Below are 55,989 nucleotides of genomic sequence, written 5' to 3'. Positions count from 1 at the left end.
CCACCGGCAGGCCGTCGGCGACGTCCGCGCCCAGCTCGGTGAGCAGTTGGCGCAGCAGCGCCTCGGCCGCGGCCGCCTGCGGCGGCACGCCGGCCGTCACCACCGGGACCGCGGTCTTTCCGGCCAGGGCCTGGGCCGGCAGCTGGTCAAGAAGCACTTTCAGTACGCCGGTGTAGCTGCCCTTGTACGTCGGGGTGGCCACCACGAGTACCTCGGCCTCGCGCAGCGCGGTCACGGCGGCCGCGGTCGCCTCGTCGCCCGGCGTGAGCAGGCCGGCACCCAGCTCGCCGACCTCGATCACGGTGGGCGGGAACCCACCGGTCTTCTCCCCGAGCGCCTCCCCGACCGCGATGGCCAGCACCGAGGTGCGGGAGCCGGGCCGGGGGTTGCCCGAGACGACGACGATGCGACTCATTGTTCTCCTTGAGTAAGAAGTGGCAGGACGTTCTCGCCGAACCGCAGCGCCTCTTCCAGATGCGGCTGGCCGGACAGGATGAAGTGGTCGAGGCCGAGCGCCTGATATTCGCGGATCCGGGCGGCGACCTCGGTGTGGCTGCCGACCAGGGCGGTGCCGGCGCCCGGCCGGACGATGCCGAAGCCGGCCCACAGGTTGGGCGCCACCTCGAGCGAGTCGCCGGTGGTGAGCTCGGCCATCCGGCGCTGGCCTTCCGACTCGGTGGCGGCGAACTGTTTGCGGGCCCGCTCGATCTCCGCTGCCGGCACCCGTTCCAGCAGCGAACGGGCCACGCCCCAGGCCTCGTCGGCGGTGTCCCGGCTGATCACGTGCAGGCGGATGCCGTAGGTGAGGTGCCGGCCGGCCTCCTTGGCGAGAGTGCGCACGGCATCCAGTTTGGCGGCTACCGCGGCCGGTGGCTCGGCCCAGGTCAGATAGGTGTCGGCGTGCCGGGCCGCGACCGGCAGCGCGGCCGCCGACGAACCACCGAAGAAGATCGGCGGGATCGGGTCGGGCGCGTGCCGGACGGTGGCGTTCTCGACCTGGTAGTGCTCGCCCGCGAAGGTGTACGGCGTACCCGCCCAGGCACCCCGGACGACCTGCAGGAACTCGGCCGTACGGGCGTAGCGCTGATCGTGCGAGAGGTGGTCGCCGAAGCGCCGCTGCTCGCTCGCCTCCCCGCCGGTGACCACGTTGAGTGCCAGCCGCCCGCCGGAGATGCGCTGGTAGGTCGAGGCCATCTGGGCGGCCAGGGTCGGCGAGATCAACCCGGGCCGGAACGCCACCAGGAACTTCAGCCGCTCGGTCTCGCTCAGCAGGGCGGCCGTGGTCAGCCAGGCGTCCTCGCAGAACGTCCCGGTCGGGGTGAGCACCGCGGAGAACCCGGCCTGTTCCGCGGCCCGCGCGACGAGCGCGAGGTAGCGGATGTCCGGCGGCCGGGACGTGTCGGCCGTCAGATTGGCCTGCCCGCCGCTGACGATGTCGTGGCTGTCGCCGGCGGTGGGCAGGAACCAGTGGAACGGCATCTACGCGGCCCTCCGCAGGTGGGCGTAGTGGCCGTCGTGGTAGACCAGCGGCGCCGCGGTCAGATCCTGGTGGTGGTCGCCGGTCTCCGGGGTGGCCAGCACGATGCTGTGGTCACCGGCCTCGACCCGGCGCACCACCCGGCAGATGATCCGGGCCAGCACCCCGTCCAGCAACGGCACCCCGCCCGGTCCGGGCTGCCAGGCGCCGTGGGTGGCGAACCGGTCGATGCCGCGGGTGGCGAACGTGCGGGCCACGTGTTCCTGCTCCTGGGTGAGCACGTGCACCGCGACGACGTCGGCCTCCTCCACCGCCGGCCAGGCCGAGGCGGTCTTGGCCAGGCAGAACGACACCAGCGGCGGGTCGAGCGAGACCGAGGTGAACGAGGTGGCGGTGAAACCGGCCGGGGGCGCGCCGGGCGCGGTGATCACCACGACCGCGGCGGCGTGGCGGCGCAGCAGCGCCCGGAACAGATCGGCGTCCACGAGAGAGGTGACGGACACGGGTGCCTCCTGGCTAAACGCTGGCGAGCTCGCGATGACGCAGCTCCTGCCGGACGAGCGGGATCAGGTGCCGGCCGTAGTCGACGGCGTCGTCGACCGGGTCGTAGCCGCGGATGAGGATCGTGGTGACGCCGAGATCGACGTAGTCGAGGAGAGCCTGGGCGACCGTCTCCGGGGAGCCGACCAGCGCGGTCGAGTTGCCCTGCGCGCCGCTGGCCTTGGCCGTGGCCGTCCACAGCGCACGGTCGTGCCGGTCCTTCTGAGCCGCCGCCGCGAGCAGGCGCTGCGAGCCGACGTTCTCCACGAGGACCTTCTGATCGCCGGCGAACGACCGGCCGCTCTCGATCTTCGCCAGGATGCCGGTAGCACGCTCCCAGGCCAGGTCGTCGGTGGCGGCCAGGATCGGCCGGAACGAGGCGCTGATGCCCAGCGGCCCGCGCCCGGCCGCCGCCGCCGCGGCCTGAACGCTGGCGATCTGCTCGGCGGTCTCCTTCAGCGGCTCGCCCCACAGCGCGTAGACGTCGGCCTTGGCCCCGCCGACCCGGTAGGCCGCCGCCGAGGAGCCGCCGAAGTACAGCGGGATGCGGTGGGCCGGTTGGGCGAGCAGGGCGAAGTCCTCGAACTTGTAGAACCGGCCCTCGTGCGAGAACGGCTCGGGGGAGTCCCAGGCCCGGCGCAGGATGGTCAGGTATTCCTCGGTGCGGGCGTAGCGGTCGTCCTTGGTCAGGTAATCGCCGTCCCGGCGCTGCTCGGCGTCGGACCCGCCGGTGATCGTGTGCACCGCCACCCGGCCGCCGGTGAGCTGGTCGAGGGTGGCGAAGGTGCGGGCGGCCGTGGTGGGGAAGACGAACCCGGGCCGGTGCGCGATCAACAGCCCGATGTGGTCGGTGCCGGCCGCCGCGAACGCCGCGACCTGGTTGGCGTCCGGGCTGGCCGAAGAGTAGGCGACGAGGATGCGGTCGAAGCCGGCCTCCTCGTGGGCTCGGGCGAATCGACGCACGTAACCGGGGTCGACCGGTGGCCCGGACGGTGCCCTGGTCTCGGAGACGTCCCGAGTGCCGATCATGCCGACGAACTCGACTGTCATGATCTGTTTACCTTTCCAGCCGTCCACTTGATGGGATAGCGAACCGCTGTCCCCCACCCTCCGTCTCAGATGCGTGAGCCGTCAATGGTTGTCTCATATCCTAGTAATCCTAGGGAGTATGGTTGACATGAGGGAGTTGCGGCCGTCAAAGTTGCGGCCATGTCCACTACTGCGATCGCCGGTCCCGCCACCGCGGCGGAGACCGGGGCGACGCCCTCGAAGAAGCGGGCTCTGCCGTACCGGACGATCTCCTGGATCGTCCCCGTTCTGCTGCTGCTCACGTGGGAACTGCTCGCCCGGACCGGCGTCATCGCACCGAACGTGTTGCCGGCACCTAGCTCGGTCGGCACCACCGCGTGGCATCTGACCGAGACCGGCGAACTGCCCCGCCACCTGTGGGAAAGCCTGAAGCGGGCCGCGGTAGGCCTGTTCATCGGGGCCGGCGTCGGCCTCGTGCTCGGCGTACTCACCGGTTTCTCGAAGCTGTTCGAGGCACTCATCGATCGCAATATTCAAATTGTCCGGGCTATCCCGTTCCTGGCGATCCTGCCGCTCGTGATGGTCTGGTTCGGCGTCGGCGAGAGCGGACGCTTCTTCCTGGTGGCGCTCGGCACGCTGTTCCCGATCTACCTGAACACCGTGCTCGGCATCCGCCAGGTCGACCCGAAGCTGGTCGAGATGGGCCGGGTCGCCGGTCTGTCGAAGCTCGACATCGTCCGGGCGATCATCCTGCCCGGGGCACTGCCGTCGATCCTGCTCGGCCTGCGGCTGGCGCTGACCAACGCCTGGCTGGCCCTGGTGATCGCCGAGACGGTGGGCGCGCCCGCCGGCATCGGCTTCATGGCCACCAATGCTCGCGAATTCCTGCAGACCGACGTGATTGTGCTGGTCATCGTGCTGTACGCGCTGATCGGCCTGACTACTGACCTCATCGCTCGAGCCCTGGAGCGCCGTCTCCTGGCCTGGCACCCCAATTACGCACCATCCGGAGGAAGAAAGTGACCCTGTCCCGCCGCAACCTGCTCGGCGCCGCGCTGGCTCTGCCCGTCCTGGGAAGCCTTGCCGCCTGTGGGAACGACGACGAGGCCGCAGCCGCAGCCGGAGGTCGCAAGAAGGTGCGCCTGACCTACGGGGCCATCTCCGTTCCCAAGACCCGTGGTGTCTTCGAGAAGACGCTGAACGACCAGGGCATCGACATCGAATGGGTCGGCCCGTTCCCGAACCACGCGCCCACCCTGCAGGCCGTGGCCACCAACACCGCCGACTTCAGCTTCGGCGGCAGCTCCACCCCGGCCGACCAGGCGCTGCTGTCCGGCAACAAGCTGGTCTACGTGGCCTGGTCCACCTCGAAGCCGCGGACCAGCGCGATCATCGTGCGGCCGCAGAGCGGCATCAACTCGGTGAAGGACCTGGCCGGCAAGAACGTCGCCGTCAACAAGGCCGGCCTCGGCGAGTTCCTGTTGGTGGCGGCGCTGGAGAAGTACGGCGTGGCGCGCGACTCGGTGACCTTCACCTACCTCAACCCACCGGACGCGGCGCCGGCCTTCGGCAGCGGCAAGGTCGACGCCTGGTCGATCTGGTCGGGCCCGCTCGAGCTGGCCCAGGTCAACTACCAGGCCAAGTCGATCTTCGTGGACGGCGACGAACTCGACAAGCAGATCGACTTCGGCACCTACCTGGTCCGCGAGGAGTACGCCAAGAAGGAGGCCGACACCATCCGCAAGGTGATCGCCGCCTACAAGGCCGAGCAGGACTGGGTCAACGCCAACCAGGCCGAGGCGCAGAAGATCGGCAACGAGGTCTCCAAATACCCGCAGGGCGTGGTGGACAAGCTGATCGGGAACAACGTCCAGACCACCTGGAGCCTGATCAACGACGACGGCATCGCCCAGCTGCAGTCCGGCGCTGACTGGCTCACCGACCACAAGGTCCTGAGCGGAAAGATCAATATCGCCGACCACGCGGTGAAGCTATGAGCACGGTTCTCGCCGAGAAGATCACCCGGCGGTACGGCGAACGCACCGTCCTGCACGAGCTCGACCTCGCCATCGAGCGGGGCGAGTTCGTGGCCCTGCTCGGCAAGAGCGGCTGCGGCAAGACCACGCTGCTGCGGGCCCTGGCCGGCCTCGACCCGGTCGACGGCGGCACCCTCGCCGTCCCGCAGCGGCGCACCGTGGTCTTCCAGGAGCACCGGCTGCTGCCCTGGTGGAAGGTCTGGCGCAACGTGGCCATCGGCCTGCCCCGGTCGACCGCCCGGGCCAAGGCCCAGTCGGCCCTGGAGGAGGTCGGCCTGTCCAACCACGCCGACGCGTGGCCGGTCACCCTCTCCGGCGGCGAGGCGCAGCGGGTCGCGCTGGCCCGGGCCCTGGTCCGCGAGCCGGAACTGCTGCTGCTCGACGAGCCGTTCGCGGCCCTGGACGCGCTCACCCGGATCAAGATGCACGGCCTGGTCCGCGACCTGACCAGCCGGCACCGGCCGGCCGTACTGCTGGTCACCCACGACGTCGACGAGGCGGTCCTGCTCGCCGACCGGGTGCTTACCATGCGGGAAGGCCGGATCGCGGCCGTCCATGAGGTGCCCGCGGGTGCTCGCGAGCGCGGCTCGGCGCCGTTCGCCGCGCTGCGCGGCACCCTGCTGGGCGAGCTGGGGGTGACCGAGTAATGGCCGACGCCTTTCATCAGAAACTGCACCATGTCGTGCCGACCGGCTTGTCCGGGGATACCGCGCAGACCAAGGGGATGACCCGGGTCGAGGCGATCAGCGGCAAGACCGTGGGCAGCGAGAACCTGTGGATGGGGGAGACCCACGTCCACGCCTCGACGGCCAGCGACAACCACCATCACGGTGAGTCGGAGACGGCTATCTACGTCGTACGCGGCAATCCGGTCTTTGTCTTTTACGACCTTGACTCGCAGGCCGAAATCAGGCACGAGACCAAACCCGGTGATTACATCTTCGTGCCGCCGTGGGTGCCGCACCGCGAGGAGAACCCCGACCCGGACAACGAGGCGGTCGTGGTGATCGCGCGGACGACGCAGGAGGCGATCGTGGTCAACCTGCCGTCGCTGCGACCGGAGGAGGAGTGACATGCCGGTCGATTTCATCGGCCTGATCGCCACCCAGGACGGGTCGGAGAGCACTCCGGCCACCACCGCGCTGATCGATCCGGCCTTCACCACCCGGATCGCCCGGGCGCACGAGGACTCCGGCTTCGACCAGGTGCTCCTCGGATACAGCTCGTCGTACCCCGAGGGTGCGCAGGTGGCCGCCTACGCGGCGGCCCGGACCGAGACGCTCAAGTTCCTGGTCGCGCACCGGCCCGGCTTCGTCGCGCCGACGCTGGCCGCCCGGACCTTCGCCACCCTCGACCAGTTCACCGGCGGCCGGGTCACCCTCAACATCATCACTGGCGGTCACGACGTCGAGCAGCGCCGCGACGGCGACTACCTGTCGAAGGACGCCCGGTACGCCCGCACCGACGAATACCTGGGCATCCTCCGCCAGGCCTGGCAGTCCGACATCCCGTTCTCCCACCAGGGCGACATCTACCGTTTCGAGGACTTCGTCGCCCAGGTCAAACCGGTCAACGGGACGATTCCGATCTACTTCTCCGGTTCGTCGCCGGCCGCCTACCGCACCGGCGTCAAACATGCCGACGTCTATATGTTCTGGGGCGAACCCCTGGCCCAAATTCAAGAGCAAATTGCTTCGGTACGGGCGGAAGCCACGGCCGTCGGACGGGCGGCGCCGGGTTTCTCGGTCTCGTTCCGTCCCATTCTCGGCCCGACCGAGGAACTCGCCTGGGAACGGGCCGAAGCGATTCTGGGCCGGATCGGCCAGGTCACCGCGCCACGTTTCTTCCGCAACCGGGACCGGGCGAGTCCTGCCAACACCGGCTCCCAGCGCCTGCTGGCGGCCGCGGCCGAGGGGGACCGGCACGACCGGGCGCTCTGGACCGCGACCGCGAAGGCCAGCGGCGCCGCCGGCAACACCACCGCCCTGGTGGGCACGCCGGAGACCGTCGCACAGGCCCTGCTCGACTACTACGACCTGGGCGTGACCACGTTCCTGATCCGCGGTTACGACCCACTTGACGACGCCATCGACTACGGCCGCGAGTTGATCCCCGCGGTCCGGGCCGAGATCAGCCGGCGGGACGCCGCCCGGCTTGTCGCCGCTTGACTTTCTGCTACATGATTTAACCTATCGAACAGATGGGACATGTATTGTTGGCCGTCGCCGGGACCCGGCGACGGCCGGCCACACACCCCACCCGTAGGAGGAGCCAATGTCCGCGCTCGCCGTCGCACACCCCCGCCGCGTACACCTGCGTCCCGTCCCCGCGCTGCCGCCGGAACCCCCGGTGACGGTGACCATCAGCATCGCCGGTGGCGCGGCCGAAGGGCGCACCCGCGTCCTCGCCGCCCTGCGCGACCTGGTCGACGCGGCCGGTCCGGGCGCTGAGGTGGCGGTCGAGTCGACCGAGCCGGACCACGGCAGCCCCATCCACCTCGACCCGCGCGCCCGCACCGCGCTGCGCGACGGCGCCCAGCTCGACCTGAGCCGCCTCGAGTACGACCTGCTGCTGTTCCTGGCCCGCCACCCCCGGCAGGTGTTCAGCCGCAGCCAGCTCCTCGCCCAGGTGTGGGGCCACACGCACACCACCAACCGCACGGTCGACGTGCACGTCAGCCGGTTGCGCACCAAGCTCGACGACCCCGAGGTCGTCACCACGGTCTACGGCCTCGGCTACCGTTTGGCCGACGATGCCAAGATCACTGTTACCGGCAACGAGTAGTAGGGGGCACAGCACCATGGCGGGACGCACGGTGGCGGTAGTCGGCGGTGGCGCTTCGGGCGTTCTGGCCACCAAAGAGCTGCTGCGCGGCGGTGACCAGGTCGTGTTGATCGAGCCGGACGAGCCCGGTGGCGGCCTCGCCTACGGCACGGCCCGCCCGTGGCACCTGCTGAACTCCCGGGCCGGCGCGATGAGCGCCGACCCGGAGGACCCCGGCCACTTCGTCCGCTGGGCGAATTGCTCGCCCGAGGAGTTCCGGCCGCGCGCCGAGTTCGGCCGCTACCTGCGCGACGTCTTCAGCGGGCTGAAGGGCGTCGACCTGGTGCAGGCCCGCGCCACCGGCCTGTCCGAGCGTGGTGTGGTGCTGGAGGGCGGCCGCGAGGTGCGCGCCGACGAGATCGTGGTGGCGACCGGCAACCCGGCGGCGGCCCAGCCCGCGGCCCGCCCCGACCACCCCGACTACATCCCCGACCCGTGGCGGGCCGGGGTGCTCGACGCGATCCCGTCCGACGTGCCGGTGCTGCTGGTCGGCGCCGGGCTGACCGCCATCGACGTGGTGCTCACGCTCACCGCCGACGGCCGCCGGGACGCCCCGATCACCGCGGTGAGCCGGCGCGGCCAGTTGCCGCTGAGCCACACCGCGGTGCCGTCGCCGCCGGCCGCGCTGCCGATCGACGAGTCGCTGACACTCCGCGACATCGTCCGATTTATCCGTGCAGAAGCCGAAAAAGCGGGCGATTGGCGTGCGGTGGTCGACGGCCTGCGGCCGCACCTCGACCGCATCTGGGGCAGCCTGAGCTGCGACGAGCAGGAGCAGTTCCTGCGCCACCTGGCCCGCCCGTGGGAGTGTCACCGGCACCGGATGGCCCCCGCGGTCGGCACCCTGATCGACGCCCTGCGCGAGGAGGGCCGCTTCGAGGTCCGGGCCGGCGGCATCCGCTCGATGACCGCGCCGCCCGCCGGTGGCCTGCTGGTCGAGCTGGAGGCCGGCGTGCAGTGGTTCGGTGCCGTGGTCAACTGTGCCGGCCCCGGCCGCCTACCCGCCGCGGCCGGGGGTTTCGCCGGGGCCTTGCTCGACGCCGGGCACGCCCGGGTCGGCCCGCACGGGCTCGGTCTCGACATCGACGCCAAGGGCCGGGTGATCGGCGCCGACGGCCGGGTGCGCGACAACCTGTGGCTGATCGGCCCGCTGCGCCGCGGCGCCCAGTGGGAGACCACGGCGGTGCCGGAAATTCGTTCTCAGGCGCATGCATTGATTGACCGACGTAAATAACCCCATCCCGGTTCGGTCATAGTTCGGCAGTATGACGCGGTTGTTTCCCCAGGTCAGGGCTGGATTGATGGGCATCGTGGCAACAATTGCCACGCCTTGTGGACATATTGAGAACTCTCAATACTGCAAGGGCACGGTGCGCCATCGGCGTACCACCCCACCCCCCTGGGAGGAACCAAGTGCTAAACCGGAAGCTGCGCCGACCGATCGTCGGCCTTGCTGCCTGCGTGCTCGTCGGCTCCGCGTTCGCCGCGTCACCCGCGTCGGCCGCACCCGTCGCGGGCATCGACCCGTCGTTCGCACCCTCCGCCCTCGCCTCCAAGCTCGACACGCAGTTCGGCAGCAAGTCCGCCGGCTCGTACGTCGACGCGGCCGGCAAGGTGGTTGTGAACGTGACCGACGCCGCCACGGCGGCCCAGGTCACCGCGTCCGGCGCGACCGCCCGTTATGTCACGCACAGCGGTGCCGAACTGGCCGCTGCCGACGACTCGCTGAAGGCCACGCTGAAGACGCCTGGCACGACGTTCGCCGTCGACCCGATCACCAACGTGGTCGCGGTCACCTACGACAGCACCGTCACCGGCGCCAAGCTCGACGCGGTCAAGGCGACCGTCGCCAAGCTCGGCGACAAGGCGACCCTCACCGCTGCCCCCGGCACCCTCAGCACCACGATCTCCGGTGGCGACGCGATCTACGCCGGTGGTGGCCGTTGCTCGCTCGGCTTCAACGTGAAGACCAGCGCCAACGTCTACTACTTCCTGACCGCCGGGCACTGCACCAACATCGGTGCGACCTGGACCAACGGTTCGGCCACCCTCGGCACCCGGGCCGGCACCAGCTTCCCGGGTAACGACTACGGCATCGTCCGGTACACGAACACGACTATCACCAAGACTGGTGGCGTCGGCTCCCAGGACATCACCTCGGCCGGCACGCCGGCCGTCAACGCCACGGTGTACCGCCGCGGCTCTACTACCGGTATCCACTCGGGCCGGGTGACCGCTCTGAACGCTACGGTCAACTACTCCGAGGGCTCGGTCTCCGGTCTCATCCGGACCACTGTTTGCGCTGAGCCTGGCGACAGCGGTGGCTCGCTGTACTCGGGTACTACGGCCCTGGGCCTTACCTCCGGTGGTAGCGGCAACTGCTCCTCCGGTGGCGTTACCTACTTCCAGCCTGTTGTTGAGCCGCTTAGCGTTTACGGCGTCAGCGTTTTCTAAGCCTTCCTGCTAGGCAGGAGACGGCCCCTCCTTTGTTTGGGAGGGGCCGTTTTCTTTCTTGCGGTGGACGGTTTCGGGCGGGGTGACCCAAGACGAGCGGTGGGGCATCTATTGCTTGTCTTGGGTCACCCCGCCCGAAACCTTGCTTGGAGGCAACTGGCGGGCAGGCGGTGGTACCTCGCTGCTGTTTGCATTGTTGGGCTCAGCGGTCCCCTGACGGGGGGTGGTCTGGCTGCCGCGCTGTGGTCCGGGGCGGTGAGATGGTCGGGCAGGCCGGCCACAGTGGTGGGTCCTGGGAATAGACCTCGCCGGCTGCGCTTGGCGGTGGGGAAACCCCGTTGTGGTTGCGGTGGGGGGTGGGGTGGGGGCTTTTCAATCTTGCGCCGCCCGTGACTCGGAAAAGTGCTCGTGGGTCTGGGTGATCTGGGTGCCTTTGAACAGCTGAGCGACGGGTCACTTCCTGCGATTCGATCTGAGTGGTAACGATCATGACGACTGTTTCTCGTCTTCGGTCATGGTCTGATGACCTTGTGACGGCGAAGGAAGCCTTCGGGGCCATGGTCAAGGCGCAGGTTGGTCCGCCATTGCGCGCGGCTGGCTTCAAGGGGTCGGCTCCGACCTGGCGGCTGATCTCGCCTGCGGGCGATATCGCGATCGTCAATCCGGATGTCTGACGCCGTCATCTACCTCTGGATCACCGACCCCGCAAGAGGTCAAACCCTCCGCGAAAGCGCGACAATCCGGGCAATCCGTGAATCGACACGTTGACCTTGCGAAGTTCCTGCTCGCTCAGAACAGGACCCCTCCATGATCCACACGCAGGCCGCGTGGAGTGCCAACATGCCGGACAATTCGGCAGCTGCGGTATCGACCTTGCCGAGTTGCTGTCGGCTCCTGACAGCAACTCTCCTAGATCTACACGGATGGGGCGACGAACCGCAGCGTCGCCATCGTCCGGCGGTCTGAACCGCCTACCGGTGAGAAACCGGGAGGCGGACCGGAATCCGCCCGTCCGGAAACTCAGCCACTCGCAAGGCGCGCGCTCATCGGCAACGCGGTCTTCGAGCGCTCGGCCGGGGGTTCGGGGGCAGTGCCCCTGAGGTCTTGAAACGCTCTACGGATGGGCTCGGGACTGCAGCCACTCGGGATTTACGGCGATTGTGTCGGGAGTTAGGCCGTAATGATCGGCTACCTTGCGCAGCTGGTCCTCGCCTCGGCCTAGCGTGAAACGGTGGCCGTCTGGGTCTTGTACTACGAAGTCGCGCATTCCGTTGGGGCGGGACGCTACCGGGTCTACTACGTCGGCGCCGGCCTGCTGGTACTCCGCGCACAACGTATCGGGATCCTCCACATAGACATATGCGACCTGGGTGGGTGGTGGCCCGTCGCCGGGCCAGGGGACCAGCAGCAGCGTCTCGATGTCGCCACTGGACAGGGCGGCCAGCGTGCCGTCCGTGGTGCGCCAGGCCAGGCGGAAGCCGAGGGCTTCCTGGTAGTAGGCGATGGAGCGGTCCAGGTCGGTGACTGAGAGCCTTGGCATTACGTGCAGCCAGGTGGTCAGGTCGGTAGGGGCGGTCATCGGGGTGTCCTCCTGGGTCAGGGCGTCTACCGCGTTCAGCAGGCGGCGGACTTCGTCCAGCCGGGCCTCCAGCCGGGCGCGATGGGACTGGAACAGATGGCGCCGGTCCTCCTCGCCTGCTCCGGCCAAGATGCGGCGGATGTCGGCGATGGGCATGTCCAGCGAGCGGAGCAGGGCGATAACCCGGGCGGCACCGGTCTGGCCGCTTGTGTAGTAGCGGTAGCCGGTCTGCTGCTCGCGGCTTTCCGGTTCTAGCAGCTTCAGCCGGTCGTAGCGGCGTAGCTGCGGGATGCTCAGGCCTACCAGTTCGGCGAACTGGCCGATCTGCCAGCGGCCGTCCGTGTTTTCGTCCACCAGGCGATTCTGCGAGGCTCACCCGCGTCAGGGTCAAGCGAGCTAGCCGCATGGGACGCAGAATAGTCGGCGACTATCAAGTGGTGGAGGCTCGATGAGCGACCTGCGGGGGGACGAGCGGACGACGCTCGAAGGATTTCTCGAGGAGCATCGCGCGGGGGTGCTTCGGGCGCTGGATGGGCTGGCTGATGAGGATGCCGCGGCGCGGTTGCTGCCGGACACCGCGATGACCATCGGCGGGATCGTCAAGCACCTGGCCCAGATGGAAGACCTCTGGTTCACCTGGAAGTTCGCCGGGGGCGACTGGCCGGCGCCCTGGGTGGACGGTGACGCGGAGGAATGGGCCTGGGAATCGGCGGCCGGCGACACGGTGGCCGAGTTGGCGGCTCTCTATGCGGCGGGCTGTGCGCGTAGCCGGGCGGTGGCCGCGGGGCAGCCTGACCTGGATGCGGTGGCCGCTTCGCCGTCGTTCGGCAAGGGGCCGGTCAGTCTGCGGTGGCTGTTCGTGCACATGATTCGGGAGACCGCTCAGCACCGGGGGCATCTTGACCTGATGCTCGACGTACTGCGTTAGTCGCCCTGTTCGATTTTGTCCTCGCCGCGGCGGCGGAGCATCTTCAGGCCGGGGATGCCGGCTATGGCCAGGCGCAGGTCTTCCGTCACCTCCAGGAGTTTGTGCAGGTCGGGGCCGACCTGGTCGAGCTTGGCCAGCAGCGGCATCACGTCGTCCACCAGGTGGGCGCGCAGCTGGGGGAGCTGGTCGACCATCCGGATCGCGGCGGTTACCTCCTCCGGGGACAGCTCGTCCACGAAGCGGGCCGCCAGCGGAGCTCCCTTGCGCAGCGTGTCGGCGTACGCCTCCAGCAGCTCTGTGGCGTCCAGCGCGGCCGCCTTCGCCTGATGGATCACCGCGGCGGCCTCGGCGCTGATGCCGGAGGCGGCGTCGGTGATGCCGGCCGCCTCGCCGACCACCGACGACGCGGCCTGGGTGATGCCGCCGGCCTCGCGAACCACCACCGACGCGCCGGAGGTGATCGCCCGGGCCTCGACCACGGTGGTTTCCGCCTCGTCGACGATCACCGAGACCCGGCCGATCAGCAACTCGGCCTGGTCGGCCAGCACCGTTATGCGGCTGACCAGCAGCTCGGCCTGGCCCAGGGCGCTCAGCACCCGAACCGGCAGGGTCGCGGCCGCGGCGGCGATCTCCAGCGCCTGGCCGATGGTGGCGCGGGTCAGGTCGGCGAGCGCGGCGGGTGACAGGAACGGGAACGGCATTTACCCATCATGCGCCCGGCTGTCTCGCTCCGCGATCGATCACACGCCGTGAGCGGGGGTGTTCCGTGGGTGGAAAGTCTCTGTCAACTTCGTATGCACCGGGGGTCGGGCCGCCCAAAATCGGCGCGAACACGGCACTATGGCTCAGTGCGTACTCGAATCTGGATTCTGGCGGTGGCGGCTGTGGGAGTCCTGGGGGGTGCCGGGCTGGTCGGTGTGGGCATGATGAACGACACTGCCGGTAACGGTGCGAAGTCACTGGCCGGGGTGTTTCAGGACGAGCCCAAGGCTTCCCCCACGCCCACCGGGCCGACCCCGGAGGAGATCGCGGCCGCGGAGCACGCCAAGCAGGTCAAGGCGCTGGACGCCGCGCTGAAGAAGTACGCGGCTACGGTGCCCGAGTTCTCGGTGGCCGTGCTCGACAAGAAGACCGGCGAGAAATATTCGTTCCGCGGCTCGGAGAAATACGAGACGGCCAGCGTGGTGAAGGTGCAGGTGCTCGCGTGCCTGCTGCTCACCGCGCAGGACAAGCAGCGCGATGTCTCGGCGACCGAGTTGGCGCTGGCCAAGCGCATGATCCGGCTGAGCGACAACGACGCCACCACCTCGCTGTTCTCCCGGCTCGGCAAGGCGCCCGCGATCCAGAAGTGCGACAAGCGCCTCGGCCTCACCCAGACCACGGTCAACAGCGCCTGGGGCCTGACCCGCACCACCGTCGACGACCAGGTGAAGCTGCTCGGCGAGCTGGTCGACACCAGCGGCCCGCTGGACGCCGACTCGCGCAAGCTGGCCTTCACACTGATGAGCACGGTCGACGAGGGGCAGGACTGGGGGGTGCCGGCCGCCGCCACGACCGGCGAGACCACCACGGTCAAGAACGGCTGGTTGCCGCGTTCGACCGAGAGCAACCGCTGGATCATCAACACCGTCGGCCGGATCACCGGTGACGACACCGACGTCTCGATCGCGGTGCTGTCGCACGGCCACGCGTCGATGTCCGGCGGCATCGCGGTGGTGGAGAAGGCGGCCAAGTTGACCCGTCAGTACCTCAAGTACTAGGCGCTGTGCGGGCGTCGCGGCGTTTTTGCCACCACGAGATGGACTGGTTGACGACCAGGATGAGGACGACCGCGGCGACGACGCCTTCCCAGGGCTTCGGGAAGATCGAGCCGCCGGCCACCCCGACGGCGGCGTAAACGGCCGCCCACAGGGCGCAGGCCGGCAGGTTGGCCGCCACGAAGGTGCGCCAGGACAGGCCCAGGAACGCCGCCGCCAGCAGCACCGGCACCCGGCCGCCGGGGATCAGCCGGGACACCAGCAGCACCGGGAGCGGGCTCTTCTCCAGCCGCAGCTTGACCGAGGCCAGGTGTTCCTCGTCGCGCAGCCAGCGCAGGCGGCGGGCCAGTTTCTCGCCGCCGAGCCGGCACATCGCGTACATCGCCAGGTCGCCGACGTAGGCGCCGGCCGCGCCGAACGCGATCACCAGCACGATGGTGAGTGGATGGTGTTCGTGGAAGGCGAGGGTGGCGGCGCCGCTCACGGCCGCGCCGGTCGGCACGATCGGGATGATGGCGCCGAAACAGACCACGGCGAACAACCACGCCATGGCACCGAGGTAGGCGATCACTCGCCGCGCCCGATGGTCACCGATTCGCCCTGGTCGAGCACCCGGACGTGCACCTCCGGCGCGCGTTCCGCGGCCAGCTCGGCGAACCGGGTGCCGGGGTCGCGGAACATGTGTGAGCGGACCCGGCCCATGCCGATCGGCCACAGCGTGCCGTAGTGCACCGGCACCGCCCAGGCCGCCTTCATCCGGCGCACCGCCTCGACCGCGTCGGCCGCGTCCAGGTGGTGGTGCGCGCCGAGGGTCGGGCCCCAGCCACCGACCGGGACCAGGGCCAGGTCGAGCGGGCCGATCGCGGTCATCTCGTCGAACAGGCCGGTGTCGCCGGCGAACCAGGTGCGGGCGGAACCCTCGACGACGAAGCCGATGGCCTCGGCGCGCTCGCGGGACCAGGGGCCGCGGCCACCCTCGTGGGCGGCCGGCACGGCCCGGACCGTCACGTCGCCGACGGTGACCTCCTCGCCCGGGGAGACCTCGACGCAGCGGCGGGCGTAACCCGGGCCGAGGCTCTTGGCCACGAACGCGGCGGCGCCGCGCGGCATGATCAGCCGGGGCGAGCCGGGCACGATCCGCAGCGAGGCCAGGTGGAAGTGGTCGGCGTGCAGGTGGGACAGCAGCACGGCGTCGGGCGGGGCGGCCAGCCGCGGGGTGACACCGGCCATCCGGCGCAGGTGGGCTACGCGGTCGGTGAGGACCGGGTCGGTCAGCAGGGTGGTGCCGGAGTCGGCGAGCCACACGGTGCTGTGGCCCCACCAGGTGACCGACGTCGTGCTCACGCGTTCACCGTACAGAGCCGTTTCAGCGCCCGGCCGCACAGGCGGGCGTAAACGTGCTGGCCGACCACCGCGAACGGCCCGGCGAGGCGCATCGGCAGGCGGGCCGGTCGGCTGTACGCGAACACCGTGAACCAGACCCGGTCCCGCTCGTCCCGTTCGACGAAGAAGGCCTCCTCACCGCTCGCTTGGTGGCCGGGCAATGTTCCGTACCCCCAGCCGGTCCTTTTTTCGGTTTTTTCGGTCCAAATCACCTCGCAGGGGACGCTCAGCGGCCCGACCCCGACGGTGAGTCGCACGCCCGGCGCGGCCTCCGGCCCCGAGGTGACGACGCGGGCGCCGGTGGCCCGATGCATCCGGAATGACAGAACGTGCGAACCGGCACGTTCGTAGAGGTCGGTGCCCGAGCCGAGTGGCATCCGGAAGAACAGGTGCCGGAAGCCGGGCGGCCGCAGACCGGTCTGGGTTCCGCCGACGGGGGAGTATGTCAAGTCACTCACCCCTGCATGATTCCCGAGTCGCCGCCAACTCAAGCTTCCGGCACACTGACGGCGTGACAGGTCCTCGGAGCGCGGTCGTCTTCAATCCCACCAAGGTCGACGATGTCGACGAGTTGCGCCGCATGGTCGAGCATGGGCTGAGCGGCAAGGGCTGGCCCCTGCCCAAGTGGTACGAGACCACTCCCGAGGATCCGGGCCGCGGTCAGACCAAAGAGGCCGTCAAGGACGGCGCCGAGCTGATCTTCGCCTGCGGCGGCGACGGCACGGTGATGGCCGTGGTCACCGCGCTGGCCGGCTCCGACGTCGCGATGGCGGTGCTGCCGGCCGGCACCGGCAACCTGCTCGCCGCCAACCTGGGCCTGGCCGGCGACCCGGCCACCGGCGTGCAGGTGGCGCTGGACGGCGGCCGCCGCCGCATCGACGTCGGGGTGATGGGTGACCTCTGCTTCGCGGTGATGGCCGGGATGGGCTTCGACGCGCAGATGCTGGCCGGCACGTCGGAGACGGCGAAGAAGCACATCGGCTGGCTGGCCTACGTCGTCGGGGCCGCCCGCCACCTGCGCGACCGTCCGATGCGGGCGCGCATCGTGCTGGACGGCGGGCGCTCGCTGCCGCGCCGCCCGCGGTCGGTGATCGTCGGCAACGTGGGCCGCCTGCAGGGTGGCGTGCGGCTGCTCAGCAAGGCCGACCCGGCCGACGGCAAGCTCGACGTGGCCATCCTCAGCCCGAACAATCTCGGTCACTGGGCCAGCCTCGCCTTGGCGGTGGTAAGCCGCCGGGAGCGGGTGCCGCTGATGGAGACGTTCACCGCCGAGCGCATCGAGATCTACACCAAGCAGCAGGAACAGCGGCAGCTCGACGGCGACCTGATCGAGCCCGGTCGCAGCATGAAGATCAGCATCAAACCCCGGGCGCTTCTGCTCTGCGTGCCACTTCCGGACAGCGATCCCGATCTGGCGTACGACGTGACGGTCGCGAAGAAGAACGCCGAGGACCTCCGCTCGTGAGTTCGACCGAGCCGGTCCCGGAAACCCGGGACATGAGCGGCGACGAGCTGTCCGCCGACGACGCGCTGCTCGCCCTGCGCCGCTACGGCCGCTGGCCGCTGGTTCGCGACGCGTTCATCCGGTTCCGCTACGGCGACGGGTTCAGCCACGCCCGCGCCTTCGCGTTCCAGCTGTGCCTGGCCGCCGTACCGTTCATGATCGCGGTGGCCGGCCTGGCCGCCGACCTCGGCGCGGAAACCCCCGGCCAGGTCGTGGCCGACACGATCGCTTCGATCACCCCCGGGCAGAGCGAGTCGCTGGTGCGCGAGCTGCTGGCCGACACCGAGCGCAGCCGGGACGCCGGCGAGGTCGCCCTGTTCCTCGGTCTGCTCACCGGCCTGGTCGCGCTGACCACCGCGATGGCCCAGATCGAGCGCGGCGCCAACCGCATCTACGGCGTCGAGCGCGACCGCCCGGCCCTGCTCAAGTACGTCCGGGCCGCGATCCTCGCGCTCCTGGCCGGCCTGCCCGCGCTGTTCGGCTTCGTGCTGCTGGTGGCCGGCCGCCCGTTCGGCGAATCGGCCGAACGACATTGGGGCTGGGGCGGCCACCTGCGGGTGGCCTGGGACGTGGTGCGCTGGCCGGTCAGCCTGGTGCTGATCGTGGTCGCGGTCGGCCTGATCTTCCGGTACGCCCCGCGCCGCCACCAGCCCGGTCTGTCCTGGTTGCTGTTCGGCGCGGTCGTCTCCACCGTCCTGTGGTGGCTGGTCAGCCTGCTGCTGGCCGGGTACGTCCGGGTCAGCGGCGGCTTCGGCGCCACCTACGGCCCGCTCACCGGCGTGATCGCGCTGCTGCTGTGGGCCAACCTGACCGGCATCGCGCTGTTCCTCGGGGTGGCGTTCGCGGCCCAGCTGGAGGCCACCCGGGTCGGCGTGCGCCGACCGGCGAAACAGGACAGCTGGAAACCCGGCCTGACCGGCGAGATCCCCCGGGCGCGCGGACGTAAGGCCCGGCGGTCCGTGTAGCGATCGATCCCGGCGGGTAAACGCCCGCTCATGACCGATGACGACAACCGGGTGGTGGAACGCGCCGGCTGGGCGCCGATCCGGCATTTTGCCGAGCGCAGCGTTCTCGGCCTGCTCGCCGTGGTGGCGGCCGGGCTCGGGTTCGGCCTGTTGCTGCTGCTCGTGCACTTCCGGTGGACACCGATGCAGCGCCTCGACCAGTCCATCGCGGACCGGCTCAACCATCTGATCGCCCCCAACCCGGCGGCCGTGCAGGTGCTCAAGGGCATCTCGGTGGCCGGCGGGCGGAACTGGCTGATCCCGCTGGTGGTCGTCGTGATCGTGCTGCTGCTGATCCGGCGGCGGCCCCGGCTGGCGATCTACCTCGCGGTCACCGGGCTGGGCGCGATGCTGCTCGACCCGTCGCTCAAGGCGCTGGTCGGGCGGGTGCGGCCGGTGGTGGCCGACCCGATCGCGTACGGCGGTGGCAACAGCTTCCCCAGCGGGCACACGCTCGGCTCGACCATCGTCTACGGCATGCTCGCGCTGGTCTTCCTGTCGCTGGTCAAGGGGCGCGGGCGGGGCTGGCTGATCGGTGGCGCCGCGGTCATCATCGTGGCCGTCGGGCTGAGCCGGATCGCGCTCGGCGTGCACTTCCTGTCCGACGTACTCGCCGGTTGGTTGTTGGGTTTGGCCTGGATCAGCGTCACCGCGTATGCGTTCCGGGTCTGGCGCCGCGAAGCGGGCCATATGACGCCTTCGCTGGCGGCCGGTCTCGAACCGGAAGCCGCCGCCGACCTGGCCCCGGCCCCGGCCGAAGGGCCGCTGCTGCCGCATCCGTGGGCGAAGGGCGCCGAGATCCTGGTCGGGTGGGTGTTCACGTTCGGTCTGCTGTGGGCGTTCGGGTGGCTGGTGACCCGATGGAACCCGCCGTTCGACGACGGGGTGCCGCGGTGGCTGCAGACGTTCCGCACGCCCGGCCTCGACCACCTCAGCTGGCTGTGGAGCAAGGCCGGGGACACCCACGCGATCCTGATGGTGTCGCTTGTCTTCTGCCCGATCGCGCTGGCCCTGTGGCGGCAGTGGCGGCCGGTGCTGTTCCTGGTGCTGGCCATGTTCGGCGAGCTCACCCTGTTCCTGACCAGCGCGGCCGCGACCGGTCGCCCGCGGCCGGGGGTCGAGCAGATGGACGGGCAGATGCCCACCTCGTCGTTCCCGTCCGGGCACATCGCCGCGACCATGTGCCTGTGGGTCACCATCGCCATCCTGGTGCTGGCCCGCACCCGGCACTGGTGGCGCTGGGTGTTCGTGGCCCTCGCCGTGGTCATGCCGCTCGGGGTGGCGCTGTCCCGGATGTACCGCGGCATGCACCACCCGACCGACGTGGCCGGCGCGGCCCTGCTGACCGCCTGCTGGCTGACGGTGCTGTGGTTCACGGTCCGGCCGAACGAACACGCCGAGACCGCCACCGAGGCCCGGGACGAGGCCCGCGCGCTGGTGCCGGCGTCGTGATGCGGCTGCTCACCTGGAACATCCTGGTCGGTGGCGGGGACCGGTGGCCGGCCCTCGAGGCGGTGCTGCGGCGCGAGCAGCCCGACGTGCTCACCCTGCAGGAGCTGCGCGGCTTCGACCAGCACCGGCTCGACCGCCTCGCGAGCCGGCTCGGCCTGGTCGGGCACCTGTCCCGGTCGGTCTTCGGGCAGCCGGTCGCGGTGCTGGTCCGGCCGCCCCGGGAGGTCTCCCGGCGCTGGTCGGTGCGGTGGCGGCTGCACCACGCGGCCGCCGCGGTCACGGCCGGCGACCTCACCGTGGTGAGCACCCACCTCAACCCCTTCTCGCCGGAGCGGCGCCGGCGGGAGGCGACCTGGCTGGCGGCGCACTTCCGGTCGCGCAGCCGGCTGGTACTGCTGGCCGGCGACCTCAACGGCCTCGACCCGCACACCGACCACACCGAGGCACTGGCCACCCTGGACCCGCGCTATCGCCGCCGGCACCTGGCGCCGGACGGCACGGTGGACACCCGGGGCCTGGCCGCCTTCGAGCGGGGTGGGCTGGCCGACCTGTGGCCGCGGGCCGGGGTCGGCGACGGGCGGACCGTGCCGACCGGGCTGGGCGGGGGCGAGTTCGGCGGGATGCGCCTCGACTACGTCCTCGGCAACCCGGCGGTGGCCGAGCGGGTGCGTGAGCTGCGGGTGCTGCGCGGCGACGAGACCGAGTACGCCTCCGACCACCACCCGGTGGTCGCCGACTTCGACCTCTAGCGTTACGCCGGGTCCGCGACCACCCGGTCTCGGCCGCCTCGCTTGGCCACGTACAGGTTGCGGTCGGCCTGCGACAACAATGCCGACACCGTGGCCCGGCCGTCCACCGCGGTGGTCACCCCGATGCTGGTGGTCACCGGCAGGGCGCCGGTCACCGGCTGCCAGCCGTGCGTGCGGATCCGCAACCGCAGCAGCTCGCAGCGCTTGCGTGCCTCGGCGCCGTCCATTCCCGGGAAGATCAGCAGGAATTCCTCGCCGCCCATCCGGGCCGCGATCGCCGGGCCGTCCGCCGCCTCCTTCAACAGCTCCGCGATGTGCTGCAGCACCGTGTCGCCGGTGGCGTGCGACAGCGTGTCGTTGATCCGCTTGAAGTGGTCCAGGTCGGCGATCGCCACCGAGATCGGGGTGCGCCGGGCCGCCGCCTCGGCCAGGATGGCGGGCAGCCGCTCGTTGACGTACCGGCGATTGTGGAGGCCGGTCAGCGCGTCCCGGTGGGCCATCTCGCGGAAGTGCTCGCTGGCCCGGCGGGCCTCGTTCGCCTCGAAGACGGCCTGCAGGGCCCGGGCGCGGGCTTCCCGCTGGGTGGAGTGCAGGGCGGCCGAGTCGGCATGAAAGAGCAGATGCTCCTCGTACGCCTCCCGGAAGTTGCCCTGGGCGGCGTGCAACGCCGCCTGCTCCTGCCGGGCCCGAGCCCGCAGCCGGCCCAGTCCGTTCGTCTCGCATTCGAGGATGGCCCGGTCGATCGCGCTCTGCGCGTCGCCGAACCGGCCGTCCAGCCGCCGCGCCTCGGCCAGGGTGAGCATGCACTCGGCGGCCGCGTCGCCCTCGTTGACCGGCAGGCTGCCGTCGAGGATGCCGGCCAGCGCGGTCTCCACCGACGCGTAGCGGCCACTCATCATCTCCACCCGGGCCACGGTGTCCAGCTCGTTCGCCGACAGCGGGCGGCGGGCCCGGCCGGACGCCAGCCGCATCCGCTCGGCCAGGGCGCGGGCGGCCGTCTCGTCGCCGTTCTCGTAGGCCGAGTAGGTCATGTTGTTGAGCACGAGCAGGGTGAGCGCGTGGTCGCCGATCTCGTTGGCGATCTGGAGCGCCTCCCGGGAACGCCGGTCGCCCTCCTCGATGGAGCCGCCGTCGTCGAGCGCCACCGCCAGGGTCATCAGGTGCCGGGCCCGGATCGCCGGGGGTACGTCGTCGGTCAGGTTCGCCACGCACTGCACCCCGTGGGTGAGCGCGTCGGAGATGTCGCCGACCAGCCGGTAGAACATCGACAGTTCGCGGTGGGCCCGGGCCAGGACGTACGGGCTGTCGTGCGCCTCCGCCCAGGCCCGTGCCTGGTGGGCCAGTCGGCCGCCCTCACCGATCCGGCCCGCCCGCAGCAGCGCGTCCGCGCCCAGCAGGGCCGCCCGCTGGACCGCCTCCTCGTCGCCGGCCGCACGTGCTTCGTGCTCCACCGCGGCGGCGGGTTCCCGGACGCTGCGGTAGTCGATCACCCCGCGGATCTCGAGCTCGGTCAGAGTGGCCGCGAAGGCCGCACGGACGTCGTCGGCGACCGGGGCGTGGCCGCGTTCCACCGCCTTCGTCGTCACGTTGTCTGCTTCCTGCCGAGGGAATGCCGTGACGACCCATGGTGCTCAGCGGCGGGAGCAGAACCGGTGCCGCTCGGTTGCGGCCGGGTTGCTTATCTTTTCGCTTACCTTTTGGTGCAGACCGGGGCTGATCCGGCGATGCGGTCGGTGCCGTAGGCGACCGAGACCGTGAAGCAGTAGTTCTGGTCGGGGTTCAGCCCGTAGACCATGTAGTCGGCGGTGCCCGCCGGCAGTTGCTGGAACGCTCGCAGCTGCTGCCCGGCCCGGCCGCCGGAGACCAGCACCGGCCCCTCCGCGCCCTTCGGGTAGACCCAGGTCAGCGCGACGCTGTCGCGGTTGTCCCGGAGCTTGACGTCGGTGGGCGAGCCCGGGTCGCCGACCGGGGGAGCGGTGGCGCTGCTCGCCGTGGTCGGGGTGGCCGAGGCGGTCGTGGTGGCGGTGATGGGAGCCGCGGTGGGCTGCGTGCCGGTCGTGCCGGTCGCGCCGTTCGCGTCGGGCAGGGTCAGCGCCACGATCGCGATGGCCACCGCGATGCCTGCGATCAGCACCGCGATCAGCAGGAACGGCTGACGCCGGCGGCCGGTCACCGGTTGCTCGGTGCGCACCGGAAGGAGGCGTTCCGAGTTGGGTGGCGTGGCCAGGGTGCTGGCCGGCGCCGAACCGATCGGCTGCGGGCGCCCGTCGGGGCCGTAGTTGGGGGCGCGGTGGCCGGGCAGCGGCGGCGGGGTGTCGGCGCGGGCGTGCCGGCCGAGCAGGTCGCCCGGCGCCTGATGCACGTCGGCCAGGTAGAGCGGCTGCTGGTAGACGGTGCCGTTCGGGTCGGTGGGGCGGTTGTCGGGCGGCGGCCGCAGCGGGTTGGCATCGGGCGGGAAACCGTCGCCACCCGGGTCGGGCACGCCCGGCCGGCGCGGGAACGGCACCTGCTGAACGGTCGGCCGGTCGTCCTCGCTGTCCTGGAACTCGGCGTCCTGCGGTCCGTCGTCCCACGGGCGGCTGGGTGGGGCGGCCTCCTCCTGAGGTGCCTCCTCCTGCGGGACGGCCTCCTGGGGAGCGGCGACCTGCGGGCCGGTGGACTGGGCCACCCGGCCGCACACGTGGCGGCCCGTTGCGGAGGCGGAGGCCAGCGCGCTCACCTGGCGGACCAGCGGGTGGTCGGCCGGCAGGTAGCGAGCGCAGAGCTCCTGGGCCAGCGCCAGGTGCTCGCGGGACTCGGCGTCGCGGGCGCACTCACGCTCCATCGCACCCAGCCGGGCCAGCATCTTGATGCCGGCCGGGGCGGCGTCGCCGTGCTGGGCGCGATGCCTGGTCCAGGCGTCGCTGAGCCGGGCCCGGGCCGACTGGCAGTGCCCGGCCGCGTGCTCGGCGGTGGCCAGGTCGGCCTCGGCCGCCAGCACCCGTGGTGCGTCCGGGCCCTCGCGGGCGGCCAGCTCGGTGACCAGGGCCTGATAGACCTGGGCGGCCTTGCCGTAGTGGCCGACCCGCTGCAGCACCGCCGCGTGGGTGGCGGCCGCGCCCAGGGTGCGCTCGTCGTGCGGCCCGTGCAGCCGCTCCTCGGCCTCGTGCGCGTAGGCGGCCCACAGGCGGGCGCTGTGCGGGTCGCCCAGTGCGATCAGCAGGCGGGCGTGCAGTGCGGCGGCCATCGCCAGGTCGGCGTCGGCGTGGCGGGGATCGGTGGCGTCGGCCGGATCGAGCGCGGTGGCCAGCACCCGCTGGGCACCGACCAGATCGCCCGCAGACGACAACGTCTGCGCGCGCTGCGTCAGGTCAGCGGTCGTCACCGAAGGCATGTGTCCCATAGTGCTCGCCCGAACACCGTAGGTACAACCCCGCAGCCGCGCGCCTGTTTTCGGCTACGTAGCGCGACAATGTAGAGCGTGATTGCCGCTGTGAAACGGGAACTGCTGGTCCGGCACCTGGAGGCGTGGGCTCCGGCCGCGCTGCACCGCGGGCGGCGGGTGACCTACGCGCACGGCTTCGCCGATGCGGACGGCGGGGAATCGGCCGAGGCCGCGGCGCGGGTGCTGGTCGAGCAGACCGATTTCGTACGTGGCCGGGAACTGTCCATGCTGCTCGTCGGGGAGCAGACCGATGCCGTACGCGATCGGTTGGCGGCCGTGGTCGGCGATGCGGCACTTACCGTGTTCGCGGTGTCCGGCGGCACCGACGCGCGGCTCGCGGTGGCTCTGAAGGCGGCCGGTGCTCAGCGCGTACCGCTGCTGGGGTTTCTTGATTCGAGCGCGGGTGAACCGCCCGCGCCGGCCACCGTGGCCGCGTTGGCAGCCGGTAAGCCGGCGGAGTTTCTGCTGGTGTTGCCGCCCGGCACGGCGGTCGAGCCCTATCGCGCGGGATGGCCGCTGTGTGCGTCGGTGGAGTTGGCGACCGGCGACGAGCCCGGAGAATTGCTGCTCTTCGGCACCACATCCGGCAAAAGCCTCGAGGGGTTCAAAGAGGCACTGTGGGCGGTCGACGAGTTCGCCGGGGTGCGCTACCGCGACCCCGGCGATCCGGACCGGCACCTGATCGACATCTCGCTCAGCCCGCACCCCGGTCCGCTACGGCGTGAGCTGCTCGCGCACCTGGCCCGAGTGGGTTCGGCGACGGTGACCGAGCTGCGGACGTTCACGCTCACGTCGACGATCTATCGGGCCGCGGACGCCACCCGGGTGCTGCACACCCTGGTGGACTCGGGGGCCGTCACCCGCCAGCCGCCGACCGGGCGGCTGGGCGGGGATGTCGTGATCGGCGTGGGTGACTAACGCTTGTCCTGCTTCCAGGACAGCGGGCCGGGCAGGTCGACGCGGTGCGCGCGGGTGCGCGAGTTCCAGGACCAGCGGCCGATTTTGAAGCTCCACGAGGAGAAACCATTCTCCGTGAAGTTCAGGATCAGCGGCCCGAACTTCTTGCGGCTGCGGAACAGGATGGCCATCGGTGCGTCCCTCCCTGGGGCGGTACTGGTCGGTTGGCCATCGATTCCCGGTTTTGGGGAATTACAAACTCAGCGAGGCTGCCATGCATCCGGGCGGGTCGTGAGCTTGCGGACGTGGGCCGGCATCCGGCCGCTGATCAACTCGGCCAGACTCACCTCGTCGACCACCTCGCGGACCGCGGCCCGGACGGCCACCCATAGGTTAGGGAGGTTTTCGGCGGCGCCTTCGTAGCGTGTCTCTTCCGGACGGAGGCCACGCACACCGGCCAGCGGTCCATCGACCGCTCGCAATATCTGGCCGATTGTTACGTCCCGTGGGGACGCTGACAGGGTGTAGCCGCCTTCGGCACCTCGCTGGGCCCGGACCACACCCGCACGGCGCAGATCGGCGAGCACTGCCTCGAGGAACTTGCGGGGCATGTCCTGGTCCTGGGCAATGGCCTGGGCCGACATCAGGGACGGATAGGCCTGCGCCAAGCTGAGGGCGGCGCGGACCGCGTAATCACCACGCGCGGAGATCTGCACCCACCCATCATGCCCCCTTGATGTCAACAACCCGCACATACCCCATGGATGAATGGGAATTACGCTCAGTCAGGGGGTCGTCGCTGCTCCGGGATCGCGGCGTGGTTGTCCGGACTCGCCTCGGCGCGGAAGTGGCCAGGGCTGATCCCGACCTCGCGGTGGAAGAACCGGCCGAAGTTCGTCGGCTCGGGAAACCCGAGGTAGCGGCCCACTTCGGCGACCGACATCGGGGTGCAGGCAAGCAGCCGGCGGGCCTCGAGGGCGACCCGGTCGTCGACCACCTGCTTGGCGGTGCGGCCGGTGACCGCGAGGCTGGCCCGGGTCAGCGTGCGCACCGAGCAGCCCATCTCGTCGGCGTAGTCCTCGACCCGGCGGCTGCGCGGATGACCCGACTCGAGCCGCCGCCGGAACCGGGCGAACGTGCGGGCCTCGGCGCCGTGGGCCGGCGGTCGGCCGGCCAGCAGCGCGATGCGGAGCAGCAGCACGGTCAGCTGGTGGCGGAGCAACTCGGCGGCGAGCGGCCCGGCCCGGTGCCGGTCGCAGTCGACCGCCAGCTGGGCGAACTCGCTGATCACCGCGTCTTCGTCCTCGCCCTCCAACTGCCAGCGCGTCGGTGATTCCGGCTGATCGGGCCAGTGGTCGCCGGCCAATCGGCCGTCGAACGTGACGACGGAAGCGGCCAAGCCGTTCGAACCGAGTTGGAGGGCCTGCCCCGGGCGGATCCACAGCAGCGTGCCCGGCCGGCAGATCTTAGCCTCGAAGTCGACCTCGACGGTGCCGTGCCCGGCCGTCGCCAGCAGCAACGCGTGGAAACTCGGGCGCCACGGCGGCATCGGCTGGATCTCGCGCAGAACGCACGTGCCCACGCCCGCCCAGCCGGGCGGCGAGAGCGCTGTGGCGTGCGTTCTTGTTGAGGTCATCGGGCTGACGGTAACTGTCGATGACCAACGACGCACGAGCTAAAAGGCGGCGTGACGGGAATCTGCTGGAAAACCCGGACGATTGTCCTTAGTCGGGCTTTTTGTCCGGTTGCATTTCATTGCCGAACAGAAAAGACCCGCGCGGACCGGCAGTGTCCGCGCGGGTCTTTATCTACTTGATCTACCTGCGCTCTATCTTCCCGCCAGCAGGCGGTTGACCGCGGCATCGACGTCCAGATGTTCGGATTCCCGGCCGCGCGGCACCACGACATAGGTGCGACGGAGGAATCGGACGAGGACACTGCGGGGCACTTCAAACAACGCGTTGCCGTCCGGAGACGACAGCGCCAGGGCGACAAAATCCCCCCGCGGCGTGGCCCACGGCCACACCCGGACGTCGCCGATACCCGCGGGCTCATCGAGCCCGGTGACGAGCAGTTCCCGTGCGAAGGACCAGCTCACGGCTTCCCCACCGGCTGATTCCGCATGGAACAACACATGGACCGCATACGGGTCCGCTGGGTCGTAACGGAGACTGGCGCGCACGGGCAGAGCCGTGGCATCAGGCGCTACGAGCCGCAGCGAGGTCTCGACCTCGACGGTCGTTGGACGAATGGTACTCATGGACGAACTCCCCCCGGCACCGCTGCGAGGCTGGTGAACCCCGCGTTTCCCATACTCAGGTGATCCCTGTCGTTACGCTCCGCCATACGCTGATCTCACCCAGTAGTGGGAAGACGGTTCCGAAAACCCTTTCGCACAAGACGTAAAGCGATATCTTGTACTGTTCTGCCCCAAGTACTCGGTTCCGCCCGGCGTCGGGTGGTCCAGCAGTTGACTTACTCCGGTAACGTCCATTCCTCCCGGGTAGTGACGGGGACCCGGGACACTGGGGGATGAAATGAGCACGAAAGCGGACGAAGATCGGGCACCGATGGGCGTTTTGGACAAGATCCGGGCGAACCCCACCGGTCGGCTTGCCCTCAAGATCGGAATTGGCGTGCTCGGCACGCTCGTGGTCGCCCTCGGCATAGTCTTGATCCCGTTCCCCGGCCCCGGCTGGGCGATCGTCATCCTCGGCCTGGCGATCTGGTCCCTCGAATTCGCCTGGGCCAAACGTCTGCTCGAGTTCACCAGGCGGCACGTGAAGGCGTGGACGAGCTGGATCGGCCGGCAGAGCCTCGGGGTGCGGGCGATCATCGGCGTGGTCGGGATGGTCTTCGTCGCCGGCATCGTCTGGGTGTCGGTGAAGCTCAGCTTCGGCATCGACCTGATCCAGGAAGCACGCGACTGGCTGAGCTGACCCCGGATTAGCAACCCACTGGCGCCGTCTAGTACAGTCTGTCTGCAAGTTGAGGGCGATTAGCTCAGCGGGAGAGCGCTCCGTTCACACCGGAGAGGTCACTGGTTCGATCCCAGTATCGCCCACGATTCTTTCTCCGGGGCCGAGCCCCGGAAGCCCCACGTTGCGATGGCCGCCCTCTCGAGGGCGGCTTTTTGTTTGTCAGTTGGTTGCGGTTGTCATGCGTGGCCCAGCTAGGCGAGGTGGGTCTATGGCCGTGCCTGGAGACCTTAGTTCGTCTGCACAGCATTGCTCGTTGTTGGGGTTCGCGGTTGGGTAGTAACATTGCTACGCGGGTTTGGGGGTGGGGTGGTGACGGTTACGAGGATGTCTAGCCGGGAGTTCAATCAGGACACCGGGCGGGCCAAGAACGCGGCTCGTGGCGGGCCGGTTTTCATCACTGACCGGGGGCGGCCGGCGCACGTGCTGCTGACGTTCGAGGACTATGAGCAGTTGACCGGTGGTCGGGAGAGCATTGTTGACCTGCTCGGCCTGTCTCCGGATGAGGCTGACGCCGAGTTCGAAATCGCCGCCTCCCGTGATCTGGCTCGACCTGCGGATCTGGCCTGATGTTTCTGCTGGATACGAACGTCGTCTCCGAGTTGCGCAAGGCCAAGGCCGGCCGGGCCGACAAGAACGTCGTCGCGTGGGCGGCAGGTGCCGCCGCCAGCAGTATGTTCGTTTCGGCGATCACCGTTCAGGAATTGGAGATCGGGGTTCTCCTGGCCGAACAGCGCGATCCAGCGCAAGGTGCGATCCTGCGTCGTTGGCTGGAAGCGCAGGTGCTGCCCGCGTTCGCCGAGCGCATCCTTCCGGTCGACACCGCGGTCGCCCGGCGCAGCGCCACTCTGCACGTGCCCGACCCACGGCCCGTTCGTGACTCGCTCATCGCGGCGACCGCACTCGTGCACGCCATGCCGGTCGTTACTTGTAACGTTGCCGACTTCGCGCCGTCGGGCGTTGAGATCATTGACCCGTGGCGGCCTCTCGACGAAGGCGCCTGAGACTCTTGGGTCAGTCGGTTAGTAGCAGGGTGTAGATGTTGGTGATCTTGTCGTTGGCTACCAGGGCGATGTCTGCGCCTCGGACCACTGGAGGCTGGCCCTCGGGGCCGAAGTTCCACTCCAAGTAGCCCAGTTCGCCGGCTATGCGGGTTGGGCCGGCGGGGGTGAAGACGAAGCCGGGGGCCTCGTCGAGGATTTTCTGGGCCTTCGTGTCTACTGCCTCGTGGCCTACCACTACCTCGTCCGGGTCGGTGAAGCGGACGTCTGAGGCGTAGGTGCGGGTCATTGCGGCTCGGCGTCGGGTGGCGTCGCGTTCGTTGAAGACTTCCAGCAGGTTTGCCTGCATGAGCTGCTCGATCGTGGTCATGCCGGAACTATATGACACGTCATATAGCATCGACCAGGTGGACGAATCCGGCTCCCTTAGCGCGGCTGAGCTGCGGGCTTGGCGTGCGCTCATCGAGATCACCCCGCTGCTGCGCCGGCACCTGGACCGGCTGCTGCAGGCCGACTCGGGGCTGTCCGGCACCGACTATCCGGTTTTGGTCGTGCTGCATGAGCGGGGGTCCGAGGCGGTTCGCTCGACCGAGCTGGCCGACCTGATCGGCTGGGAGCAGAGTCGCCTGTCCCATCACCTGTCCCGGATGGAGAAGCGCGGGCTGATCCGTCGCTCCCGGCACAGCTCGGACAGCCGGGGCGCGGAGGTGGCGCTGACCGAGTCAGGCCGAGCCATGTTCCTGGCCGCGGCCAGGGGGCACTCGCGGGCCGTGCGGACGCATTTCGCCGACGTGCTTACCACCGCTCAACTGGGCTCCCTCGCCGAGATCATGGAAACCCTCAAACGCCACCTGGACGACGAACCTCCGCACTGACGGGGGCCTGCCTGGGGGTGGTGGGTGTGGTGCGGGTGCATCGGGCGGGCTATGTGCGTCCGAGACGGGTGAAGGACAGGGCGAAGATGGTGGAGGCAATCCATCCGAGGATCGTGCAGACGTTGAGCCACCATTCGAGGTAGCTTCCGCCCCGATCGGAGCTGGGATACCAGGTGGCGCGTTGTTTGAGATCGATGATCGGTACGACCGTGTCGACGGCGTAGAAGAAGGGGTTGAAACAACGCACCCGGCCCCCGCCGCATCGGTCTTCCGGACTCGGGCGGCCGGCGACGCCGGAGGTGGCGAAAACGACCGCGTCCTGATCGGTCGCCCGCATGGTGCTGACCGCTGCGGGAATGCTGAGTGATGCGGTTACCAGGGCAATCAGGAGAAGTAGGAGTGCAAGTGCGCGTTGCGGCCGGAAGCCGTAGCGGACGGTGACGTCTTGGATGATGTCCGCCGTACGCTGCATGGTGGTCTGCGGCAGTGCGCGAATCTTCCGGGCGTATCGACGCTGGGCGATAAGAATCTCGTCGGCACCGGCGTGATCGCCGCCGGCCCGCAACACGCTGGCGGCTTGCTCCCATGATCGAGGGTCGTGGGGGCGGAGTCCGGCGAGCCACAAGATCCGAGTACGGGCGTCGGGCACGTGGGCGAACCGTTCGTAGCGGAATCCCCCGAGCCGGGTATGGGTGGGCCAGTCAGTGGTGGGCCGATCGGCGAGATACGTCGTGGTCGCCTGGGAAAGGTCGACGCCGCCGTTCGGCACGATCCAGCCGAGCCGGATGCCTCCGCTGATCGTCGCGGACTCGGCGTCCAGGGCCAGACCCGGCTGGTCGGGTGTTTCATCCTTGTCCGGCGTTGGTGGCTGCCAGGTCAGGACGGCTCCGTCGCAGTTGAGTTGGCCGGCGATGACGGCGTGGGCCAATACGACGGTTCCGGTCGATCGAAAGCCATCGCAGAGGCGTACGTCTCCACCGACCTGTGCCCGGCGGAGACTGAGTGTTTCACCATCCGCATTGACGAGGACAGCGCCTTCGGCATGGGTGAAGCCGCTGATCATGGCTCCGCGGAAGTCGAGGCGCCCTGCGGCGTACGTCTGCCGGAGGTCGAGGTCACCCTCCGCGCGTAAGCCGGCCGCGTCGATGTTGGTCCGATCAGCCGGGTCGCGGAGGTCGCCTCCGCTCAAGGTCACCGCTCCGGCAACCCGGGCGTTGGGCAGGCGGACGGTTCCCTGGATCGACGCCCCGGCGAGTTGCAGGTCCGCTGCCAGGGTGGCGTTGGTCAGGTCGAGGGCGATTTCTCCAGGGTTACGTATCGTCACGCCGCCGAATAACGCGCCACTGCGGAGTTCGGCGCCCTGCAGGACGACGCCACCTTCGATGAAGGTCGCGCCCTGGATCGCACACCGGCCGTGTATCACGAGGTGAGGGGCCAGAAGTGCAGGGCGGGCCGAGGTGAGTTCCGACAGCGATGTCTCTGGATTGCGCTCCGGAGCGGAGGGCTCCAGGTCGGAGTTGCGGATCAGGAGCTGGCCACGTACAACGGTCCGGCCCATCTCGATCCGGCCACGCACGGCGGCGCGAGCTCGGCTCGGAACCGCGTCGAGGAGGAAGACGCTTCCGCCGATCTCTGCCTCGTTGAGATCCAGGGCAGCCCCTTGATCACATTGGAGCTGTGCTCCGCTCAGGTCAAGGTAACCGGCGAGACGGGCGGCGAGAAAACGCACGGTGCCGACGGCCTCGAAGCCGTTTACCAGCCGAACCTCGCCCTGGATCCGGGCTCGGCTGCATTGAAGGGCCTGGCCTTCGGCCGAGAGGATCCGTGTTCCGGCGGCTAACAGCCGACCCCCGATCTCGGCGTCCACCAGCCATACGGCGGCGGTGCGGATGCGCGACGCCGGCGTGTGGAGATCGGCGCGGATGGTTGTTCCGGTAAGAACCAGGTCGTGAGCCACGCGCACGCCATCGGCCCGCAGACCGGGCAGGAACGACGCGGCTTCCGGCGGTCCGGTCAACTCTCCGGGCAGCCGACCATCGCTGATCTCCAGCGAATGCAGATCAGCGTCCTCCAGGAGCAGCGGATCCGTGAAGATGCAATTGACGAACGACAACGGCACGGGTATCCGCAACGCCCGTAGATCCGCCGATCCCACCACGGTGGCGTTGGACAGTCGTAGACCGAGCGGGCCCGCCGCGCCACGCCCGGCGGCCAGGCAACTTCGCCGCACATCGTCTGCCGGAACTCTCCTCTTGCGGCAGTCGAGGACCCGGCCACGGCGAGACGCCTGCAGGGCCTGCCTCACAAAGCTTCGGTAACTACGCAGCTTCTGCACCGCCAGACCGTCCACTGAACCACCCACATCTCCGGCCGAGCCGCCATGCGCAGTCTCCGGCAAGCAGCCATCAAGGTCGAGCGGGCGCTTTGTCACCGGCGGACTTCACGCGTGTGAATATCTTGACGCGTGAATTGTTATCGTTAACAATTCTCGGCAATCGGCGCCGGGCTCTGGCTGGCGTACCCCTCGTCCTGCGATAGAGGCCTGCCATGGTTGCCGTTGCACGCCGTGCGTTTGTCCGTGTTGTTGCCGTCACCGCTGTTACCGCCGTCGCCCTGGTCGGCAGTCGCCTGCCGGCGTCGGCTGATGTCACCGACGGGCTCGTGCTTCGCTACGACCTCAGCCAGACCGCGGGCACCGCGGTGGTCGACGACTCCGGTAACGGGCACGGTGGCACTTTGGTCGGTGACGCCTCCTGGTCGGCGTCCGGCGGCCTGAAACTGGGCGGCACCAACGGGTACGTGCGGCTGCCGAACGACATCCTGTCCGGACTGCGGCAGATCACCGTCTCGGCCGACGTGCTGATCGACCCCGCACAGGCCACGCCATACATGATCTGGGCGATGGGCAACACCGACGCCGCGGGCGTCGGCAACGGCTATGTGTTCACCACCGGCGACACCTACCGGGCGTCGATCGCGAGCGGCAACTGGTCGACCGAGCAGACCACGCGTTCCGCCTCGCCGTTGCCGCGCGGGGTGTGGGTGAGCATCGCGTACACCCTGGACAGCTCCGGGGTGGCCACCGCCTACCTGAACGGCACGGCCGTCGCCAGCCAGGCCGGCGTCACCCTCACCCCGGCCGGCCTCGGCGGCGGTACGACGACCGCCAACTACCTGGGCCGTTCGGTCTACAACGCGGATGCTTATCTGCGCGGACAGGTGCGCAATTTCCGGATCTACAACCGGGCGCTGAGCGCCACCGAGGCGAGCGGCATCGCCATCACCGACAGCGTGCGGGTGGTGGCCGACCGGGCGGCCCTGACGCTCGGCGACACCACCGCGGTGACCACCGACCTCACGCTCCCGGCGACCGGGCCGGTCTACGGCAGCGCGGTCACCTGGTCGTCGTCCGATCCCGCGGTGATCAGCGACCGCGGCGCGGTGACCCGGCAGGCCGCCGACGCCCAGGTCACCCTCACCGCAACGATCAGCAGCGGGGACGTCAAGGACACCCGCGCCTTCACGGTGACCGTGCCGGCCGACCTGTCCGACGCCGCGAAGGCCGCCGAGGCGGCCGCCGCGCTCACCGTCGCCAACGTTGACGACGTACGCGGAAACCTCACCCTCCCGGTGACCGGCCGCTACCAGAGCCAGGTCTCCTGGGCCTCGGCCGACCCGGCGATCATCACCGCTACCGGCGAGGTGCACCGGCCCGCCGCCGGGAGCCCGGCCGGCAAGGTCGAGCTCACCGCGACGGTACGGGTCGGCGCGGCCACCACCGCCCGCACGCTGACCGCCACCGTGCCGCCGCTGCCCGCCGCGTCGCCGCTGGCCGGCTACACCTTCGCCTACTTCACCGGCAACACGGTCGCCGGCGAGAAGATCTACTTTGCGGCCAGCGACGGCAACAACGCCCTGAAGTGGAAGGAACTCAACGGCGGCAACCCGGCCCTCGCCTCGACCCTGGGCACCAAGGGACTGCGCGACCCGTTCCTGATCCGCTCCCCGGAGGGCGACAAGTTCTATCTCATCGCCACCGACCTGTCGATCGGCGGCGGCACGTCGTGGGACGCCTCGCAGCGTCAGGGCAGCCGGTACATCGAGGTCTGGGAGTCCACCGACCTGGTCACCTGGGGACAACAGCGGCACGTGCTGGTCTCCCCGCCGACGGCCGGCAACACCTGGGCCCCCGAGGCCTTCTGGTCGGCGGAGCTCGGGTCGTACGTCGTCTACTGGGCCTCGAAGATCTACGCCGCGTCGGACCCCGGGCACACCGGCAACACCTACAACAAGATGCTGTACGCGACCACGCGTGACTTCGTGACGTTCAGCGACGCCCAGGTGTGGCAGGACTTCGGTGCCTCCCGCATCGACAGCACGGTCATCGCGGAGAACGGCGTCTATCACCGGTTCACCAAGGACGAGGGCGGCGTCACCGGATGCAGTGACATCATCCAGGAACGCGCCGACTCACTCGTGGCCGTCGACGACGCGTCCGACCCGGCCTGGGACCCGGACAACCCGAAGTGGAAGATCGTCGCGTCCTGCATCGGCAAGGCCGCCGGGACGTCGGCGGTCGAGGGCCCCACCGTCTTCAAGGCCAACCCCGGTGACACCTCCGGCAACAAGTACTACCTGTTCGTCGACGAGTACGGCGGCCGCGGCTACATCCCGCTCGGCACCGACGACCTCGACCAGCCGCAGTGGAAGGTGCCGGCCACCTACACGCTGCCGGCCAGCCCTCGCCACGGCACCGTCCTGCCGGTCACCAAGGCCGAACTCGACCGGCTCACCGGCGCTCCGCAACCGCTCCCGGCCGGCGCGGACGGCCTGATCGCCCGCTACCCGCTGGACACCGGCACCGCTGACGCCTCCGGCAACGGCAACAACGCCCAACTGCTGGGTGGCGCGACCTTCGCGGACGGCAGCCTCACGTTCGGCGGGACGAACGGCTACCTCCAACTGCCGAACAACGCGCTGGCCGGGCTGGACGCCATGACGGTCTCGGTCGAGGCCTGGGTCGACCCGGCCCAGACGACGCCCTACTTCCTGTGGGGCATGGGTAACACCTCCGCCGGCACCGGCAACGGCTACGTCTTCAGCACCGGGGACAGCGCCTACCGGGCCGCGATCGCCTCGGGGAACTGGACCACCGAGCAGAACGCCACCAGCGGCGGCGCGCTGCCCCGCGGCGCGTGGCACACCCTGACGTACACGCTCGGGGGTGGGACGGCGACGCTCTACCTCGACGGACGCCAGGTCGGGGTGAACGCCGCGGTCACCCTGACGCCGGGTTCGATCGGTGGTGGCGTCACCACCGCGAACTACATCGGACGGTCGGTCTACACCGGCGACAAGTACTTCAAGGGCCGGATGCGCGACTTCCGCCTGTACAACCGGTCCCTGGCGGCCGGCGAGGTCGCCCAGATCGGCTCAAACGCCACCGTGGTGACCGCCGTGACGCTCGACAGCCTCAAGGCGCCGGCGCTGATCGACGGCGACGCGGGCACCATCGTGCTCCCGGTCAAGGACGGCACCGACCTGCGCAACCTCGCGCCGGTCTTCACCGTCGCGGGTGGTTCGGCGGTGACCGGCGCCGAGGCCGGCGACTGGTCCACCGCGCGCCGCATCACCGTTACCAGTCCGGCCGGGGCGACCCGGGGGTACACGGTGACGACCCGGGTGATGCGGTCGCCGGTCCTGCCCGGCCTGTACGCCGATCCGAACATCGTGCGGTTCGGCGACACCTACTACATCTATGCGACGACGGACGGCTTCGACGGCTGGAGCGGTACGACGTTCACCGTCTGGTCGTCCACCGACCTGGCCACCTGGACGAAGCACGGCACGATTCTCGATCTGGCCGACGTCTCGTGGGCGCACACCAACGCGTGGGCTCCGACCGCGGCCTATGCGAACGGGACGTACTACTTCTACTTCTGTGCCGCCGGCAACATCGGGGTGGCGACCTCGGACTCGCCGACCGGACCGTTCACCGACTCCGGGGCGCCGCTGGTCAACCGTCAGGACTTCGGCGGCGCGCAGCAGATCGACCCGGCGGCGTTCACCGACGACGACGGCCGGAGCTACCTGTACTGGGGCAACGGCACCGCCTATGTGGCCCCGCTGAACGCGGACATGACCTCGCTGGGGGAGCGGCGCACCATCACCGGGCTCACCGACTTCCGCGAGGGCCTGTTCATGAACAAGCGGAACGGCGTCTACCACCTGACCTACTCGATCGACGACACCCGCAGCGAGAACTACCGGGTCGGCTACGCCACCGCTACCAGCCCGTACGGCCCGTTCACCGCGCGCGGCGTGATCCTGGCCAAGGACCGTTCGCAGGGCATCCTGGGCACCGGGCACAGCTCGATCGTGCAGGTGGCCGGCGTCGACGAGTGGTACATCGCCTACCACCGCTTCGCGATCCCCGGCGGCGACGGGACGCACCGGGAGACGACGCTCGACCGCGTCTACTTCGACGACGACGGCCTCATCCGGCCGGTCGTGCCGACCCTGGAGAGCGTCGACCAGCTCACCTACACGGGGGTGTTGCCGACCGCCAACCTTCCCGCTTCGGGGTGGCTGGGCTCGGGCGCGACCCTCATGCTCACCGGCGGGGCCGGCAACAGCGAGCTTCAGTACGCGGTGACGCCTGGCAACTGGATCACCTACACCGGCCCGGTCGCCCTGCCCGCGGGCAGTTACACCGTGTCGTACCGAGCGCGGGGTACCAACCGCATCCTCAGCGCTCCGGTCGACGTCCGGGTGCAGGTCGACGCGGAGGCGCCGATGACCGCGGCGCAGGTGACCACGACCGGCACGACATCGACGGTGACGCTGAGCGCCCAGGACACCGAGTCCGGGGTCGCCGCCATCGCCTACCGGGTGGGCAGCGGGGCCTGGCAGGACTACCGGAAGCCGTTCACCGTCACCGGGGTCCAGCAGGTCCAGTTCCGGGCCACCGACCACGCCGGGAACGTCGCGGAGGTGCAGAGCATCAGCGTCCCGCTGGTCCGGGACACGACCGGCCCGGTGGTCGCCGCGACCACCAGTCCGGCGCGGGCCACCGGCACGGCCGGCTGGTTCACCGCCGCGGTATCGGTGCTCGTGACGGCCACCGACCCGGCCGGCGTCACGATCCGGGAGTATCGCGTCGACGGCGGCGGGTGGCGCACGTACACCGGCCCGATCCCGGTTCGCGACGGCGTGACGACCGTGTCGGTCCGGGCCACCGACGGCTGGGGAAACCAGTCGCCGGTGAAGGTCCTGACCGTCAAGCGCGACACGGTGAAGCCGGCCGCGACCGCGAAGGTGACCAAGGCGAAGCGGTCGTCGACGGTCCGGTTGACCGCGACCGACGCGACCTCCGGCGTCCAGCTCATCCAGTACCGTTTGGACGGCGACCGCACCTGGCACACCTATGCAAAGCCGCTCACGGTGTCCAAGAAGGGTCTGCACCTGATCTGGTACCGCGCCGTCGACCGGGCCGGGAACGTGAGCAGCGCCCGCCCGAAGTTGTTCCGGGTAACCCCGAGGAGATAGCCGATATTCACCCTGCTGATCGCCTCGGCGGCGGCGTTTCTGCTGGCGATGCTGTCGGCCGTTGCCGGGTTCGGTGGTGGCGTGCTGCTACTGCCGGTGTTCACCGCCCTGTTCGGGCTGCGCTTCGCCGTGCCGATGCTGACGCTCACCCAACTGTCGAGCAACGGCTCTCGCGTGTGGCTCAATCGCGACGCCATCCGATGGCACCTCGTCGGGTGGTTCGCGGCCGGAGCCGTACCGCTGGCCGTCGCCGGTGGACTGCTTCTGGCGCACGCCCCGCTGAGCCCGCTCAAACGCGTCCTCGGCGTCTTCCTGATCGGTGTCGTCGGGTGGCGTCACCTGCGGCGACGCCACAGCGCGCCGAGCGCGCGCACGTTCCTCGGGGTCGGCGCGGCCTCGGGCTTCGGATCCGCGCTGTTCGGCTCGGTCGGCCCACTGACCGCGCCGTTCTTCCTCGCGTACGGGCTCGCCCGCGCCGCCTACATCGGCACCGAGGCCGCCGCCGCGATCACCATGCACCTGACCAAGATCGCCGTCTACGGGGCTGGTGACCTGCTCACCACGCGAGTGCTGCTCTACGGTGCCGCGCTCACCCCGGCCACGCTGGCCGGAGCCTGGGTAGGCAGGAAGATCATCAACCGGGTCAGCGATCAGACGTTCGTCGTCCTGGTCGAAGCCGGCCTCGTCATCGCCGGGCTGCTGTTCCTGGCCGGCCCTGGTTGAGCGAAACAATTGAGGCGGCCAGTGGGGTGCCGGCGTGCATCTCGGCGCGCAGCGCCTCCAGGTCGCCGTCTCGAGCCAGGCCGTCGATCAGGTGGCGGGCCGCGCCGGGACGGCCCGCGTCGGAGCGTTCGCGCAGCTCGGCCCACTGCCCGCGGTCCGCTAGAAGCGCGTTGACCTCGTCGTCGGCGTCGCCCAGGCCGTCGCGGATCACGGCGTTGACCATGGTGCGGTGGCACTCCCGGTCGAGATAGTGCTGCAGCCGCTCCACCGGGGAGAGCCGAGCCTGCAGCAGCCGGGCGATCTCCGGGCGGCCCCGGCGGGTGGCGCTGTCGGCCAGGTCGAGCGTGTCGCCCGGATGGTGGTCGACCAGCGCCTGCCACACCGCGTCCGGCAGCGGCTCGGCGCGCCGCCGGCGGCGGGCGTGCTGGTGCAGGTAGTCGGCGGTCCGGTATCCGGCGGTGACGGTAGGCGCGGCCGGGCCCCGGCCGGAATGCCCAGGCCGCGGGATTCACCCGGTCCGGGCGGGTCCGGACCACTGGCCGGACCCGCCCGTCGGCTGGGAACGTCGTGCCGCCGATCACTCCGAAGGGAAGTCCGGATGCACGACTATCTCCAGACCGCCGGCGACGTCCTCTCGGTGACCGCCGGCTGCCGGCGCCGGGCGCGAACCCGGACGCCCGCTACAGCGTCGGTGGGGGGCCGGCGACGGTCAGCTTGTACGCGTCGTCGACGGCGATGATCGTGCCGATGTCGAACGCTGGAAGGGTGGTTCAGGACGCGACCGGGTCCGGTGCCTCCGCGTAACGGCTGCTCAACCGGCGGTAAGGGCGGCTACGCAGGGCGGCGGTGGTGGCGATCAGGCCAATTATCCCGGTCAATACGAAGACCAGAGCCAGGCCGCGCTCGGCGCCGGTGCCGAACCAGTCGCCGATCGCCCGGGCGCCGGCCCCGTCGGTCATGAACGGGATGAAGAAGAACTGCGCGAGCGGCGAGATGAGAAACGCGGTCAGCGGCGACGCGGCCTGCTCGACACTCTGCGCGAAACCGAAGACCCGGCCCTGCCGCTCATACGGGACGACCTTCTGCAAAATCGTCTGCTCGGCCGCTTCCGCGTACGGCGCGAGGGTCATGTACACGAACAGGCCCGCGCACAGCAGCACCACCGACGACCGCAGCGGGAACAGCGCGGTCACCGCCCACAGCACCAGGTTGATCGCCAGCAGCACGCGGACCGGGTTGGCGCTCAGCCCGGTGCGGGCGATCATCAGCCCGCCCAGGATGAAACCCGTGCTGAGGAAACCCCACAACAAACCCCAGACCTGGACCGAAACCAGCGATAGGCCGTACGCGTCCAGCAGTGCCATGAAAATGCCGCCGAGCAGATTGTTGAAGGCCGAGAACACGATCAGCGCGGGCAGGCCGGGCACCGAGCGGACCAGCCTGATCGTGCCCCGCAGGTCGACCTCGCGCTTCTGCGTGGTGTCCCGGGCCGGCTCGGGCAGCGACACCAGACTCAGGTGCAGCAGCGCGCCGCCGAGCACGACCAGCGCGAGCATCAGCACCCAGGTCATCCCGCCGAACGCCACCAGCAGGCCACTGATCACCGAGGTGACCAGAATCGACGTGCCCGAGGCGGTGCCGACCAGGCCGTTCGCCCGGTCCCGCGACCCGGGCTCGATCAGCACCGTGACCAGCGTGGAGAGCGCGATGGCCCGCGGGTTGCTGCCGATCACACCGAGCATCAGCAGCACCACCACGGTCCAGAGCACCGGGCTGGTCGGGTCGGTGAACTCGGTGCGGGGCGCGGCCAGGTAGACGGCGAGGGCCACCGCGTACAGGATCGTGGAAATCAAGGCCGAGACCTGGAGCACGGTCTTCTTCGGGAAGTGGTCGACGAGGCTGCCGAACCAGATGCCGGTGAGGGCGGTCATCACCAGGAAGATGCCGGAGATGACACCGGTGGCGAACACCGACCGCGTCTGCAGATAGACGTAGAAGGTGATCGCGAACCAGACCGTGAAGTTCATGACCGAGACGAGCAGGGTGTTGATCAGGACCTGGTAGAACGCCGTCCGGTTACCCTCGATCACGCTGACCCCTCAGTGGTCCTTCTTGATCACGAAGTAGGAGCCGCGGATGGTGCCGGCCAGCTTCGACTTCTGCCGGGCGAACTTGAACGCCCCGAGCTCTTCCGGGATCTCCATGCCGTCCGAGAGCTTGAACCCGACGGCCCGCTTGCCGCCGTCGTCGATCGTGTACATCACGTTGATCGACAGGCCGCTCTGATAGAAGACGTACGCCATCCGGATGTTTTCCACCTGGAACGCGGTCGCCTCGAGCGGCGGCGAGGAGATGACCAGGCCACGCTCCTCCTCGAGGATGCCACTCACCCAGTCGACGGTCTCCTTGGCCTCGCCGGCGGGCTCGACCGTGAAGACGTGGCCGTACTTGTTCTTGAAGTAGCGGGCTTCGTTGGCCCGCAGCCCGGCCAGCGCGTCCACCACCGGCGACGACTCCAGGCCGACGGTAGAAACGGTCTCGAAGTCAACGGCGTAGGCCATGACGATTCCTCCACGTCAGGTGGTTACTCGCAGCGAACGTTACAAGGATCCGCAGGGTAGCCGCCCCCGAATACCGATCGCCCGTTCGTGGCGCCGCGGCCGGCCCGGACGGTCGAACATTGACACGCGGTGATGCGTGGGTCAGGATCCCTTACGGAACCGGCTGAACAGCTGAGCGCCTCATCGCTCGCTGAACAGGGCTTTTTCGAGCGGCTTGGGCACCGCTCCTCAACCTCTGTGCGGTGTGATGATGCCGCTGTGTCTCCGGGAGAAAACAGCACATGAAAAGAAGAGTGTTTCTTGTTGTGATGGCGATGCTTGCCGGCATCGTCGGGATTGGTTTCGGGGCCGGGACGGCCTCCGCGGCCGCTGCCTCCAGCGTTGCCGCCGGCTATGCGCATACGTGTGCGATTCCGGCCAATGGGTCCCTGTGGTGCTGGGGTGGTAACTACAGCGGGCAGCTCGGGGACGGCACCACCACCGGCCGGGTCGCGCCGGCCCGGGTGGGTGACGCTTCCGACTGGGCCAAGATCGAGGCTGGGACCAGCTACAACTGTGCGATTCGGACGGACCGGTCGCTGTGGTGCTGGGGCAGCAACAGCCGTGGCCAGCTGGGCGACGGCAGCACCACTCGGCGGGCCGCCCCGGTGAAGGTCGGTGACGCCACCAACTGGGCCGACGTCAGCGCCGGGGACAGTCACACCTGCGCTGTCCGTACGGATGGAACGCTTTGGTGTTGGGGTTTCAATCGGTTCGGGCAGTTGGGCACCGGGAACTCGAACTACTACGAGACCGTGCCGGTCCGGGTCGGCACCGCGAGTAACTGGGCGACCGTCACCACGGGTTATGCGCACACCTGCGCGGTGCGCACCGACGGGACGCTGTGGTGCTGGGGGGACAGCTCGGCCGGGCAGCTCGGTCTCGGCTTCCTCGGCTATTCGATCCTTCCGGCGCAGGTCGGCACGGCCACCACTTGGGCCGGCGTGACCGCGGGGTACACCTTCACCTGCGCGAACCGCAGCGACGCGACGTTGTGGTGCTTCGGCGAGAACGGGTACGGCCAGCTCGGCGTCAGCGGCACCTACCAGGTCTCGCCGGTGCAGGTCGGCGCCGGCCGCGGCTGGGCCGGTGTCACCGCCGGCCAGGACACCGCGTGCGCGACGGCCACCGACGGCAGCCTGTGGTGCTGGGGCAACAACATGGCGGGCCAGGTGGGCGACGGCACCACCACCGCCCGCTTCGCACCCACCCGGGTCGGCAGCGCGACCACCTGGACGACCAGCGTCGCGACCTTCTACCACACCTGCGCGGTGCAGACCGGCAGTAGCGTGTGGTGCTGGGGCAACAACGCCAACGGCCAACTGGGCGACGGCACCACCACCCAGCAGCCGGCACCGGTGCGGGTAAATCTGTAGCGCTACGCGGTGTGGGTTCGGACGAAGGCGACCAGGTCCGCCCGGATATCCGGGGTCAGCTGGTCGGTGAAGATGAGCAGGCGCACGCGTTTGTTCACCCGCAGCACCAGCAGGTCGGCGCTCGGCACCTCCAGTTTGTCGAGCGCCGCCCAGCGGATCAGGCCGGCCGAGTTCGGCTCGGTGATGCGCACGCCGTCGGCGTCGAAGCGGTACGTCCGCGGATGGGCGAACTGCGGCCGTACGCCGGCGGTGGCCCGCCAGAGGGCCAGAACCGGGACGACGACGGCGATGAGCGGCCCCACCACCAGGAAGAAAGCGGCGACGGCCGGCCCGGCCTTCGCCGCCGCCACCAGACCGTAGGCCAGGACGAGCAGGCCGAAGGCCACGAAGAGCAGCAGGCGTACGCGCAGGATGCGCCGGACCCCGGCGGAGATCTGTGCCGGGCTGGGCGCGGCCGAGAAGGTGAAGTGCGGGCCGTCGGCGGTCTCGGGCGGCGGGATCGTCGCCGGGGATTCGGCGGAGAGGTGGGCCCGGATGAAGGCGATCAGCTCGGTCCGGGCCTCGGGAGACAGCTGGTCGGTGAAGACCGGCATCGGTACGCGCTGGGCGCGCAGCAGCAGGACGTCCGGCCGGAGTTCGTCGAGGGTGTCGACGGCCGACCAGCGGACCAGGCTGTCGGCACTCTCCACCGTGCTGCGCATTCCGTCCTCGTTGAACCGGTAGGTCCGTGGCCGGGCCAGCTGTGGCCGCATGCGGCGGGTGGCCCGCAGGACCGCGAGCGGCGGGACGCCGACCGCGAAGAGCGGGCCCAGCACCCCGATGATCAGCGCGATGCCGACGTTCCCGCTCGCCGCCAGCAGCCCGGCGTAACCCACGATGATCAGGCCGAAGAACAGGCAGAACCAGGTCCGGCCGCGCAGCAGGCGCCGGGCCACGGACCTGATCTGCGCATCGCTGGGCGTCGCCGAGAAAGCCTCCATGGACGGGAGACGATATCTATGCGTGCGCGATGCGGGTCAGCTGGGGCCACAGTAGAACCAGGAAGACCGCCGAGCCGGCGAAGGCGAACCAGAACGGTGCGGACACCCCCCAATGCGTGGCCAGCGTGCCGCCGATGGCCGAGCCGACGACCAGGCCGCCGAAGACGCCGATCGTGTTGACGCTGCTGACCCGGCCCTGCAGCTCGGTCGGGACGGCACGCTGCCGCACGGTCACCGAGGTGGTGCCCCAGATGAAGGCGTGCGCACCGAAGACGAAGAACACCGGCATCGCCACCCACGGCGTCGTCGTCAAGGCCAGCGCCAGGTGGGTCAGGGTCTCGATGATCAGGCCGATTCGCATCACGTTGCCGAGGCTCACCCGCGCGGTGATCCAGCCGTAGAGGCCGGTGCCGAGCAGCCCGCCCACCGCCGACACCGTGCTGAGCAGCCCGAACCCGGTCGGTCCCATGCCCAGCTGCTCGGTCGCGTAGATCACCAGGACGGCCCAGGCCGCCCCGAAGGTCACATTGAAAATCAAAATCGTCAGGACCAGGGTGCGTACGGCGGGATGGCGCACCGTCCACGCGAGTCCCTCGCGGATGTCCCGCAGCGCGGGGGACGCCTCGCGTGGCGTGGCGGCCGGCAGCCGGACCCGGGCCACCAGCAGCACCCCGGCGAAGACCAGGAAGGCCTGCCCGACGAACGGCCAGGCATAGCCGACCGCGAACAGGAATGCCCCGAGCGGCGGCCCGGCCAGCTGGTTCAGGGTGAGGAAACCGAACTGCATGCGGGCGTTCGCGAGCGGGAGGTCGTCCCGGTGCACGAGCATCGGCGCGAGGGTGGAACCGGTGTTGTCGGCGTACACCTCGGCCGTCGCGAGCAGGCCGAGGGCGACCAGGGCGCCGGCCGCGGTCAGCTGGTCGAACGCCAGCGCGGCCACCAGCGCGGCCAGCACGACGACCCGGCTGCCGTCGGCGACGATGATGATCCGGCGCCGGTCGTGGCGGTCCGACAGCACCCCGGCGTGCAGCCCGAACAGCAGCGGCGGCAGCCAGCGCAGCAGCGCCGCCATCGAGATCAGGAACGCGTCGTCGGTGAGCGCCGCCACCAGCAGCGGCCCGGCCGCGATCGCGACGCCGTCGCCGAAGTTCGACGTCCACGACGAGGCGAGCAGCCACCGGAACGGGTTTCCGAGCCGGGCGGGAAGGACACGTTCGGCCACGGTAGTCACCGCGAGACTCTATGCACACGTCTCGATCGACGCGACGCATTTTCCGACCGGCGGTCAGCCCTGCAGCCAGTGCAGGACCGCGAGCACCCGGCGGTTGTCGTGGCCCTGTTGTTCCAGGCCGAGCTTCTTGAAGATGCTCAGGATGTGCTTCTCGACGGTTTTCTGGCTCAGGAACAGGGCCTCGGCGACGCCGTTGTTGGAGCGGCCCTCGGCCATGTGCTGCAGCACCTTGCGTTCCTGGCCGGAGAGCAGGTCGAGGGGGCGTTGCCGGCTGGGGCGGTCCATCAGCCGTTGCACGATCTCGGGGTCGATCGCGGTCTGGCCGCCGGCCACCCGGTGCAGTGCGTCCTCGAGCACCTCGACCCGGCCGACCCGATCCTTGACCAGGTATCCGACCCCGGTCGCGCCACCTTCCAGCAGGCGTACGGCGTAAGCGGTCTCGGCGTACGCGGAAAGCAGCAGAATGCCCACCCGCGGATGTCGCCGCCGGATGCTCTCGGCGGCGTGCAAGCCCTCGGCGCCGTGCGCCGAGAGGCGAATGTCCATGATGACCACGTCCGGCGGATCGTCGGCGATGCCGGCCAGGAGCTCCCGTTCGTTGTCGGCCTGGTGGGTGACCTCGATGCCGAGCTCGCGCAGCAGCGCGGCCAGCCCCTCCCGGAACAGCACGGTGTCGTCGGTGAGCGCTACTCGCACGGGATGACCACCGTTACCGTCGTGCCGTTGCCGCCGGTGGCGATGGTCATGTCGCCGCGCAGCGTCTCCACCCGGTCGCGCAGGCCGGCCAGGCCGGAGCCGCCGTCGAAGCCGGCCCCGCCGCGGCCGTCGTCGGTGACCCGGGCTACCACCGTGTCGTCGCGCAGCGTCACCCGCACCTCGGCGTGGCCGGCCTCGGCGTGCCGGATGACGTTGGTGAGCGCCTCGCAGATGACGAAGTAGAGGGTCTCCTCGATCGGGTCGGGCAGCCGGTCGGCGGTGACGTCCAGGGTGACCGGGATGCTCATCCGGTCGGCGACCCCCTCCAGCGCCGGTTGCAGGCCCATCTCGCCGAGCACCGCCGGGTGGATGCCGCGGGCCAGGTTGCGCAGCTCGGCGAGGGCCTCGTCGAGGTCGTTGCCGGCCGTCTCGATGGCCGCGCTCGGGTCCCGGCCGCGCTGCGCCCGGTGCCGGGCCAGGCTCAGGCTGCTCATCACCCGCAGCAGCAGCTGCTGGGCGCCGTCGTGCAGGTTACGTTCGATCCGGCGGCGCTCGGCCAGCCCGGCCTCGGCGATCCGCCGCCGGGACGCCTGCACCTGGGCCAGCTGGGCGGCCAGGTCATCGCGGAGCAGGCCGTTTTCCAGCACCAGGCCGCCCGCGACGGCCGCGCTGCGCACCAGGTCGGAGCGCCGGCGCAGGGCGTGGTCGACCAGGAGTACGGCCACGGTGCGGCCGTTGCCGGACGGCATCGGCACCCGCCACCGGGCCAGCTCACCGCCGGTCAGCGGGTAGCCCTCGCAGGTCACGTAGTGCGACGGGCTGGCCTGCACGGCGAGCACCATGGTCGGATCGCCGAGCACCTCCCGTAGCGCGGTCTGCACGTCCTTGAGTGAGGTGCAGTCGGCGAGCCGCACCACCAGGTCGGCCACGCTCGATCGGGCCAGCCGGCGCTGGGTGAGGCTGATCAGGAAGGCGATCGGGGCGATCAGCGCGGTCAGGGCGGTGATCGTGCGCAGCGCGTCGGTGACCGGGGGCGGCAGGTGGAACAGCTGCGCGGCGATGTAGAAGCTGCCCAGGAAGCCGATGGCGATGCCGGCCGCGGTGACCGGCAGGCTGTCGGCGCGTTCCAGCCCTCGGCTGCGGCGGATCTTCAACAGCAGCAACACGACAAGCACCAGGGCCAGCACGATGATGCCGATCTTGAAGACGGCGCTCGCGGTCTCGAACAGGCTTCTGTTCGGCACGATCGTCAGCCACCAGGCATGCGGGTTCCAGCCCGCCCACTCCGGTTCCGAGACGGCCGCGATGAACAGCTTCACCCCGACGATCCAGATCGCGAAGTAGACGAAGTACGCCCGTTCGTAGCGCCGGCTGAGCACCGGCTCCGGGTAGCGCAGCAGGGCCAGCCCGCCGACCGCGAACCACCAGTAGCCGAACAGGAACGAGATCAGCGGGGCCGGGCCGATCTCCCACTCCGGCGGCCAGGTCCACCACCAGGAGGCCTCGTAGCAGAACGCGGCCACGATCATCGCCCAGCCGGTGCGCCCGGTGCTGCGGTCCCACAGCAGGAAGACGCCGCTGGCCGCGAACGAGGTGACCACGAAAACGTAGATCGTGCCGAGCGCGAACTCCGCCGACCAGGTCGGAATCCACGACAGAATCGCGGTCACCGCCGCGATCAGGGAAACGACGGCTATCGCGCGGACCGGCGATTTTCCCTGCACGGTCACATCGTGGCAGCAGCGGGTAAGTGTGCCAAGGCGACGACTGGGGGTTTTCCCTGCTACTGCCGACGGATGGCTCCTCATATGGTTGAGCGATAAACCCATTCAAGGTCATTTTCGGTACGCCGGTGACTTTGAGTGGGGGCGAAGGCGGACCGTGACGGTGGCGGCCGGAGCGGTCTCGCGGCCGGCGCGGGAGCGGCAACTCGCGCCGGCCGCCCGCCTTCCGACCGTTTGCCCTGGCCGGGATACTGACGCGATGATCGCGAAGGAACGGGACAGCTCCGAACGACTCGTGATGTTCACCGACGCGGTGGCCGCGATCGCGCTGACCCTGCTGATCCTGCCGCTGCTGGAGACCGTCAACGAGGTGTCGTCGTTCGAGGATCTGGTGCACGAGCACCGCAGCCAGTTCGCGGCGCTGCTGCTGAGCTTCGCCGTGATCTTCCGGTTCTGGTGGGGCCACCACCGGCTCTTCCAGCACATCTCGAGGATCAGCGGCTGGCTGGTGGTGTGGAGCGCGGTGTGGACCTTCGCCATCGTGCTGCTGCCGATCCCGACCGCGGTCATCTCCGCGTTCCACACGTCGGCCGGGACGGTTTTCTTCTACGGCGCCACCCTGGCGCTGTCGAGCGGGTCGCTCGCCGCGCTCGCCTGGATCGGCTACCGCAACCCCGATCTGGCCGAGGGTCGCCACCCGGTGCCGCGGGAACGGGTGGTCGGCAATCTGAGCATGTTCCTGGCCCAGGTGATCGCCACGGTCGTCGGGTGCGTGTTCGCTGACACGATCAACTTCTGGGCGTTCTTCCTGATGTTCCTGGCCGGGCCCATCGAGCACCTGCTCCGGACCAGATGGCGGTCCTCGGCGCCGGCCACGCCGACCGCGTGACGGGGGCCACGATTTATTTACGAACGGTCGGTCGTTTTGTAGCGTCGGGGGCATGACCGAGGACGGACGCCTCCTGCGCGGGGAACGCACCCGCACCGCCGTGCTCGACCGCGCCCTGCCGCTCGCCACCACCGCCGGCCTCGACGGCCTGTCCCTCGGGCAGCTCGCCGACACCCTCGGCATCAGCAAGTCCGGGCTCTTCGCGCACTGGCGCTCCAAGGAAGCACTGCAACTCGCGGTGATCGACCACGCCCGGCAGCAGTGGACCGACGAGGTCATCCGGCCGGGGATGACCGCCCCGCGCGGGGTGCGGCGGCTGTGGGCGGTGCACGACCGGCGGCTCGCCTTCTACGAGGACGGGCATCTGCCCGGCGGCTGCTTCTTCGCCAACGCCAACTTCGAGTACAACGCCCGGCCCGGCGTCATCCGCGACCGGCTGGCGGTCCAGTTGTCCGACTGGATGGCGTTCCTGACCAGCCTGGCCACCGACGCGATCGAGGTCGGCGACCTGCGACCCGAGACCGACGCGGCCGGGATCGCCTACGAGACCGAGTCGCTCGGGGTGTGCGCCGTCATGCAGGCGCCCGTCCTCGGCCCGGTGACCTTCCGGCACGCGCGGCACGCCCTGCACGAGCACCTGCGGGTGCTCGCCACCGACCCGACTCTTCTTCCGGAGCTGACATGACCGCGACCGCAGTTGAATATGGGCACGTCACGCGCGTGCCGGTGCACTTCGACGACCTGGACGCCCTCGGCGTGCTGCACAACGCGCGCTACGCGGTGCTGATCGAACGCGCCATGACCAATTGGTGGGCGGAACGCGGCGTCTCCTTCGCCGGCGGCCGCCCGACCACGGCCGACGCCTTCAACGTCGTCCGGGAGTACGCCATCACCTTCCACGTGCCGGTACGCGGTACGGGGGACATCGCCGTGCACTTCTGGCTGGACAAACTGGGCAGCAGCAGTGCCGCTTACGGGTTCCGGTTCACGTCGCTCGACGGCGAGACCGTGTTCGCCGAGGGCCGCCGGGTCAACATCCGGCTGGACCCGGCCACCATGCGCCCCGCGGCCTGGACCGACGAGGGCCGCGAGCTGGCGTCGTCGCTGCTGCGCGGCTGAGCTTCCCGGGAGGTTCGGGCGTGCGGGCCTGACGCCCGGCACGCCCGAAGCAGTACTGCGATCTCAGCCGAAATCGACCAGAGCGGCAGAATTGACGGTGGGGCCGGCCGGAGTCGAGGCCGTCGTCCCGGCACCAGCCGAAGTGGCCGGGGCAGCCGGCGTTTCCGTGGCGGCCGGAGTGGCCGGGGTTTCCGTGGCGGCCGGGGTCGGCTCGACGGTCGGCGTGGTGGTGCCGGTGACCGCGGGCGTGGGCTCGGCGGTGGCCGGGGTCGGCTCGACGGTGCCGGTCGTGTCGGTCGCAGCTGGGGTGGGCTCGCTGGTGGGTGCGGTGCCGGTCGTGTCGGTGGCCGCCGGGGCCGGTTCGGCGGTGGGCGCTTCGGTCACGCCGGGTGCGGGCTCGGCCGAAGGCGTCGGAACGGCGCCGTTGTCGTCGACCGGAATCCCCGGATTGCCGGGCGGCACCGAACCGCCGGGTCCGCCGGGCTGGCCGGGTCCGCCGGGCCATGCTGGGCCGTTGGGGTGGCCGTGGGCGCCGGCTAGGCGGTCGACCACCTGGAGCAGCCACGGGTCGTCGCCGATCGCGATGACCAGAACGTGGTGCGGGTTGAGCGGGACAGCGGGCCCCGGTCCCCACCAGGTGGAGACCGTGGTCGCCGTCTGATCGAAGTCGGGAGGCTCGTCCGCCATCGCCGGGCCGGCGCCCATCGTCATTCCGGCGAGCAGGCCGGCGCCGGCGACGACCAGATTCCGTGTTGCCTTCTTCATGTCAAAGCCGTTTCTCTCGGTGGGCATCCCGCGGTTCGGTGAGGCTGTTCACGACGGCGGATAAATGCTGCCTCACCTGTGCGGATGCGAATCTCGAGGCCGGTCGTGAACAAGGCCAAGTGCAGCATGCCGCCTCAGATCATTTCCGTGAGTCCGCGGAATTGCTTCACCTGTGACAAATGAAGTCGGCCGGGAAATGGGCACACGGAATGCCAGCGAAAGAGAATAATTGGGGTCGCCGCAGCGACCGAAATGCCAATGATGACATTTAGGCAACGCATTTTTCGGCGGCGGAGCGGCGCGCTTCGTCCGGGGCCAAGTCCCCGCTGCGGAGCCCGCTAAACCTGCCCGCTAAACCTGCCCGCTAAACCTGCCCGCTGAACCTGCCGCGGGTCAGACCGCCGCCGGCTCCCGGTAGCGCTCGATCGTGCCCTTGCCGGCGGCCTTCGCGGCGTACATCGCAATGTCCGCCTGCCGCAGCAGTTCGCCCAGATTGCCGGCGCCGGTGGTGATGCCGATGCTGCCGCCCACCGTGACCTGCTCGCCCTGCACCTCCATGGGCTCGGCCAGCGAGTGCAGAATCCGGTCGGCCACCTCGGAGCAGCGGGCGTCGTCCTCGGGCGTACCCAGGACCAGCGCGAACTCGTCACCACCGAGCCGCGCCACCAGGTCCCCGCCGCGCACCACGGAGTTGAGCCGCTGCGCGACAGTGACCAGCACGTCGTCCCCGGCGGCGTGGCCGAGCCGGTCGTTGACCGGCTTGAAGCCGTCCAGGTCGAGCATCAGCACCGCGGCCCGGCCGTGCCGGGCGATCATCTCGGCGCCCCGCTCGTGGAACGCGGCCCGGTTGGGCAGGCTGGTCAGCGCGTCGTGGTGCGCCTGGTGGTGGAGTTGTTCCTGCTGGCCGCTCAGCTTCACGGCCAGGCTGCCCACGATGCGTACGGTCAGGAACTGCCGCAGCAGCACCAGGCTGAACGTGGACAGCAGCACCCAGATCAGCACCGGGCTGAGCTCCCCGACCCGCACCTGCTCAACTCCGGTAGCCGCGACGGTCAGCGTGATCGGCACGTACGGCAGGATCGCCCACGCTCCCGCGAAGTGTCGCTGCATCCCGGCCGGCTCGTCCGGCGGCATCTTGAACCGGCTGGCCACGCCGATGAGCCCGGCCGCAAGCACGTACCCCGCACCGGCCCCGAAGCTGTACCAGGGCCGCTCATCGGCCCCGTTGCGCAGCGCGATGAGAGCCGCAAGGGCCAGCACCACAGCGGCCGCACCGAGCAGACGAGGCGCCCGCCCACCGTCGGCCGAGAGATTGCGAGACATAGTGACCAGGGCAAGCGCCGCCGCGAGGACCTCAGGCACGGTGAGCGCGGTAGCGAAGCCGCCGGTCATGCCAGAGCTGGCCGAGGCCGACGAGATCACGTACAGCCAGGTGAGCGCAAATACCGCCCCGGCCACCGCGGCCACGTCGATGAGCCCCCGGAAGAGCTCGGCACCGCGGGTAGGCGGCGCGTTGAGATGCATCCCGATAGGCAGCAGCGCAGCCGCGACGATCGACCCGTAGTTGCCCACGGTGGTCAGAACCGGCAGCCCAAAAACCTCATTGACCAAAAACAGCAGATTCGCAAAGGCCCACAACCCAGAAGAAGCGACCCCCACCTGTACGGCGTGCCGCGCCCGCCCGGACTCCTGCCGAACCCGCCGCAGATAGACAACGGCCGCAGTCCCCGCGAACAGCGTGACGAGCACGTCGGAGACGCTCCGCCCAAGGCCAGCCGGAAGCCACGGCACCACGACCTGAAAGACCGCCGCCACCGTGATCACCACAGCAAGCTGCCCACGCAGTCGCATCATCACGGCCGCTCCCGTCGGCCGCAACCGGTCTTAAATGACCTTGCCGAGCTTTCCGCACCCAACTTGCAACCGTCTTCTCACCGAACCAGCTCGGCCAGCTCCAGAAAGTAGATGTGCCGGTCCCCGGCGGCGACGATCCAGTTCTGGCTGGTGTGGATGCGCTCGAGCTCCTCCTCGACCCGCAGTTGGGTCAGAAGCCGCCCCGCCCGCAGATCCCACACCTGGATGATCTGGTCGGAACCGGCCGCGCAGAGCAGTCCGGTCGAGGTGGCTGAGAGCACGGTCGGGTCGGTCGCGCCGAGATCCAGGGTCTGCAGGAGTCTGCCGCTGATGGTGTCCCAGACAAGTAGACGGCAGTCGCTGATGATGGCAAGCCAGTTGCCGTCGGTCGCGATGGCCGGAACGGACGGCCATGCGAAGGGGTCGGTAATAGCCAAGCGAGGGCTGCCATCGGTGGTGTTCCAGAGCTGGATCCGGCCGGCGTCCTCGACCGTCGCGAGCCAGGAGCCGTCCGGGGCAATCGCCATGATTGGTGGGTCGGTCCGCAGGTCGCGATTCAGCTGAACTGGCGAGGCGAGCGGGTTCTGCCAAACACAGATCCTGCCTTGGCCGTATGCGACGGCGAAGGCGCCTCCGTCCCGAGCGACCGCGCAGGCCGTTATCCAGCTCGCGCGGCGGAGATGGATGGCCAGCCGCTGTCCCTGCTGAGAGTCCCAGATTTCTACTCCGTTGCCAGCCGTGGCGAGCCAGCTCCCGTCGGGCCCAGCTACCAGAAACCGCACCCACCCCTGCGTCGGAATCACCTGGTGCGAGCGGTTGGTCAAGCGATAGGCGATCCGCACCGTGTTGGAATGGGTTGATGCAACCCAGGTTCCATTTGGGTCCAGGGCGACGGCATCGACCTTGAGCCGATAGCCATCCTGGCCGGTGTGCAGGTGTTCGCGGATTCCGCTCTGGAGATTCCAGAGCCGCACCTCGCCACTTTCCAGGCCGACGGCGACCCGGCCGGCCGGGGACACCGACGATGCCGTCAACCATTCGGTTTTGTAGCTCATGTCGTTTCGGCGGTCCAGAGCGGGGGTCGGGTCCCAGAACCGGACGGTCCCATCCTCGGCGGCGGTGGCCAACCAACCGCTGTCCGGCGCGGCGACCAGAGCATGTACCTCGCCGGTGTGGCCGGTGAGGAGGGCGGGCTCATCCCATCGATCGGCCGGCCAGAGGCACAGCGCGTCGTCGCCGTCCCCGGTCCCGGCGAGCCAGGTGCCGTCCGGTGCAGCGGCGAGAGCACCGATCCGTCGGCTGTCGGGAACCCGGATCGGGTCGACCCACGTCGCCGGGTCCCAGATCGCCAGGACGCCACCACGGCAGGCGACGGCGAGCCAGCCGCCGTCCGCCGGTACCGCCGCACTGGTAGCCCGTCCCTCCAGGTTGGCGGCAACGGTCCAGTTGGCGGTGTTCCAGACGCGGGTTCGGCCGTCCCGATCGGCGGTGGCGACCCAGGCCCCGACCGGATCGATCGCGAGTATCACGACGGCTGATCTGCTCGACGGCGGCGCGTGCCGAAGCTGGCCGGTCCCCGGATCCCAAACGTGCATTCCGTGCGTCGTCGTGAGCGCGAGCCATCGGCCGTCCGGGCCCGCGAACAGGCCGGTGACCTCGGTCCTGGGATGCCGGTCCGGCCGGTGGAGTTTGTGCCGGAGCCGGCCGTCGTGCGAATCCCACAGCTGGACGATGCCGTCCGGCCACGCGGCGGCCAGCCAGGTGCCGTCGGGCGCGGCCGCGAGCGCGGCTACCCGGTCGGGACCGCAGTGGAGCGAGCGCGACAGCGCGCCGGTTCGCGGATCCCAGAGCCGGATGACTCCGGCCTGGTCACCGGCCGCCAGCCAGGCCCCGTTGGCCGCGGCCGCGAGCGCATTCGGCGGGCCTTCGCCGCCGGTCAGCACATGCTGGAGCGCACCGTTCTCCGTGTGCAGGAGCCGGATCGCCGGATCCGTTCCGGCGATGGCGAGCCAGCTCCCGTCCGGGCCGATCAGCATCGATGTCACGTCGTCGTGCTGCGGGACGACCCGGATCAGCGTGGCATCGGCGACGTCGGCCAGCGGCAGCACCGGCCGCAGATAGGGACCAGGGATGGTGCTTCGGAGTCCGTCCCGCACGCGATTGAACTCCGAACCCGGGGGCATCCGTGACGCGAGGGTCGCGGCTCGCGCCCCGGGCGAATCGAGCGGGCCGAGCAGATGGGCGTTCCGGCCGACGATCGCCGCCAACCCCTGGCGATCGCCGAGGAGCAGGTCGGCCTCCAGGGCGGCCGGTCCGACCCGTTCCAGCTTGCCGACCTGCCACTGCGGATCGTCGAGCAGGTCGCTCAACTCCCCGTCCAGGCCGGCGCCCCGAAGATGGGCGGGCAGCCACGACCACAGATAGGCGTGCTCGGCCGCCAGCGACGACCAGCCCTCCACGGCCAGCGTCCGATGTGCCTCGACCATCGCGCGGTCCAACTCGGCGCGCCGCTCCGACGTGCGATGCCGCAGGTAGGCCCGCACCACGTCGTGCAACTGCGCCTCGTCCGGGTCGCGCCGATAGTCGGCCAGCAACCCCTGCCCATACAGCCGGGCGCAGAAGCGCCGGCTTCGAAACAACGACCAACCGCCGGTGTACGCCCACAGCCGGGCCACCACTTCGCCGGGAATGGTCACGTCCTCGCCGAACACGGCCAGCTCGAGATAGCGCGAACACTCGTCGTCGGTCAGCCGGCGCAGGCTCGCCCCGATGGTCCGGGCGACCGCCGTGGCCCGGGATCCGGCATCGCCGACGTCCAGCACGGTGATGCCGTCGGCGTGCAGCGCGCCCAGCACCTCGCGCATCTCGGCGGCCGGGTCGCCGCCGTGCTCGACCCCGTCCCGCAGTGCGCCGTCGACCAGGGCCAGCAGGACCGGCCAGCGCCCGGTGGCGGTGAGCGCCTCCTCGATCAGCCCGGCCGGGACACCCGCGACATCGATCATCAGGCGGGCTTCCGCAGCGGTCATCTGATCGACCCTGATCGAGGCGGTGCCCGCCGGTAGGACGTCTCGCTGGCGGGTGGTGAACAGCCGCACCCCGTCGCCGCCGAGCCGGAACGGCTCGACCTGCTCGGCCGCCCAGACGTCGTCGACGATCAGCAGCGCCCGCCGCCCGGCCAGCGCCCGGTCGAGGATCGTCCCGGCGGTCAGCGGATCGGTCACCTCCGGCGCGGCCGGGTCGAACAGCTTGGCCACCGAGGTGATCGCCGCGGCCAGCGCCGGTCCGGCCGCGTCCTCGCCGACGGTCAACCAGGCCACGCCGTCCGGGAAGGCGGCCCGCACCGCCGGGTCGTGCGCCACCATCCGGGCCAGCGTGGTCTTACCGAAACCGCCGGCCCCGACCAGCCCGGTGGTGACCCCGACCAGCCCGGCGTCGGCGGCCAGCACGGCCTCGGTGACCGCCGCGGCCAGCGCCGGGCGGGCCACCTCGTTGCCGTGCAGGGCCGGCACCGACCAGACCGGCGGGCTGGCGGCCAACTCGGTCAACGCCTGGAACAGCAGAGTCTCCAGCCTGGCCGGGTTGCCGGCCGCCGCGAGGGTGAGGCCGCTGTCGCCCAGCCGGTCGTGGAACTCCTGCTGCCGCGGCTCGACCGCGGCGGAGTCGTCGACCAGGAAGACGAGACGGGGAAGACCTTTCTCGCCCGCGACCCGGAACTCCAGCTCGGTGTAGGACTCGACCGGGTTGTCCCGCACCGGCGACCCGTAGCGCGAGCCGGCGATCAGCACGTACACGTCGGCCTTGCGAACGGCCTCGCGGCAGACCTCGGAGGGCAGCGAATCGCGGGCCGTGAAGTACTTCATGTCGGCCACCGCGTGGCCGGCGCGAGCGACGGCCACCTCGGCCGCGATCACATAGGACCGCAGCTCCGAGGTGTGCGACAGAAAGACCCGCCACGGCCGGCTCGACATGACCTACAGCATGCCAGCGGGCCGCACGAGCTCCAGGAAGTAGGCGTGGCGCTGGCCGGAGGCGATGATCCAGTCCTGGCTGGTAGCGCCGGCATCCAACTCGTCCTCGACCCGCAGCGCGGCGAGAAGCCGTCCGGTCGCCGGGTCCCACACCCGAACCAAATTACCAAATCCGACGCCGCAGATCAGTCCGTCCGCCGTGATCGTCATCGAGTTCGGAGGCGTCGGGCCGAGGTCGATAGTGCGCTCGTGAGTCCCCTTGCGGCAGTCCCACACCAGTAACGAGTCAGCACCGAGCAGGGCCAGCCAACTGCTGTCCGGCGCGGCGGCCAGGAGTAACGAGGGCGTGGTGGAGTCGACGATGGTCCGGGCGGTGCCGTCGGCGGTGTCCCAGATCCGGGTCCCGCCGTTCAGCTCGGAGGTCACGAGCCAGGAGCCGTCCGGAGCCATCGTCATGATCGGTGCGGAGGCCGCCGGACCGAAGTCGTGCAGGAGGACCGGGTCCGCCGTGGGACCGGACCAGAGGTTTATCGCACCGGACCGTTCGGCAACGGCGAAAATTCGCCCGTTCGATGCGCCCGCGAACCCCGTCGTCGGGCTTTCGCCGAGGCGAGGTTTTAATAGCC

Annotated in this window: 54 protein-coding genes and 1 tRNA gene (2 of these 55 only partly in view); 27 read left to right on the top strand and 28 right to left on the bottom strand. The window is 69.9% G+C overall.

Translation table 11 applies throughout. From position 1 onward, the window contains the following. The 4 genes in view from Ate02nite_RS03065 to Ate02nite_RS03050 are tightly spaced (at most 13 nt apart) and all read right to left on the bottom strand, a layout consistent with a single transcriptional unit that may run on beyond the window. Positions 1 to 415 carry the 5' portion of an NADPH-dependent FMN reductase gene (locus Ate02nite_RS03065; RefSeq protein ID WP_203798411.1) on the bottom strand. The gene continues 77 nt to the left of window position 1, outside the view, so only the first 415 of its 492 coding nucleotides appear in the window; it begins with the start codon at positions 413 to 415; its stop codon lies beyond the left edge, outside the window. Then, on the bottom strand, positions 412 to 1,479 hold the full coding sequence (locus Ate02nite_RS03060) for an LLM class flavin-dependent oxidoreductase (RefSeq protein WP_203798409.1): 1,068 nt from the start codon (positions 1,477 to 1,479) through the stop codon (positions 412 to 414). Before Ate02nite_RS03060 ends, Ate02nite_RS03065 begins: the two co-directional genes overlap by 4 nt. Further along, positions 1,480 to 1,980 carry a flavin reductase family protein gene (locus Ate02nite_RS03055; RefSeq protein ID WP_203798407.1) on the bottom strand — a complete coding sequence of 167 codons (501 nt, stop codon included), beginning with the start codon at positions 1,978 to 1,980 and terminating at the stop codon, positions 1,480 to 1,482. It abuts the gene before it with no gap. Positions 1,981 to 1,993: 13 nt separating this feature from the next. Continuing rightward, positions 1,994 to 3,067 (bottom strand): LLM class flavin-dependent oxidoreductase, encoded by a 1,074-nt coding sequence (locus tag Ate02nite_RS03050; RefSeq protein ID WP_203798405.1) that lies wholly within the window; start codon positions 3,065 to 3,067, stop codon positions 1,994 to 1,996. A gap of 159 nt (positions 3,068 to 3,226) precedes the next feature. On the opposite strand from Ate02nite_RS03050, the gene Ate02nite_RS03045 reads away from it, so the two are divergent. The 9 genes from Ate02nite_RS03045 to Ate02nite_RS03005 all read left to right on the top strand — a co-directional run bounded on the left by Ate02nite_RS03045 (position 3,227) and on the right by Ate02nite_RS03005 (position 11,033). Beyond that, on the top strand, positions 3,227 to 4,069 hold the full coding sequence (locus Ate02nite_RS03045; protein WP_203798403.1) for an ABC transporter permease subunit: 843 nt from the start codon (positions 3,227 to 3,229) through the stop codon (positions 4,067 to 4,069). After that, positions 4,066 to 5,043: an NrtA/SsuA/CpmA family ABC transporter substrate-binding protein gene (locus Ate02nite_RS03040; protein ID WP_203798401.1), complete on the top strand. Its 978-nt coding sequence runs from the start codon at positions 4,066 to 4,068 to the stop codon at positions 5,041 to 5,043. The genes Ate02nite_RS03045 and Ate02nite_RS03040 overlap by 4 nt, the downstream gene beginning before the upstream one ends. Then, a complete protein-coding gene (locus Ate02nite_RS03035) occupies positions 5,040 to 5,729 on the top strand; it encodes an ABC transporter ATP-binding protein (protein ID WP_203798399.1) in 690 nt (229 codons plus the stop codon). The genes Ate02nite_RS03040 and Ate02nite_RS03035 overlap by 4 nt, the downstream gene beginning before the upstream one ends. After that, positions 5,729 to 6,154, top strand: a complete 426-nt coding sequence (locus tag Ate02nite_RS03030) for a cupin domain-containing protein (RefSeq protein ID WP_203798397.1) — start codon at positions 5,729 to 5,731, stop codon at positions 6,152 to 6,154. The genes Ate02nite_RS03035 and Ate02nite_RS03030 overlap by 1 nt, the downstream gene beginning before the upstream one ends. Before the next feature lies 1 nt (position 6,155). Continuing rightward, entirely contained in the window at positions 6,156 to 7,250 is a 1,095-nt protein-coding gene (locus tag Ate02nite_RS03025) for an LLM class flavin-dependent oxidoreductase (RefSeq protein WP_203798395.1), read from the top strand. Between the two features lie 106 nt (positions 7,251 to 7,356). Continuing rightward, the gene (locus tag Ate02nite_RS03020) at positions 7,357 to 7,866 is read left to right on the top strand and encodes a winged helix-turn-helix domain-containing protein (RefSeq protein ID WP_203798393.1); all 510 of its coding nucleotides are present in this window, start codon (positions 7,357 to 7,359) and stop codon (positions 7,864 to 7,866) included. Between the two features lie 16 nt (positions 7,867 to 7,882). After that, positions 7,883 to 9,139 carry an FAD/NAD(P)-binding protein gene (locus tag Ate02nite_RS03015; RefSeq protein ID WP_203798391.1) on the top strand — a complete coding sequence of 419 codons (1,257 nt, stop codon included), beginning with the start codon at positions 7,883 to 7,885 and terminating at the stop codon, positions 9,137 to 9,139. A 179-nt stretch (positions 9,140 to 9,318) separates the two neighbouring features. Next, positions 9,319 to 10,359 carry a S1 family peptidase gene (locus Ate02nite_RS03010; protein WP_203798389.1) on the top strand — a complete coding sequence of 347 codons (1,041 nt, stop codon included), beginning with the start codon at positions 9,319 to 9,321 and terminating at the stop codon, positions 10,357 to 10,359. Positions 10,360 to 10,847: 488 nt separating this feature from the next. Further along, a complete protein-coding gene (locus Ate02nite_RS03005) occupies positions 10,848 to 11,033 on the top strand; it encodes a DUF4304 domain-containing protein (RefSeq protein WP_203798387.1) in 186 nt (61 codons plus the stop codon). Between the two features lie 440 nt (positions 11,034 to 11,473). Here the strand turns inward: Ate02nite_RS03005 and Ate02nite_RS03000 are convergent, their stop codons facing one another. After that, positions 11,474 to 12,292, bottom strand: a complete 819-nt coding sequence (locus tag Ate02nite_RS03000) for a VOC family protein (RefSeq protein ID WP_203798386.1) — start codon at positions 12,290 to 12,292, stop codon at positions 11,474 to 11,476. 94 nt (positions 12,293 to 12,386) lie between these two features. On the opposite strand from Ate02nite_RS03000, the gene Ate02nite_RS02995 reads away from it, so the two are divergent. Continuing rightward, positions 12,387 to 12,866 (top strand): DinB family protein, encoded by a 480-nt coding sequence (locus Ate02nite_RS02995; RefSeq protein ID WP_203798384.1) that lies wholly within the window; start codon positions 12,387 to 12,389, stop codon positions 12,864 to 12,866. On the opposite strand, the gene Ate02nite_RS02990 is transcribed toward Ate02nite_RS02995, so the two are convergent. Then, positions 12,863 to 13,567: a hypothetical protein gene (locus Ate02nite_RS02990; protein ID WP_203798382.1), complete on the bottom strand. Its 705-nt coding sequence runs from the start codon at positions 13,565 to 13,567 to the stop codon at positions 12,863 to 12,865. The two genes, Ate02nite_RS02995 and Ate02nite_RS02990, sit on opposite strands and share 4 nt — an antisense overlap. 222 nt (positions 13,568 to 13,789) lie before the next feature. On the opposite strand from Ate02nite_RS02990, the gene Ate02nite_RS02985 reads away from it, so the two are divergent. Continuing rightward, positions 13,790 to 14,626 carry a serine hydrolase gene (locus Ate02nite_RS02985; RefSeq protein ID WP_203798380.1) on the top strand — a complete coding sequence of 279 codons (837 nt, stop codon included), beginning with the start codon at positions 13,790 to 13,792 and terminating at the stop codon, positions 14,624 to 14,626. On the opposite strand, the gene Ate02nite_RS02980 is transcribed toward Ate02nite_RS02985, so the two are convergent. The 3 genes from Ate02nite_RS02980 to Ate02nite_RS02970 are packed head-to-tail and all read right to left on the bottom strand — an operon-like array spanning position 14,616 to position 16,464. Next, complete coding sequence (locus tag Ate02nite_RS02980) at positions 14,616 to 15,173, bottom strand: DedA family protein (RefSeq protein ID WP_239147075.1); 558 nt, start codon at positions 15,171 to 15,173, stop codon at positions 14,616 to 14,618. The genes Ate02nite_RS02985 and Ate02nite_RS02980 overlap by 11 nt on opposite strands. 17 nt (positions 15,174 to 15,190) lie before the next feature. Then, positions 15,191 to 15,967: an MBL fold metallo-hydrolase gene (locus Ate02nite_RS02975; protein WP_203798376.1), complete on the bottom strand. Its 777-nt coding sequence runs from the start codon at positions 15,965 to 15,967 to the stop codon at positions 15,191 to 15,193. Next, positions 15,964 to 16,464, bottom strand: a complete 501-nt coding sequence (locus Ate02nite_RS02970; protein WP_203798374.1) for a DUF1990 domain-containing protein — start codon at positions 16,462 to 16,464, stop codon at positions 15,964 to 15,966. The genes Ate02nite_RS02975 and Ate02nite_RS02970 overlap by 4 nt, the downstream gene beginning before the upstream one ends. A gap of 53 nt (positions 16,465 to 16,517) precedes the next feature. Here Ate02nite_RS02970 and Ate02nite_RS02965 point away from each other — a divergent pair, with 53 nt between their 5' ends. From Ate02nite_RS02965 to Ate02nite_RS02950, 4 genes are read left to right on the top strand one after another with little or no spacing between them, the layout of a single operon-like run. Beyond that, positions 16,518 to 17,471, top strand: a complete 954-nt coding sequence (locus Ate02nite_RS02965; protein WP_239147074.1) for a diacylglycerol/lipid kinase family protein — start codon at positions 16,518 to 16,520, stop codon at positions 17,469 to 17,471. Further along, positions 17,468 to 18,475, top strand: coding sequence for a YihY/virulence factor BrkB family protein (locus Ate02nite_RS02960; RefSeq protein ID WP_203798371.1), 1,008 nt, complete (start codon positions 17,468 to 17,470; stop codon positions 18,473 to 18,475). Before Ate02nite_RS02965 ends, Ate02nite_RS02960 begins: the two co-directional genes overlap by 4 nt. Positions 18,476 to 18,505: 30 nt before the next feature. After that, entirely contained in the window at positions 18,506 to 19,966 is a 1,461-nt protein-coding gene (locus tag Ate02nite_RS02955) for a phosphatase PAP2 family protein (protein WP_203798369.1), read from the top strand. After that, positions 19,966 to 20,715 carry an endonuclease/exonuclease/phosphatase family protein gene (locus Ate02nite_RS02950; RefSeq protein ID WP_307873270.1) on the top strand — a complete coding sequence of 250 codons (750 nt, stop codon included), beginning with the start codon at positions 19,966 to 19,968 and terminating at the stop codon, positions 20,713 to 20,715. The genes Ate02nite_RS02955 and Ate02nite_RS02950 overlap by 1 nt, the downstream gene beginning before the upstream one ends. A gap of 2 nt (positions 20,716 to 20,717) precedes the next feature. On the opposite strand, the gene Ate02nite_RS02945 is transcribed toward Ate02nite_RS02950, so the two are convergent. Continuing rightward, positions 20,718 to 22,301, bottom strand: a complete 1,584-nt coding sequence (locus Ate02nite_RS02945) for a GGDEF domain-containing protein (RefSeq protein WP_203798365.1) — start codon at positions 22,299 to 22,301, stop codon at positions 20,718 to 20,720. 104 nt (positions 22,302 to 22,405) lie between these two features. After that, positions 22,406 to 24,088, bottom strand: coding sequence for a fibronectin type III domain-containing protein (locus Ate02nite_RS02940; RefSeq protein ID WP_239147073.1), 1,683 nt, complete (start codon positions 24,086 to 24,088; stop codon positions 22,406 to 22,408). Between the two features lie 87 nt (positions 24,089 to 24,175). Between Ate02nite_RS02940 and Ate02nite_RS02935 the strand changes: the two genes are divergently transcribed. Continuing rightward, a complete protein-coding gene (locus Ate02nite_RS02935) occupies positions 24,176 to 25,057 on the top strand; it encodes a hypothetical protein (protein ID WP_203798364.1) in 882 nt (293 codons plus the stop codon). Here the strand turns inward: Ate02nite_RS02935 and Ate02nite_RS02930 are convergent. From Ate02nite_RS02930 to Ate02nite_RS02915, 4 genes are all read right to left on the bottom strand, one after another. Beyond that, a complete protein-coding gene (locus Ate02nite_RS02930) occupies positions 25,054 to 25,227 on the bottom strand; it encodes a DUF4236 domain-containing protein (RefSeq protein WP_203798362.1) in 174 nt (57 codons plus the stop codon). The genes Ate02nite_RS02935 and Ate02nite_RS02930 overlap by 4 nt on opposite strands. Before the next feature lie 69 nt (positions 25,228 to 25,296). Next, the gene (locus tag Ate02nite_RS02925) at positions 25,297 to 25,752 is read right to left on the bottom strand and encodes an RrF2 family transcriptional regulator (RefSeq protein ID WP_203798360.1); all 456 of its coding nucleotides are present in this window, start codon (positions 25,750 to 25,752) and stop codon (positions 25,297 to 25,299) included. A gap of 65 nt (positions 25,753 to 25,817) precedes the next feature. Then, positions 25,818 to 26,672 (bottom strand): helix-turn-helix transcriptional regulator, encoded by an 855-nt coding sequence (locus tag Ate02nite_RS02920; RefSeq protein ID WP_438871147.1) that lies wholly within the window; start codon positions 26,670 to 26,672, stop codon positions 25,818 to 25,820. A gap of 192 nt (positions 26,673 to 26,864) precedes the next feature. Beyond that, complete coding sequence (locus tag Ate02nite_RS02915; RefSeq protein WP_020514863.1) at positions 26,865 to 27,296, bottom strand: SsgA family sporulation/cell division regulator; 432 nt, start codon at positions 27,294 to 27,296, stop codon at positions 26,865 to 26,867. 277 nt (positions 27,297 to 27,573) lie between these two features. Here Ate02nite_RS02915 and Ate02nite_RS02910 point away from each other — a divergent pair, with 277 nt between their 5' ends. From Ate02nite_RS02910 to Ate02nite_RS02895, 4 genes are all read left to right on the top strand, one after another. Beyond that, positions 27,574 to 27,975: a TIGR02611 family protein gene (locus Ate02nite_RS02910; RefSeq protein ID WP_203798358.1), complete on the top strand. Its 402-nt coding sequence runs from the start codon at positions 27,574 to 27,576 to the stop codon at positions 27,973 to 27,975. A gap of 53 nt (positions 27,976 to 28,028) precedes the next feature. Continuing rightward, a tRNA-Val gene (locus Ate02nite_RS02905) sits at positions 28,029 to 28,100 on the top strand. A gap of 241 nt (positions 28,101 to 28,341) precedes the next feature. Continuing rightward, on the top strand, positions 28,342 to 28,584 hold the full coding sequence (locus Ate02nite_RS02900) for a type II toxin-antitoxin system Phd/YefM family antitoxin (protein ID WP_203798357.1): 243 nt from the start codon (positions 28,342 to 28,344) through the stop codon (positions 28,582 to 28,584). Then, entirely contained in the window at positions 28,584 to 29,018 is a 435-nt protein-coding gene (locus Ate02nite_RS02895; RefSeq protein ID WP_203798355.1) for a type II toxin-antitoxin system VapC family toxin, read from the top strand. The genes Ate02nite_RS02900 and Ate02nite_RS02895 overlap by 1 nt, the downstream gene beginning before the upstream one ends. A gap of 10 nt (positions 29,019 to 29,028) precedes the next feature. Here Ate02nite_RS02895 and Ate02nite_RS02890 read toward each other — a convergent pair whose 3' ends face one another. After that, entirely contained in the window at positions 29,029 to 29,385 is a 357-nt protein-coding gene (locus Ate02nite_RS02890; protein ID WP_203798354.1) for a nuclear transport factor 2 family protein, read from the bottom strand. Positions 29,386 to 29,422: 37 nt separating this feature from the next. Between Ate02nite_RS02890 and Ate02nite_RS02885 the strand changes: the two genes are divergently transcribed. Beyond that, a complete protein-coding gene (locus Ate02nite_RS02885) occupies positions 29,423 to 29,890 on the top strand; it encodes a MarR family winged helix-turn-helix transcriptional regulator (RefSeq protein WP_239147072.1) in 468 nt (155 codons plus the stop codon). A 49-nt stretch (positions 29,891 to 29,939) separates the two neighbouring features. Here the strand turns inward: Ate02nite_RS02885 and Ate02nite_RS02880 are convergent, their stop codons facing one another. After that, entirely contained in the window at positions 29,940 to 32,321 is a 2,382-nt protein-coding gene (locus Ate02nite_RS02880) for a pentapeptide repeat-containing protein (protein ID WP_203798352.1), read from the bottom strand. Positions 32,322 to 32,437: 116 nt separating this feature from the next. Between Ate02nite_RS02880 and Ate02nite_RS02875 the strand changes: the two genes are divergently transcribed. Together Ate02nite_RS02875 and Ate02nite_RS02870 are read left to right on the top strand one after the other, a co-directional pair. Further along, positions 32,438 to 37,438, top strand: coding sequence for a family 43 glycosylhydrolase (locus Ate02nite_RS02875; RefSeq protein WP_203798350.1), 5,001 nt, complete (start codon positions 32,438 to 32,440; stop codon positions 37,436 to 37,438). Between the two features lie 48 nt (positions 37,439 to 37,486). Then, complete coding sequence (locus Ate02nite_RS02870) at positions 37,487 to 38,161, top strand: sulfite exporter TauE/SafE family protein (protein ID WP_203798348.1); 675 nt, start codon at positions 37,487 to 37,489, stop codon at positions 38,159 to 38,161. On the opposite strand, the gene Ate02nite_RS02865 is transcribed toward Ate02nite_RS02870, so the two are convergent. The 3 genes from Ate02nite_RS02865 to Ate02nite_RS02855 all read right to left on the bottom strand — a co-directional run bounded on the left by Ate02nite_RS02865 (position 38,124) and on the right by Ate02nite_RS02855 (position 40,722). Next, complete coding sequence (locus Ate02nite_RS02865) at positions 38,124 to 38,543, bottom strand: hypothetical protein (protein WP_203798347.1); 420 nt, start codon at positions 38,541 to 38,543, stop codon at positions 38,124 to 38,126. The genes Ate02nite_RS02870 and Ate02nite_RS02865 overlap by 38 nt on opposite strands. A 388-nt stretch (positions 38,544 to 38,931) precedes the next feature. After that, complete coding sequence (locus Ate02nite_RS02860; protein WP_239147071.1) at positions 38,932 to 40,251, bottom strand: MFS transporter; 1,320 nt, start codon at positions 40,249 to 40,251, stop codon at positions 38,932 to 38,934. Positions 40,252 to 40,260: 9 nt separating this feature from the next. Beyond that, on the bottom strand, positions 40,261 to 40,722 hold the full coding sequence (locus Ate02nite_RS02855; RefSeq protein ID WP_203798345.1) for a DUF8821 family protein: 462 nt from the start codon (positions 40,720 to 40,722) through the stop codon (positions 40,261 to 40,263). 308 nt (positions 40,723 to 41,030) lie between these two features. On the opposite strand from Ate02nite_RS02855, the gene Ate02nite_RS02850 reads away from it, so the two are divergent. Then, the gene (locus Ate02nite_RS02850; protein ID WP_438871146.1) at positions 41,031 to 42,137 is read left to right on the top strand and encodes an RCC1 domain-containing protein; all 1,107 of its coding nucleotides are present in this window, start codon (positions 41,031 to 41,033) and stop codon (positions 42,135 to 42,137) included. A gap of 2 nt (positions 42,138 to 42,139) precedes the next feature. Here the strand turns inward: Ate02nite_RS02850 and Ate02nite_RS02845 are convergent, their stop codons facing one another. The 4 genes from Ate02nite_RS02845 to Ate02nite_RS02830 are packed head-to-tail and all read right to left on the bottom strand — an operon-like array spanning position 42,140 to position 46,768. Beyond that, positions 42,140 to 43,117 carry a hypothetical protein gene (locus tag Ate02nite_RS02845; RefSeq protein ID WP_203798335.1) on the bottom strand — a complete coding sequence of 326 codons (978 nt, stop codon included), beginning with the start codon at positions 43,115 to 43,117 and terminating at the stop codon, positions 42,140 to 42,142. Positions 43,118 to 43,133: 16 nt separating this feature from the next. Beyond that, positions 43,134 to 44,348 carry an MFS transporter gene (locus Ate02nite_RS02840; RefSeq protein WP_203798333.1) on the bottom strand — a complete coding sequence of 405 codons (1,215 nt, stop codon included), beginning with the start codon at positions 44,346 to 44,348 and terminating at the stop codon, positions 43,134 to 43,136. Positions 44,349 to 44,402: 54 nt separating this feature from the next. After that, positions 44,403 to 45,044: a response regulator gene (locus tag Ate02nite_RS02835; protein WP_203798331.1), complete on the bottom strand. Its 642-nt coding sequence runs from the start codon at positions 45,042 to 45,044 to the stop codon at positions 44,403 to 44,405. Further along, positions 45,035 to 46,768 carry a sensor histidine kinase gene (locus Ate02nite_RS02830; protein WP_203798329.1) on the bottom strand — a complete coding sequence of 578 codons (1,734 nt, stop codon included), beginning with the start codon at positions 46,766 to 46,768 and terminating at the stop codon, positions 45,035 to 45,037. The genes Ate02nite_RS02835 and Ate02nite_RS02830 overlap by 10 nt, the downstream gene beginning before the upstream one ends. A 259-nt stretch (positions 46,769 to 47,027) precedes the next feature. Here Ate02nite_RS02830 and Ate02nite_RS02825 point away from each other — a divergent pair, with 259 nt between their 5' ends. From Ate02nite_RS02825 to Ate02nite_RS02815, 3 genes are read left to right on the top strand one after another with little or no spacing between them, the layout of a single operon-like run. Then, entirely contained in the window at positions 47,028 to 47,657 is a 630-nt protein-coding gene (locus Ate02nite_RS02825; RefSeq protein WP_203798327.1) for a TMEM175 family protein, read from the top strand. 52 nt (positions 47,658 to 47,709) lie between these two features. Then, the gene (locus Ate02nite_RS02820; RefSeq protein WP_203798325.1) at positions 47,710 to 48,342 is read left to right on the top strand and encodes a TetR/AcrR family transcriptional regulator; all 633 of its coding nucleotides are present in this window, start codon (positions 47,710 to 47,712) and stop codon (positions 48,340 to 48,342) included. After that, positions 48,339 to 48,776, top strand: coding sequence for an acyl-CoA thioesterase (locus tag Ate02nite_RS02815; protein WP_203798323.1), 438 nt, complete (start codon positions 48,339 to 48,341; stop codon positions 48,774 to 48,776). Before Ate02nite_RS02820 ends, Ate02nite_RS02815 begins: the two co-directional genes overlap by 4 nt. 63 nt (positions 48,777 to 48,839) lie before the next feature. Here Ate02nite_RS02815 and Ate02nite_RS02810 read toward each other — a convergent pair whose 3' ends face one another. From Ate02nite_RS02810 to Ate02nite_RS02795, 4 genes are all read right to left on the bottom strand, one after another. Then, a complete protein-coding gene (locus Ate02nite_RS02810) occupies positions 48,840 to 49,541 on the bottom strand; it encodes a hypothetical protein (RefSeq protein WP_203798321.1) in 702 nt (233 codons plus the stop codon). Between the two features lie 393 nt (positions 49,542 to 49,934). Beyond that, positions 49,935 to 51,395, bottom strand: coding sequence for a GGDEF domain-containing protein (locus tag Ate02nite_RS02805; RefSeq protein WP_239147106.1), 1,461 nt, complete (start codon positions 51,393 to 51,395; stop codon positions 49,935 to 49,937). 77 nt (positions 51,396 to 51,472) lie between these two features. Then, positions 51,473 to 55,363: a DUF4062 domain-containing protein gene (locus Ate02nite_RS02800; protein WP_203798319.1), complete on the bottom strand. Its 3,891-nt coding sequence runs from the start codon at positions 55,361 to 55,363 to the stop codon at positions 51,473 to 51,475. A 3-nt stretch (positions 55,364 to 55,366) separates the two neighbouring features. Beyond that, on the bottom strand, positions 55,367 to 55,989 hold the 3' portion of the coding sequence (locus tag Ate02nite_RS02795; protein ID WP_203798318.1) for a DUF4062 domain-containing protein. Its footprint extends 3,241 nt past the window's final position; 623 of the gene's 3,864 nt are visible here — the last part of the coding sequence; its start codon lies beyond the right edge, outside the window; it ends in the stop codon at positions 55,367 to 55,369.

Origin of the sequence: Paractinoplanes tereljensis (assembly GCF_016862435.1) — a bacterium.
GTDB classification, from domain to species: Bacteria; Actinomycetota; Actinomycetes; order Mycobacteriales; family Micromonosporaceae; genus Actinoplanes; species Actinoplanes tereljensis.
Note: the sequence above shows the minus strand (reverse complement) of the source record. Positions and strands in the feature narration are given on the sequence as shown.

Coding starts and splice junctions, on each gene's coding strand:
- Ate02nite_RS02815 (WP_203798323.1), top strand. CDS start 48,339: ATGACCGCGACCGCAGTTGAATATGGGCACGTCACGCGCGTGCCGGTG.
- Ate02nite_RS02805 (WP_239147106.1), bottom strand. CDS start 51,395: ATGATGCGACTGCGTGGGCAGCTTGCTGTGGTGATCACGGTGGCGGCG.
- Ate02nite_RS02850 (WP_438871146.1), top strand. CDS start 41,031: ATGGCGATGCTTGCCGGCATCGTCGGGATTGGTTTCGGGGCCGGGACG.
- Ate02nite_RS02930 (WP_203798362.1), bottom strand. CDS start 25,227: ATGGCCATCCTGTTCCGCAGCCGCAAGAAGTTCGGGCCGCTGATCCTG.
- Ate02nite_RS02855 (WP_203798345.1), bottom strand. CDS start 40,722: ATGGCCTACGCCGTTGACTTCGAGACCGTTTCTACCGTCGGCCTGGAG.
- Ate02nite_RS02890 (WP_203798354.1), bottom strand. CDS start 29,385: ATGACCACGATCGAGCAGCTCATGCAGGCAAACCTGCTGGAAGTCTTC.
- Ate02nite_RS02810 (WP_203798321.1), bottom strand. CDS start 49,541: ATGAAGAAGGCAACACGGAATCTGGTCGTCGCCGGCGCCGGCCTGCTC.
- Ate02nite_RS02845 (WP_203798335.1), bottom strand. CDS start 43,117: ATGGAGGCTTTCTCGGCGACGCCCAGCGATGCGCAGATCAGGTCCGTG.
- Ate02nite_RS02995 (WP_203798384.1), top strand. CDS start 12,387: ATGAGCGACCTGCGGGGGGACGAGCGGACGACGCTCGAAGGATTTCTC.
- Ate02nite_RS02990 (WP_203798382.1), bottom strand. CDS start 13,567: ATGCCGTTCCCGTTCCTGTCACCCGCCGCGCTCGCCGACCTGACCCGC.
- Ate02nite_RS02820 (WP_203798325.1), top strand. CDS start 47,710: ATGACCGAGGACGGACGCCTCCTGCGCGGGGAACGCACCCGCACCGCC.
- Ate02nite_RS02910 (WP_203798358.1), top strand. CDS start 27,574: ATGAGCACGAAAGCGGACGAAGATCGGGCACCGATGGGCGTTTTGGAC.
- Ate02nite_RS02955 (WP_203798369.1), top strand. CDS start 18,506: ATGACCGATGACGACAACCGGGTGGTGGAACGCGCCGGCTGGGCGCCG.
- Ate02nite_RS02950 (WP_307873270.1), top strand. CDS start 19,966: ATGCGGCTGCTCACCTGGAACATCCTGGTCGGTGGCGGGGACCGGTGG.
- Ate02nite_RS03020 (WP_203798393.1), top strand. CDS start 7,357: ATGTCCGCGCTCGCCGTCGCACACCCCCGCCGCGTACACCTGCGTCCC.
- Ate02nite_RS02915 (WP_020514863.1), bottom strand. CDS start 27,296: ATGAGTACCATTCGTCCAACGACCGTCGAGGTCGAGACCTCGCTGCGG.
- Ate02nite_RS03025 (WP_203798395.1), top strand. CDS start 6,156: ATGCCGGTCGATTTCATCGGCCTGATCGCCACCCAGGACGGGTCGGAG.
- Ate02nite_RS02920 (WP_438871147.1), bottom strand. CDS start 26,672: ATGACCTCAACAAGAACGCACGCCACAGCGCTCTCGCCGCCCGGCTGG.
- Ate02nite_RS02800 (WP_203798319.1), bottom strand. CDS start 55,363: ATGTCGAGCCGGCCGTGGCGGGTCTTTCTGTCGCACACCTCGGAGCTG.
- Ate02nite_RS02985 (WP_203798380.1), top strand. CDS start 13,790: ATGATGAACGACACTGCCGGTAACGGTGCGAAGTCACTGGCCGGGGTG.
- Ate02nite_RS03030 (WP_203798397.1), top strand. CDS start 5,729: ATGGCCGACGCCTTTCATCAGAAACTGCACCATGTCGTGCCGACCGGC.
- Ate02nite_RS02875 (WP_203798350.1), top strand. CDS start 32,438: ATGGTTGCCGTTGCACGCCGTGCGTTTGTCCGTGTTGTTGCCGTCACC.
- Ate02nite_RS02825 (WP_203798327.1), top strand. CDS start 47,028: ATGATCGCGAAGGAACGGGACAGCTCCGAACGACTCGTGATGTTCACC.
- Ate02nite_RS02870 (WP_203798348.1), top strand. CDS start 37,487: ATGCTGTCGGCCGTTGCCGGGTTCGGTGGTGGCGTGCTGCTACTGCCG.
- Ate02nite_RS03060 (WP_203798409.1), bottom strand. CDS start 1,479: ATGCCGTTCCACTGGTTCCTGCCCACCGCCGGCGACAGCCACGACATC.
- Ate02nite_RS03045 (WP_203798403.1), top strand. CDS start 3,227: ATGTCCACTACTGCGATCGCCGGTCCCGCCACCGCGGCGGAGACCGGG.
- Ate02nite_RS02895 (WP_203798355.1), top strand. CDS start 28,584: ATGTTTCTGCTGGATACGAACGTCGTCTCCGAGTTGCGCAAGGCCAAG.
- Ate02nite_RS02980 (WP_239147075.1), bottom strand. CDS start 15,173: ATGGCGTGGTTGTTCGCCGTGGTCTGTTTCGGCGCCATCATCCCGATC.
- Ate02nite_RS03005 (WP_203798387.1), top strand. CDS start 10,848: ATGACGACTGTTTCTCGTCTTCGGTCATGGTCTGATGACCTTGTGACG.
- Ate02nite_RS03035 (WP_203798399.1), top strand. CDS start 5,040: ATGAGCACGGTTCTCGCCGAGAAGATCACCCGGCGGTACGGCGAACGC.
- Ate02nite_RS02900 (WP_203798357.1), top strand. CDS start 28,342: ATGTCTAGCCGGGAGTTCAATCAGGACACCGGGCGGGCCAAGAACGCG.
- Ate02nite_RS03050 (WP_203798405.1), bottom strand. CDS start 3,067: ATGACAGTCGAGTTCGTCGGCATGATCGGCACTCGGGACGTCTCCGAG.
- Ate02nite_RS02940 (WP_239147073.1), bottom strand. CDS start 24,088: ATGCCTTCGGTGACGACCGCTGACCTGACGCAGCGCGCGCAGACGTTG.
- Ate02nite_RS03015 (WP_203798391.1), top strand. CDS start 7,883: ATGGCGGGACGCACGGTGGCGGTAGTCGGCGGTGGCGCTTCGGGCGTT.